The 44094-nt window shown below is 62.8% G+C and carries 42 protein-coding genes and 2 pseudogenes; 3 read left to right on the plus strand and 41 right to left on the minus strand.

Going from position 1 to position 44094, the window contains the following annotated elements; translation table 11 throughout:
- The 19 genes and pseudogenes from N430_RS30120 to N430_RS27300 form a co-directional block, all read right to left on the minus strand.
- Nucleotides 1–120: pseudogene (locus N430_RS30120) on the minus strand (IS110 family transposase); the annotation flags it as partial.
- A gap of 310 nt (nucleotides 121–430) precedes the next feature.
- Nucleotides 431–913 (minus strand): lysis system i-spanin subunit Rz, encoded by a 483-nt coding sequence (locus tag N430_RS27220; RefSeq protein ID WP_371922805.1) that lies wholly within the window; start codon nucleotides 911–913, stop codon nucleotides 431–433.
- Entirely contained in the window at nucleotides 910–1458 is a 549-nt protein-coding gene (locus N430_RS27225) for a glycoside hydrolase family 19 protein (RefSeq protein WP_110639808.1), read from the minus strand. Before N430_RS27225 ends, N430_RS27220 begins: the two co-directional genes overlap by 4 nt.
- A gap of 27 nt (nucleotides 1459–1485) precedes the next feature.
- A complete protein-coding gene (locus tag N430_RS27230; protein ID WP_110639807.1) occupies nucleotides 1486–2520 on the minus strand; it encodes a phage late control D family protein in 1035 nt (344 codons plus the stop codon).
- 4 nt (nucleotides 2521–2524) lie between these two features.
- Complete coding sequence (locus tag N430_RS27235) at nucleotides 2525–2731, minus strand: tail protein X (protein WP_110639806.1); 207 nt, start codon at nucleotides 2729–2731, stop codon at nucleotides 2525–2527.
- Nucleotides 2706–3551 carry a phage tail protein gene (locus tag N430_RS27240; RefSeq protein WP_110639805.1) on the minus strand — a complete coding sequence of 282 codons (846 nt, stop codon included), beginning with the start codon at nucleotides 3549–3551 and terminating at the stop codon, nucleotides 2706–2708. The genes N430_RS27235 and N430_RS27240 overlap by 26 nt, the downstream gene beginning before the upstream one ends.
- Before the next feature lie 9 nt (nucleotides 3552–3560).
- A complete protein-coding gene (locus N430_RS27245; protein WP_110639804.1) occupies nucleotides 3561–5297 on the minus strand; it encodes a hypothetical protein in 1737 nt (578 codons plus the stop codon).
- Between the two features lie 125 nt (nucleotides 5298–5422).
- Nucleotides 5423–5725 (minus strand): phage tail assembly protein, encoded by a 303-nt coding sequence (locus N430_RS27250; RefSeq protein WP_110639803.1) that lies wholly within the window; start codon nucleotides 5723–5725, stop codon nucleotides 5423–5425.
- 10 nt (nucleotides 5726–5735) lie between these two features.
- Complete coding sequence (locus N430_RS27255; RefSeq protein ID WP_054885338.1) at nucleotides 5736–6245, minus strand: phage major tail tube protein; 510 nt, start codon at nucleotides 6243–6245, stop codon at nucleotides 5736–5738.
- Between the two features lie 13 nt (nucleotides 6246–6258).
- A complete protein-coding gene (locus tag N430_RS27260) occupies nucleotides 6259–7425 on the minus strand; it encodes a phage tail sheath family protein (RefSeq protein ID WP_110639802.1) in 1167 nt (388 codons plus the stop codon).
- A gap of 179 nt (nucleotides 7426–7604) precedes the next feature.
- Nucleotides 7605–8885: a pyocin knob domain-containing protein gene (locus tag N430_RS30125; protein ID WP_371922806.1), complete on the minus strand. Its 1281-nt coding sequence runs from the start codon at nucleotides 8883–8885 to the stop codon at nucleotides 7605–7607.
- Between the two features lie 303 nt (nucleotides 8886–9188).
- Nucleotides 9189–10019: pseudogene (locus N430_RS29815) on the minus strand (phage tail protein); the annotation flags it as partial.
- Nucleotides 10012–10620: a phage tail protein I gene (locus N430_RS27270; protein WP_110639800.1), complete on the minus strand. Its 609-nt coding sequence runs from the start codon at nucleotides 10618–10620 to the stop codon at nucleotides 10012–10014. The gene N430_RS27270 and the pseudogene N430_RS29815, both read right to left, overlap by 8 nt.
- Nucleotide 10621: 1 nt before the next feature.
- A complete protein-coding gene (locus N430_RS27275) occupies nucleotides 10622–11503 on the minus strand; it encodes a baseplate J/gp47 family protein (RefSeq protein WP_110639799.1) in 882 nt (293 codons plus the stop codon).
- A complete protein-coding gene (locus N430_RS27280; RefSeq protein WP_110639798.1) occupies nucleotides 11500–11826 on the minus strand; it encodes a GPW/gp25 family protein in 327 nt (108 codons plus the stop codon). Before N430_RS27280 ends, N430_RS27275 begins: the two co-directional genes overlap by 4 nt.
- 72 nt (nucleotides 11827–11898) lie before the next feature.
- Nucleotides 11899–12459, minus strand: coding sequence for a phage baseplate assembly protein V (locus N430_RS27285; protein WP_110639797.1), 561 nt, complete (start codon nucleotides 12457–12459; stop codon nucleotides 11899–11901).
- Entirely contained in the window at nucleotides 12456–12953 is a 498-nt protein-coding gene (locus N430_RS27290) for a hypothetical protein (RefSeq protein WP_110639796.1), read from the minus strand. The genes N430_RS27285 and N430_RS27290 overlap by 4 nt, the downstream gene beginning before the upstream one ends.
- An 11-nt stretch (nucleotides 12954–12964) precedes the next feature.
- A complete protein-coding gene (locus N430_RS27295) occupies nucleotides 12965–13303 on the minus strand; it encodes a phage holin family protein (RefSeq protein WP_054885346.1) in 339 nt (112 codons plus the stop codon).
- 482 nt (nucleotides 13304–13785) lie between these two features.
- The gene (locus tag N430_RS27300; RefSeq protein ID WP_110639795.1) at nucleotides 13786–14532 is read right to left on the minus strand and encodes a S24 family peptidase; all 747 of its coding nucleotides are present in this window, start codon (nucleotides 14530–14532) and stop codon (nucleotides 13786–13788) included.
- 140 nt (nucleotides 14533–14672) lie between these two features.
- Between N430_RS27300 and mutS the strand changes: the two genes are divergently transcribed.
- Together mutS and fdxA are read left to right on the plus strand one after the other, a co-directional pair.
- Nucleotides 14673–17246 (plus strand): DNA mismatch repair protein MutS, encoded by a 2574-nt coding sequence (gene mutS, locus N430_RS27305; protein ID WP_110639794.1) that lies wholly within the window; start codon nucleotides 14673–14675, stop codon nucleotides 17244–17246.
- A 140-nt stretch (nucleotides 17247–17386) separates the two neighbouring features.
- Nucleotides 17387–17710, plus strand: a complete 324-nt coding sequence (gene fdxA / locus N430_RS27310; RefSeq protein ID WP_051097441.1) for a ferredoxin FdxA — start codon at nucleotides 17387–17389, stop codon at nucleotides 17708–17710.
- 627 nt (nucleotides 17711–18337) lie between these two features.
- On the opposite strand, the gene rpoS is transcribed toward fdxA, so the two are convergent.
- The 8 genes from rpoS to N430_RS27350 all read right to left on the minus strand — a co-directional run bounded on the left by rpoS (nucleotide 18338) and on the right by N430_RS27350 (nucleotide 25470).
- Entirely contained in the window at nucleotides 18338–19345 is a 1008-nt protein-coding gene (gene rpoS / locus N430_RS27315; RefSeq protein WP_016392283.1) for an RNA polymerase sigma factor RpoS, read from the minus strand.
- A gap of 109 nt (nucleotides 19346–19454) precedes the next feature.
- Nucleotides 19455–20312 (minus strand): peptidoglycan DD-metalloendopeptidase family protein, encoded by an 858-nt coding sequence (locus N430_RS27320; protein WP_110639793.1) that lies wholly within the window; start codon nucleotides 20310–20312, stop codon nucleotides 19455–19457.
- A gap of 160 nt (nucleotides 20313–20472) precedes the next feature.
- Nucleotides 20473–21111 carry a protein-L-isoaspartate(D-aspartate) O-methyltransferase gene (locus N430_RS27325; RefSeq protein ID WP_165837392.1) on the minus strand — a complete coding sequence of 213 codons (639 nt, stop codon included), beginning with the start codon at nucleotides 21109–21111 and terminating at the stop codon, nucleotides 20473–20475.
- A 41-nt stretch (nucleotides 21112–21152) separates the two neighbouring features.
- Nucleotides 21153–21902, minus strand: coding sequence for a 5'/3'-nucleotidase SurE (surE, locus tag N430_RS27330; RefSeq protein WP_110639791.1), 750 nt, complete (start codon nucleotides 21900–21902; stop codon nucleotides 21153–21155).
- Nucleotides 21890–22948: a tRNA pseudouridine(13) synthase TruD gene (truD, locus tag N430_RS27335; protein WP_110639790.1), complete on the minus strand. Its 1059-nt coding sequence runs from the start codon at nucleotides 22946–22948 to the stop codon at nucleotides 21890–21892. The genes surE and truD overlap by 13 nt, the downstream gene beginning before the upstream one ends.
- Complete coding sequence (gene ispF, locus N430_RS27340; protein ID WP_027920015.1) at nucleotides 22945–23418, minus strand: 2-C-methyl-D-erythritol 2,4-cyclodiphosphate synthase; 474 nt, start codon at nucleotides 23416–23418, stop codon at nucleotides 22945–22947. The genes truD and ispF overlap by 4 nt, the downstream gene beginning before the upstream one ends.
- A gap of 76 nt (nucleotides 23419–23494) precedes the next feature.
- On the minus strand, nucleotides 23495–24349 hold the full coding sequence (gene fghA / locus N430_RS27345) for an S-formylglutathione hydrolase (RefSeq protein WP_110639789.1): 855 nt from the start codon (nucleotides 24347–24349) through the stop codon (nucleotides 23495–23497).
- Between the two features lie 8 nt (nucleotides 24350–24357).
- Nucleotides 24358–25470, minus strand: coding sequence for an S-(hydroxymethyl)glutathione dehydrogenase/class III alcohol dehydrogenase (locus N430_RS27350; RefSeq protein ID WP_103445319.1), 1113 nt, complete (start codon nucleotides 25468–25470; stop codon nucleotides 24358–24360).
- A 108-nt stretch (nucleotides 25471–25578) separates the two neighbouring features.
- On the opposite strand from N430_RS27350, the gene N430_RS27355 reads away from it, so the two are divergent.
- On the plus strand, nucleotides 25579–26475 hold the full coding sequence (locus N430_RS27355) for a LysR substrate-binding domain-containing protein (RefSeq protein WP_110639788.1): 897 nt from the start codon (nucleotides 25579–25581) through the stop codon (nucleotides 26473–26475).
- 120 nt (nucleotides 26476–26595) lie between these two features.
- Here the strand turns inward: N430_RS27355 and ispD are convergent, their stop codons facing one another.
- The 14 genes from ispD to bamA form a co-directional block, all read right to left on the minus strand.
- Nucleotides 26596–27303, minus strand: coding sequence for a 2-C-methyl-D-erythritol 4-phosphate cytidylyltransferase (ispD, locus tag N430_RS27360; protein ID WP_110639787.1), 708 nt, complete (start codon nucleotides 27301–27303; stop codon nucleotides 26596–26598).
- A complete protein-coding gene (gene ftsB / locus N430_RS27365) occupies nucleotides 27300–27581 on the minus strand; it encodes a cell division protein FtsB (protein WP_023534037.1) in 282 nt (93 codons plus the stop codon). Before ftsB ends, ispD begins: the two co-directional genes overlap by 4 nt.
- Before the next feature lie 156 nt (nucleotides 27582–27737).
- Nucleotides 27738–29027, minus strand: coding sequence for a phosphopyruvate hydratase (gene eno / locus N430_RS27370; protein ID WP_054885360.1), 1290 nt, complete (start codon nucleotides 29025–29027; stop codon nucleotides 27738–27740).
- A 200-nt stretch (nucleotides 29028–29227) separates the two neighbouring features.
- Nucleotides 29228–30856, minus strand: coding sequence for a CTP synthase (locus N430_RS27375; RefSeq protein WP_079229451.1), 1629 nt, complete (start codon nucleotides 30854–30856; stop codon nucleotides 29228–29230).
- Between the two features lie 268 nt (nucleotides 30857–31124).
- Nucleotides 31125–32408, minus strand: coding sequence for a tRNA lysidine(34) synthetase TilS (tilS, locus tag N430_RS27380; protein WP_110639809.1), 1284 nt, complete (start codon nucleotides 32406–32408; stop codon nucleotides 31125–31127).
- Nucleotides 32409–32548: 140 nt separating this feature from the next.
- The gene (gene accA / locus N430_RS27385; protein ID WP_103445323.1) at nucleotides 32549–33496 is read right to left on the minus strand and encodes an acetyl-CoA carboxylase carboxyl transferase subunit alpha; all 948 of its coding nucleotides are present in this window, start codon (nucleotides 33494–33496) and stop codon (nucleotides 32549–32551) included.
- Nucleotides 33497–33601: 105 nt separating this feature from the next.
- Complete coding sequence (dnaE, locus tag N430_RS27390; RefSeq protein ID WP_110639786.1) at nucleotides 33602–37126, minus strand: DNA polymerase III subunit alpha; 3525 nt, start codon at nucleotides 37124–37126, stop codon at nucleotides 33602–33604.
- Nucleotides 37127–37215: 89 nt separating this feature from the next.
- On the minus strand, nucleotides 37216–37839 hold the full coding sequence (gene rnhB, locus N430_RS27395) for a ribonuclease HII (RefSeq protein ID WP_110639785.1): 624 nt from the start codon (nucleotides 37837–37839) through the stop codon (nucleotides 37216–37218).
- A 1-nt stretch (nucleotide 37840) separates the two neighbouring features.
- A complete protein-coding gene (gene lpxB, locus N430_RS27400; RefSeq protein WP_110639784.1) occupies nucleotides 37841–38968 on the minus strand; it encodes a lipid-A-disaccharide synthase in 1128 nt (375 codons plus the stop codon).
- A 1-nt stretch (nucleotide 38969) separates the two neighbouring features.
- On the minus strand, nucleotides 38970–39746 hold the full coding sequence (gene lpxA, locus N430_RS27405; protein WP_085675614.1) for an acyl-ACP--UDP-N-acetylglucosamine O-acyltransferase: 777 nt from the start codon (nucleotides 39744–39746) through the stop codon (nucleotides 38970–38972).
- Complete coding sequence (gene fabZ, locus N430_RS27410; protein WP_003252314.1) at nucleotides 39743–40183, minus strand: 3-hydroxyacyl-ACP dehydratase FabZ; 441 nt, start codon at nucleotides 40181–40183, stop codon at nucleotides 39743–39745. Before fabZ ends, lpxA begins: the two co-directional genes overlap by 4 nt.
- Before the next feature lie 113 nt (nucleotides 40184–40296).
- The gene (gene lpxD, locus N430_RS27415; protein ID WP_110639783.1) at nucleotides 40297–41352 is read right to left on the minus strand and encodes a UDP-3-O-(3-hydroxymyristoyl)glucosamine N-acyltransferase; all 1056 of its coding nucleotides are present in this window, start codon (nucleotides 41350–41352) and stop codon (nucleotides 40297–40299) included.
- A 1-nt stretch (nucleotide 41353) separates the two neighbouring features.
- On the minus strand, nucleotides 41354–41857 hold the full coding sequence (locus N430_RS27420; RefSeq protein ID WP_003252311.1) for an OmpH family outer membrane protein: 504 nt from the start codon (nucleotides 41855–41857) through the stop codon (nucleotides 41354–41356).
- Between the two features lie 44 nt (nucleotides 41858–41901).
- Nucleotides 41902–44094: outer membrane protein assembly factor BamA (bamA, locus tag N430_RS27425; protein ID WP_116583664.1), on the minus strand; the 2193-nt coding region annotated here is incomplete at its 5' end.

A 44094-nucleotide genomic window follows, 5' to 3' on the forward strand; every position in this document is an offset into this window, starting at 1 on the left:
TTTGATTTCGAGCTTGGAGTTTTTGAGCCTGATGATCTCATCGCAATCATCGTGATGAATCACCAGTTCAGCTTTTGCGACATCCGCACCCACGATCAGCTTTCCAACCTGCATTGCCATGGGAGCCACCTCACGTTATGGTTTTTCGGCTTGAAGGGGTTTCACCAAGAGGCGCTGGCTTGCTTCTATCGTCGCTTGCAAACGATGCATTCTTTATCGGCGCTTTGGTGGAAGGGGTGGGGCGATGTCTCCCACGGTCTGTACTGCTGCGAACAGTCAGAATCGGGCATTTAGTCCCACCACCCCTTCAAGTCTAACCATACAAGCGGGCTTGCCCGCGATGCGCCGCGCGGGCGGCGCTCGATCTCACAGGCGCTGGAGCTTTCAAGGCATGCATATCCCACAGGCGCTGCAGAACCCAAGGCCTGAACTAAGGCCCCCCACGCACCTCCCGCACATAATCCTGACAAGCCCGCAACGCCATCAACCCCCGGTCTCCTTCATCGGTGATGGCGACAATTCGTCGAGCATGCGCCGGCTCAAGTCCGGCGCGTACGGTTGCATGATCCACGCCGCCGGCGCCGGAGGTGGCAGGCACTGTGCTGCAGACTGTGTCGCGCTCGACCAGGACCGACAGGCGCAGATCGGCAGTAGCAAGACGATCCCGCAGGCGAGCCTGAGACTGCTGCGCATCAGCAAGCTCCTTGAAATGACGGGTTTCACTTTCATCCAGGCGCTGCTCAAGTGCTTGGCGCTGCTCACGCTCGACGAGCAGCCGGGTAGCCTCGGCAGCGGCCTGTGCTTGCGCCAGCTGCGCTAGTTGCCGCCCGTAGCGCCAGCCCTGTATCTGCCAGGCCAGTGCTGCAGACAGCATCAACAACAATGCACCAAGGCCAAGCTGCAACCGGCTCAACACAACACCTCGCGCGCCCGCGCCCAGAGCTGGAGGCGATCCTCAAGCCCATTGAGCCCACCATTGATATGGCGCGTGATGCGGTTGAACTCGCCGCGGTCAGCCAGGGCATTGAGCCCACGCGAATGCCAGAACCACGCCGCCGACTCGCAGGCCCAGCGTGGCTGTTCGAGCAACTGCGGTTGCGCCAGCAGACGCTCGTCGCCGAACAGCGCTCGGCTGCAGGCCTGATAGTTGTTGCGCCCGGTGACCTGGATCAGGCCGCGCCCGCAGTAAAACTGGCCATCGCCATCGGCCTGCGGCGTGTTGCCCAGGCGCAAGGCCAGGCTGCCGGTGTCATAGCGCGCCAGGTAGCGGTCGTTGCCCAGCTCCTTCACGTAGCGGAACTGGCCGGACTCATGGCCGACCTGGGCGATGAACGCCGCCACACGCTTGGGGTTGTCGATTTCCCAGCGTGGCAGGGTGACGTTCAGTGCCGAAATAAAAACGCCCGCAACGGGGCGGGCGTTCGGCAAAATCTGTAGCAATTGCGTTTCTGTGAGCATGTCTGACACTCCTTCCCTGTATCGTCCTCAAGCCTTGATCGCAGCCTTGCGGCGGGGCGTTGCGCCCTTGGCCTGTACCTTGCCCGCCTTGCCGCCATTGCCCTGCAGCGTGGTGCGCCAGCCCGAGGCGGTGAACACCTGCTCCACCGAATCGATCTGGTATAGCCCGTCGAGGCCATCGACAAAACCCTGCAGGTCGATGCTGCGCTCGGCGAACAGGTCGGTGCGCCCAGGCAGGTCGAGGCGCACCTGGGCGGTGCCGCGGTTGAAGCTGGCCAGCCGCGCCCTGGCCGCCTGCTCGGCGGCGGCGCGGCTGGGGTACAGGTGACGGTCGGTGTGCACCGGCCGCTGGCCGTCCGCAGCGCCGTCATTGGCCAGCTCGACCGTCATCAGCTCACCGCTGGCACTGTCCTGGTGACGGGTGCGCACCGCCTTGCGCGCGGATTTGTCGTCCAGGCGGAAATACCACTGGCTGACATCGCTGCGGGCAATAGCGACTACATCCAGGGGCTTGCCGCTGGCGCTCTGCCCGCCCTGGCGCGGCAGCACCAGCAACTGGCCGTTGGCGAGCTTGGCGGTGCTGTCGTATTGCAGGGCCAGGCGGGTGATGAAGTTGAAATCCGATTCGTTGTACTGATCGACCCGCGGCACCAGGGTGAGCACCGGGCAGACCGCCTGCCAGCCATTGCGTGCGCCGATTTCAGCGACGATGCGCTGCAACGGCACGGCCTCCCAACTGCCGCTGCGGATGGTCCGGCCCGTGCCGCGCAGGTCACTGGCCTTGCCACGAATCACCAGGGTGTCAGGCGGGCCGGACAACTCGACCTCATCGACGGTGTAACGCCCCAGCCGGATCAGCGGCTGGCCGGCGTACCCCAGATGCACCTCGAGCAACGCGCCGCGCGCGGGCAGCGCCAAGGCGCCGTCACGGGCGTCGATGCGCAGTTCGAAGTCGTCCGACTCCATGCCCGGCTTGTCGGTGGTGCGCAGCAACAACAGGCGGTCGTTGATCAGCGCAGTGATGTCCTTGCCGTCGGCCTGGATGCGAAATTGCGGTTGCATGGCATCAGTCCCACAGCTGCACGACGTTGGCCTGCGCCAGCGCCAACATCGGCAAACGAATCATCACCCCGCTGCGAAACGGCTGGGCCTCCTCGGCCAGCCCCTGGTTGGCTTGCAGCACCGCTTCGACACTGCCGTCGAGGTGCCCGTAATAGTGGTGGCAGAGGGTATCGAGCACATCGCCCTCAGACGTTTTGCAGGTCTTGTCCATAGCTGACGAACTCCAGTGAGAAGCCTTGTTTGCGGGGAATGCCGCCGGCCAGCAAGGCGCCCTGGTCTTCCTCGATGCTGGTCAGGCACCAGGTACCGAGCACTTCGCCGTAACCGGTGGTCAGCGACAGCGGCAGCAGCTGGCGGCCAATGCCGCGCAGGGCCTGCAACTGGCCGAGGCCACCTTTGAAACCGGGGAATATCGCGCCGTGGATGCTGATGGTTTCTTCACCCAGGCTGACCGCCTGCTGGGCGTTTTCCCGGCTCAGGCGCTCCTGCCCCGCCCAGCGAAAACGCGTTTGCCGGCGCAGCTGGTCGAAGGCGGCGGTGTCGAGGTTGAAGTAGTAAGGCGCGGCGTTGGCCTTCAAGGGTTGCAGCACCAGCAGGTGCGGGAACGGCTTGATCGCCTCGGCTGCCGGCGTGGCCTCGGGCGCGAAGCCAAAGGTCGACAGCACACCCTTGGCCACCGCCTTCACATCACCGATCACCCGGCGGATGGCCGCGCCGGCCTTGCCCAGGTGCTCGGCAAAGGCATCGACCTGGTCACGCACCTTGCGCACCACCGCCAGGGTCTGGTCGTACTTGGCGATCACCTTGTCGACGCGCTGCTTGGCCGAGTCGATGGCGCGCATCGTGCGTTGCAGGCGCTTGCCGATTTCCTTGCCGATCCATGGCAGGGCTTCGAGTTCGGCGGCCGCCTCCTTGGCGTGGCCGACCGCCTGCTGCATCGGGTCGAGCATGGCGTCGGCACGCCGACGCCCCTCCTCGCCCGCCTTGACCAGTGCATGCAAGCCGCCTTGCAACTGTTCCAGGTAGGTCATGGGTCCTCCTCAGGGTTGGGGTTGATCGGCCATCTGCACCGAACGCGCCTGGCGCATCAGGTCTTCGAGCATGCGCCGGGCGATGGTTTCCAGTTGTTGCAGGGTGGTCGGGTCGTCGAGGCTGTTGTTGAAGGTCACCGGCATGTTGGCGGTGAAGGTGAATTGCTGGTTGATGGTGGGAGACACCGCAGCCAGTAACTGCTGTGTCGAGGTCGCAGCTGGCCCAGCGCTATCCTGAGCACGGGTTGCCTGGGCGGGAGAGTTCACAGAGTCCGGCCTTCCTCCAGGCGCATCTTTACCGGTGACAGAGGCCACGGTCTTGCCGAGCCAGCCACCTGCGAATTCACCCGCCATACCGCCGAATGCCCCACCGCCCAAGCTCCCCAGCGCACCACCTACGGCGGCACCGATCACTGTCCCTATGCCTGGCACCACTGAGCCGATCATGGCACCGGCTGTCGCGCCACCTAGCCATCCGGCAGAAGATCCCGCCAAAGTGCCGCCCAACCCGCCGACAGCCTCGCCATAGCCCTCCAGTTTTTCTGCGGGCGTGCTATCACTCTGGTAGGTGTCGAGTAACTGCAATGAGGTGTCCAGCACCGCAGCCACTGGAACGGGTTTGAAGAATTTTCCAACCGATGGCAGCTGTTTGCCTGCACTGTTCGAAGAAAAGAACGGTGCAACCTGGGGTTCAGATTGACCCTCGGTCACTGAAGACGCCTCGCTGTCATGAGCCGTGGGGTCTTCATCTTCCGTGAGCAAATTGAACAACCCACCACCGGCTCTGTCTCCCACAGCCTCGCCAATCAGGCCGCCAGCTTCGGCCCAGCGCTTTTGTGCGGCCTCGTCCTGCTTTTTCTCTTCAGCCTCTTGCGCTGCCTGCTGCTTAGCGGCCTCTCGCTGTTCCTTGGCATGGGCTTTACGTTGACCTTTTTTTGTGCGCCTGGGTTTATTCGCAGCCGCACTTTTACCCGTGCCTATGACCTTGCCGAGCGCTTTACCTCTGAAAAGCATGGCTCCCAAAGCGCCCAGCACACGGCCACCAAGGTCGCCGAGTGCAGCACCGGTACCGCGTGCCATTTCTTCACCGTCCTCACCGGTGATCACTGCCTTGGCAACCTTGGCCAATGTCTGGGCACGGTTCTCCCGCCACTCCGTCAAGCCACGTTCGCGTATCGCTCGCTGTTTTTCCGGCGGCTGTTTGCGGTAGGCGCGAACGTACACCGTTCCAAGTCCCAGTGCTCCAAGGCTTCCGGCGGCTATGGCAAGGCCTTTGCCAAGGGTAAGCGAGGTGCCACCGGCATCCGCTCTGGGCACCTGCGCGGGTACTTTCAACTTACTCGCTGCGGGGGCTACCTGCCCTTGCACGACAGCGTGCCATTGCTGAAAGACATTGATCGTTATCTGGCCAGGCAACGGTCTAAGCCGCGCCAACCCGGCAATCACCCGATCCAGCATCAAATAGTGCTGACGCAAACGCTCGACGGCCTCGGTCTCATCGCCCAGCCGGGCGATCTGGTCTTCATGTTGCTGTTCCTGGTCCAGCGCCAGCTGGCGTTCGACCTGGCGTACCTTGCCGAGCTCCAACCCCAGTCGGATCACCTCGCCGATGAGCCGGCCTAGCCGGGTGCCGTCGGCCTGCCTGCGCAGGCGTTCGACATCCCGGCGCAGCAGGTCGATGGCCTGGCCCAAGGGGTTGATGACGGTGACGCCGAGCCCGAGGGTGAACACCTGTGTGTTCGCCATAGGTTCCTCCTTGTCACGGCGCGAGCCACCAGACCATGTCGCCATACGACATGGTCATGATTTCGCTCGCGGAAAAGTTCAGCTCCTTGGCCAGCCGCCTGGCGGCGGCCTTCTGCCGGGCCGGGTCAAAGTTCGTCGTCCTGCACCAGGCGAAAATAGCCGCTTTGCAAGCGGCTATAGTCCTTCAGGGCAAGGCCTTCGAGGTCCTTGATGCCGACCTCGGCCAGCGACGCGAACAGGTTCAGCTCGCGCTGCTCGTCGTCGACGCCGCCACCGGCCTGGGCATTGCGGATATCGCGCACGGTCGGTGCGCGCAGCGACAGGCTGTCGACCTGCACACCGTTGGCTTCGCTGGGGCGCGACAGGCGTACGCTGACGCGGTCGGCACTCAGGGTCAGCCACTGTGGCTGCTTTTTCGCTTGAGCCATGGTCGCCCCCTTACAAGCCGAGTGCGGCGCGCTGGGCGGCCAGCTGGTCGACGCCATCGATCACGCGCTTCATGCCCAGTGCATCGATCTCGTAGAGCAGGCGGCCATCGACTTCCAGCTTGTAGTAGCTCAGGCCGACGCTGTGCTTGATCTCGGCCTTGTCGCCGGACTTCCAGTCGCCCATGTCGATTTCCTTCAGGGTGCCGCGCAGGGTCACCACCACCGGAGTGATGTTGCCCTTGAGGCCCTTGAAGGCGCCGCGGAAGGTACCGTTGAAGCCGCTGCCATCGGCCAGGCCGAAAAATTTCAGCGCTTCACGGCGCACGCCGGTGGTGGTGAAGGCCGCTTCCTGCTTCTCCATGCCCAGGTCCATCTCGACCGGCATGTCCATGCCGCCGGGGCGGTGTTCTTCCATCTTCAGGGTGAGTTTGGGCAGGGTCAGGCTGGGTACATCGCCCTGGAAGCTGACGCCATCGACGAACAGGTTCAGGTTGGCCAGGGTTTCGGGAATCATTGCCATGTAAGTGTGCTCCTTAAGCAGCGGAATCGAGGACTTCGGTCAGCCACTGGTTAGTGACTTCAACGCGGAAATTGGGGTTTTCGGCAGGCGGCACGTCGGTGAAGCGGATGTTCCAGTACACCTTGCCCTGCTCCAGCTGGCTGGCGGTGTTCAGTTCCGGGTCGGCGAAGACCTCGAAGTTGATGATCGCTCCCTGGTTCTTGAGGTCGCGCATGAAGGCCTGCAGGCCCTCGGTGACATCCTTGACGTAGGTGGCGGTGATGGCGCGATCGACAGCCCACTTGTGACCGTAGAGGATCGCGTCCATGACGATGTCCATGGTCCGCACGCGGGTGACGAAGGCCCATTTCGGGTCGCTGGACAGGGTGCGGTTGCCCCACAGGCGGAAGCCGTCGTCGCGGATGATGGTGGCGATGTTGGCGTTGTTCAGCAGGTTGGCGCGGCAGCTGTCGTCGCCATCGAGGAACTCCACCGGGCGGGTGGTGCCGGTGATGCCGACGAACTCCTTGTTCGACGGCGAGGCCCAGAAGCCGTATTCGCTGTCGGTCCAGGCGAACAGGCCGGCGACCCAGGCCGAGCCCGGCGCATCGACGGTGGCCTCCTCGCCGTTATCGAAGTACTGCACGCCCGGGTCGACCAGGAAGGCGCGCTTGGCGCCGAAGTTCTTGGCATAGTCGATGGCAGCTTCGTCGGTGGTGTTCGGGCCGTCGATGATGGCAATACCGCGCAGCTTGTCGGCCAGGGCCACCAGTGCGGTACCGACTGCCTGGGTGGCGCTGTGGCGCGGGGCTGCCAGCAGGCGTGGCTGGGCGTTGAAACGGCTCTTGCCGTCGAGCAGCGCCTGCAGACCGGTACGCTTGCCGTCGGCCTGCACACTGCCGATGATCGCAGCGGTCTGCTCGGCGGCATCGTCCAGCTTGGCCACGCCACAGGCGACGATGACTGCCTTGGCGCGGGTGAAGATTGCGCGGCAGGCCTTGGTAATGGCAGCCTTCTCGCCGAACGCCGCGACGGCTTCACGTTCGCTGGTGATCAGCACCAGGTCGTTGGCCTTGGCGGTGGCGCCAGCACCTTCGGTGAAGGTGTCGACCAGGCCGATGATCGAGGAAGAAGGCAGCGCGATGCTGCGGGCGCCGGTGTCGACGTTGGTCACGGTGACGCCGTGGAAGAATCCACTCATGTAGGTTTACTCCAGGTTCAGGTACGAAAAGGCCCTGCGGGTGCAGGGCCTGGAAGAGGATGGTGCGTAAATGCAGCGTTCCGGTTTACGGGACGCCAGGGAATAGCCTCAAGTAAGTCCGGCGCAATGCCGGCCTTGAAGATGCTTGAGCTTGTTAAAGCCAATGCTATTTCAGCGCCTCAATAGCCAATAGCCCGCCATTGAACAATACGGGAGTCTGCAAGGTTGTTATCGCAGAATGCTTGACCGTCAAACCCCGACACACTGGAAGCGCCAATACTGACAGATTGGCGATTTTGTCGGTAATAGGAAATCTTGTCGTAGTTATCAGTATTAATACCGATACTTGCAACTACCGACAGACAGGCGTTAGGAAATTGCAACGGGAATACGGTATCAATATTCGCGGTGGCAATGCTGGAAGGAAGCAAGATTTTGCCCCACTGTTCGATGATCCCATTCGGATTTCGCGCCCAGCCCACCCCTGCCTTGAGTGACGAGTATTCCGGCGAATTGGATAACCCACCAGCAATCACCGTGTAGATGCCATCCGCGGCACACATGAGCATGATAGGCGGTTCGTTCGTCCCGATACTGACAGCGTCATATTGCCTGGAGCCCAAGCTGATATAGCTACCTTGACTGGCAGCTTTCAGAATAGTGATTGTTCCCTCACCCGACCCCACGGATATCATGAACACCGAGCCTACGGCGATTCCCGAAGAAGGTAGAGACAGCGATCCGCTCCAAATGGCCGGGCCACTCATGTTAATGAGTCGGCCAACTTGATCTGGGCCAAGCGTAGCGCCGGACGACACCCCCTGAATTTGCGATGGCAACACCAGTCCCGCTTCTTTGACGAACTCGGTAGTCGCCAGTTGCTTTGACGCGTTCCCCCTGGCAACTGTAGGCGCTGTCGGGGTACCGCTAAATACAGGGCTTGCCGTCGGCGCCTTCAGTGTTAGAGCGGCATCTACCTGGGCTTTTGTGTATCCATCACTGATACCGTAGCCCGCCAAAGTTGTAGATTTTGCCGCCTTGGTCGCCAATGTATTGGTGACAGTTGTCGCAAAGTTAGGGTCATTGCCTAACGCCGCCGCCAACTCCTTCAAGGTATCAAGGGCCGCAGGTGCAGAATCCACCAGGCCCGCTACAGCATCTTGAACAAACTCCGTGGTCGCAAGTTGCTTGGAGTTACTGCCCTTGACCGCAGTAGGTGCTGTAGGCACCCCACGCAACGCAGGCGAATCTGTAATGGCAAGCTCCGACCATTTGGACCAAACATTGGAATAACATGATCGGCTAAAGACTTGTCCGGTGTTGTAGATGCAATACGCCTGAGTGACGATTGCCACATTCGCCGCCTGGACCAGTAAAGTTCCGGCCACGGCAGCGGGGTAGTTCAATGCAAGCGTGGCGTTAGTATTGGCTGGCTGCCCATAGGAACCTGGCGTGACCATGGAGTTGAGGTCTGTACCTGACGGTATGTTGCTCGTAGACACGCCATAACTACCCCAACCCAGCTGACCGATCACTCGCTGTACGAAGTTGGTGGTAGCCACTGTCGTATCATCACTGGTCAGCAAAGGGGTAGGTGTTTTTACCGATCCCGTGAAGGTCGGGCTAGCCAGTGGTGCCTTCAGTGCTAGCGCAGTATCCACCTGAGCCTTGGTGTAAACATCTGTCAACCCATACCCGGCAACAGTGGTCGGGTTAGTGGCTGCGGTCACCCGGCCGTATTTATCCACCGTCACGCTGCGATAGGTGCCTGCTGTCACGCCACTTCGACCAAAAGCCATCTCGAATGTCTGGGCTGTGATGCCCAGCGAAACAGGATTATCGGTCGTGAGCTGCCAAGCGCTATCGCCATTGGCTGCACCCTGTTCCACCAACACCAGCAGCCCAGGTGTTACCTTGGCATCGGTATCGGCATCGCTGCTTCGGTTCCATGCCCCTGCCGCTGCCACGTAGATCCCGTTGTCTTTGCCCGCAGTCTGGTTTTTCACCAACACCCGTGCGCCGGCCGCCACTGCAATACCATCAACAGTTTGCAAACCCGTCAGGGCAATGTTCGCCGTAGTCGCTGCCAGCACAGAATGCTTGAAATCCTGCTTTGCCAGCTCCTCTGTAACCCACTCCCGGGTAGCCAGCACCACCGCCGGATCAATCTTCAGCTGCACATTGCTGGCACTGCTCACCACCAGGTTCATCCGCACCACCTGGGTACGCCCCGAGCCCTGGCTCAACAACGGTTTGTAGGTCGGCGCACAGTTGGCCACAGCCACCATGTCGCCATCGGCATCGTAAAGCGCGATCTCGCGAATCCACTTGCCACCTACATCCGCAGGAATAACCTGTTCGGCAATGATGATCGCGCTGTTCTTGTCATCCACCTTCAGTTGGTTCAACGGCGCGCGGCGCCATTCGTTGATCAGGCTGGTCTGGCTGGCGTTTGGAGTGGGGTCGGAGCCGTTGGCATCGCCAACCCCCATCTGGGTGATTTTCCAGGCAATGCCCAAGGCATCGGCATTGGCCTGTTTCGCCGCGCCCACATTGGTGAGGATGGCGTAGAACTGAGAAGTCTGGTCAACCATGTGCAATGTCCAAGGTATCGATTGTATGTTCGCGGCCGCCCCGGCCTACGACGCCAATGACCTCGATGTCACGTGGCGTCAGCGGGTAGATGTCCAGTTCGTCGCCGTCCTGGATCGCGCAGCCGACATGAAGTGCGCCTCGGCTTTCGAGGCTGATCACCAGGCCGGTCAAGTGGCGGCTGACTGGCCGGGCGTCATCGATCAGCGATGACAGTTCCTGGTAGGTGCTTTCGCTGATGCCCGCATCGGAAACGCCGATTTTCAGAGCGAAGGTGCCCGCCTGTGCGGGTGGCGTGGTTTGCCACCACTCCTCCACCTCGATCAGGTAGCCAAACGGTTCCACCACCCGCCTGAGCGCACCGAGGGTGCCTTTGTGGGCGTGAACGAAGAACGCCGAACGGATCACCGAGCGCTTGATCTCGTCGCTCCAGCTGTCCTCCCAGCGGTCTACCGACCAGGCCCAGGCCAGGTGATAAAGCAGGTGCGCGGGGCAGCTGTCCGGGCTGTAGAGCAGGCGCAGGCTGACTTTCAGGTCCTCATCGGCCGCCACCTCGATGGCCCGCTCCAGCGCTGTGCGGTTGAGCGGCAACAGGCTCTGCATGTCAGCCTCCCCGCTTCAAGGTGAAACCGCTGCACCACGCCGCCTGTGCTTTGCTCGGGCGAATGTCGGCCCAACCGCTCAGCTCGACGCGACTGACACCATCGATATGCAACTGGGCATCGATGCCTGAGCGGGCAACTTCCACACCCAGCCGTCGCCTCGGGTTGATCCAGGCTTCCAGGCGGCGCTGGCACTCGGCGAGGATCGCCTCGTACTCCGGGCCGCTGTCGGCCAGGTACAGCACGGCATCGATGCGATAGGGCAGGATCTCGGCACTGCGCACATTGACCCGGTCGGCCACCGGGCGGATATCGTCGTCGTTGAGATACGCGGCCACCTGCGCCAGCAGCTCTGCGCTGGCCACGCCATCAGCCTCCAGGCCTAGCACGGTGACATCCACCACGGCCGGCGACGGGCTTTCGGCGGTGGCGTCAGCCACCTGCCCCGAAGCGTTGCGGGCATGCAGGATGTAACTGTTGCGTGGGCCTGCAGTGGTCAGGCCTTCGTAGACCAGTTGCACCCGCTCGCGCAGGGCATCGTCCGACTCCAGCAAGGCCTCGACGGGCGGGACGCTGGCCAGGTCCTCGGCCTGGATCACCAGGCGCTGCAGGCTGACGTTGGCCGCCAGCTGGTCCAGGTCACTGCCCTGGGCGTAGGCCAACAGCAACGCCTTGGCGGCGTCATTGATGCGAGCCCGGTTGAGCAGCTTGCGGTAGGCACCGACCTCAAGCAGCTTGGTGACAGGGTCGCTCTCCAGGTTGGCGGTCCAGTCGTCGCCCAGGTATTCGCGGAAGGTGTCCAGATCGGCCTGGTAGAGGGTTTCGAAGTCAAGGTCTTCCAGCAGCTGTGGTGCTGGCAGCGTCGACAGGTCGACCTGGCTCATACGCTCACCTCCACCATGGCTTCGTCGCCCAGGTAGCGGCCACTCAAGGCCAGACTGACCTGGCCGTCGAGCATGGCGACGACCTTGACCCGCTCCAGCTGCAAACGCGGTTCCCAACGGCCCAATGCACGCGCTACTTCGGCCTGAACGGCACTCTTCCAGCCCTCGTTGACCGGCAAATCGACGAAGCGCCGCAACTGGCTGCCGTACTCCGGGCGCATGCGCCGACTGCCCAGCGGTGTGGTGAGGATGTCTTCGATGGACTGGCGCAAATGATCGATGCCGGCCAGCGGCTGGCCGCTGCGGCGGTCCATGCCGATCATGGTGCACCGCCCTGCTCATGGGTATGCATGGCATTCTCCTGATATGAAAAAGCCCGCATGGGCGGGCTCGATTCAGTGTTTGTGATTGGCCGTGTTGCCGGCGGTATCGATGATCCGCCCACCGCCGTTGATGTCGCCGCTGACCTGCAGTGGGCCGTCGACCGTGACCTTGCCAGTAAGGTTGATCGTCGTCGCTTGCAGGCTGATCGCACCCTCGCTGACTTGCACGGTGCTGGCCCCGACCTTGATGGTCGCGCTGCCACCAGGCAGCTCGATGTCGTAGTGGCTGGCCTGCCAGTCGTAGCTGAGCGAACCACCGTCGGCGAAACGCCAGACCTCGGCATGCTCGCGGGTGTCCGGCGCACTGCCGGCATTGCCATACAGTCCCGGCAGGAAGGTGCCCTGGGCCGGCTCGCCACTGGGGTTGAGCAGCACGCCCTGCTCGCCCAGGCTGGGGGCTCGCCAGTGCCGCGCCTGGCCAGCAGCCTGGGCGTGCCAACGCAGCCAGGCGCTGGTCCAGCCGCTACCATCAGACACCCGCACCCGGGCGGCGGCAAGGTCCACCGCCACCACCCGGCAGGGAATGACCAGGCACGCCAGCATGCGGTCATGCATGGCGCTGACGTAGCTCATGACAAGTCCTCTGGGGCGATGTACTGCGCCTCATTACCCAAACCGATATCGGGTGCGAAACCCAGCACCAGGCTACCGGGCGGCTGATCCGGCCAGTTCCAGCGTACCTCGCCAAGCAGTACCGGCTGGTCCCAGCGCACGGTCCAGGCGCTGCCCTCGAACTGCGCCTGCACGTTGCGGCTGGCCTCGACGAAGTCCAGTGCCCAATGCTGCTGACGCAACAGGTCCATCAGTTGCGCGGCAAGCAGGCTGCCCTGCAGTCGCGCATCGGGGTTGGCGCTATCGGCGGTGATGTCCGCCTCGAAGGTGGCAATCAGCACCGAGCGGCCATCGCGCGGTGCTGCATCTGCCGTCATTTGCACGATGCCGTGGCGCAGTGCCGGTCGTTCCGGGGCATTTCCTACAGCGGTATAGGCATCGACCGAGGCCAGTTCCGGCATTGCCTCACGAATGGTTGCGGTCACGGCCGCATGCAAAGTGGCCAGTTCGCTCATGCATATTCTCCTTATCGCTCGTCGGCCTGGGTGCTGTCGCGCAAGCCCAGGCGCCGGATCGCCCAGCGTTCGTACAGGCGCATGGCGACATCGGCGCCGCCAACTGCGGTCATGCAGCCCAATGCACTGGCCGCCCAGATCGACAGGCCGCCGGCATACAGCAACATCACCGTCGACACGCCGCAGACCATGCAGGCCCCGGAGCGCAGCGCCAGCCGTCGCAGCAGCGACCAGCCCGTGGCCCCGGCCTTGTCAGCCCGCCACATCTCGCCGCTCAGGCCGCCCAGCAATGCCAGGACGATTACCAGCCAGAGCGGCATCTCCAGCAACGCTTGTTGCTCGTTCGTCACTGTCCTGTCTCCTGTGTAATGCCTGCTGGCGGGGGGGGCCAACAGGCGGGTTGTGGGTACTCTGCATATTTCAAAAGCCTCGGCATTCCAAAAAGCCCGGCTCGCCAGGCTCTTCAGTAATGCGTTGTCGAACCGCCGGCCACGACTGGTGACGCCGCGCAGTTCCGCTACAAATTGGTGACTCCGACCGCGGCCGCCTGCCCGCCGGATAACTGTTCGTGGTGCTTTACGCTGCACACCCGGGCCAGTTGCCAACCCTCTGGACAGTTGAGGCCTGTCCATCGCTGCCTGTGTAACAACCGGTTTCCGTCCGGCTTGAGACACAGGCTATGCACTCATGCATATGCAGTCAATGCATTTCTTCAAATTTCTATGCGTTGATTTTTGCTGATATGCATGCAGGCCATGCACGGCCTGATGTGTAGGGATTTTCTGCAGGCGAAAAAAAACCCGCCGAAGCGGGTTTCTTGGAGGCGGGCTCGTCAGCGAGCGTACATACCCCACCAGAACACATGCCCAAGCAGGCTGATCTGCTCGTCCTGCATCTGCTGGAAGCTGTAGTCCTCATCGGGGTGCTCGTCGCGGTTGAAGCTGCGCAGGCGGATACCGGTAGGCAGGCGATAGACCTGCTTCACCCGCAGCTGGCCGTTATGGTTGATGGCGTAGAGGTCGCCATCGATGATGTCGCCGATCGAGCATTTGCCGGTGTTCACGCCAACCGTCGCACCGTCGCGCAACACCGGCAGCATGCTGTTGCCGCGCACGGTCACACACTTGGCCTGGTCGAACTGCACGCCATTGTGGCGCAAGCTGCGCTTGCCGAAACGCAGCCGCGCACGCTCGCTCTCTTCGATGACGAATCTTCCTGATCCTGCTGCCAATTCGACCTCGCGAAGGAAAGGTACCGACACCTCGTCATCCTCGACGGGGGTTTCATCGTCCCACAGGCTGATGTCGCTGAGGTCCGCATGGCCGTGGGCCGGCAACGCGGTTTCGCGCGACTCGCCGAGCTCGGCACGGCCGCGCAACTGCTCGGTGCTCACACCGAAGTAGTCGGCGATCTTCGACACGTGCTTGTCGGAAGGGTCGACGATCTTGCCGCCGAGAATCCGCGACAAGGTGGATTGAGGGACACCCGTGCGCCGGTACAGCTCCGTCGGGGACAGGCCGTGGCGGTCGAGCAACTCTCTGAGTACGAAGGCTACGTTGCGTTTTTGCATAGCGTGCATAATGCAGGCATGCGCCGGCAAATGCAATGCACCTGGCTGCGCGCGCATGCCCCATGGCCCGCGCCTGCATCTGGTTGAAAAAGCCTGTACCATTGCCGGTTTCACAATCGCCAACCAGATCACCCGCTGTAAGGCCCTGAATGTCTGATCTTTCCGCACACACACCAATGATGCAGCAGTACTGGAAGCTGAAAAACCAGCACCCGGACCAGCTGATGTTCTACCGCATGGGCGACTTCTACGAAATCTTCTACGAAGATGCGAAGAAAGCCGCGAAACTGCTGGACATCACCCTGACCGCGCGCGGTCAGTCGGCCGGCCAGTCGATCCCCATGTGCGGGATTCCGTTCCATTCGCTGGAGGGCTACCTGGCCAAGCTGGTCAAGCTTGGCGAGTCGGTGGTGATCTGCGAGCAGATCGGCGACCCGGCTACCAGCAAAGGCCCGGTAGAACGCCAGGTGGTGCGCATCATCACCCCCGGCACGGTCAGTGACGAGGCCCTGCTCGACGAGCGCCGCGACAACCTGATCGCCGCCCTGCTCGGTGACGAACGCCTGTTCGGCCTGGCGGTGCTGGACATCACCAGCGGCAACTTCAGCGTGCAGGAGATCAAAGGCTGGGAAAACCTGCTGGCCGAGCTCGAGCGCCTGAACCCGGTAGAGCTGCTGATCCCCGACGACTGGCCGCGCGACCTGCCCGCCGAGAAACGCCCGGGTGCCCGTCGCCGCGCGCCGTGGGACTTCGACCGCGATTCGGCGCGCAAGGCCCTGTGCCAGCAGTTCGCGACCAAGGACCTCAAAGGCTTTGGCTGTGACAAGCTGACCCTGGCCATCGGCGCCGCCGGCTGCCTGCTGACCTACGCCAAGGAAACCCAGCGCACCGCCCTGCCCCACCTGCGCAGCCTGCGCCACGAGCGCCTGGACGACACGGTGATCCTCGACGGCGCCAGCCGCCGTAACCTGGAACTGGACGTCAACCTGGCCGGTGGCCGCGACAACACCCTGCAGTCGGTGATCGATCGCTGCCAGACCGCCATGGCCAGCCGCCTGTTGACCCGCTGGCTGAACCGCCCGCTGCGCGACCTCAAGGTGCTGCAGGCACGCCAGGACTCGATCCGCTGCCTGCTCGACGGCTACCGCTTCGAAAAGCTGCAGCCGCAGCTCAAGGAAATCGGCGATATCGAGCGGATTCTCGCCCGTATCGGCCTGCGCAATGCCCGCCCGCGTGACCTGGCGCGCCTGCGCGACGCCCTCGGCGCCCTGCCCGAGCTGCAGAACGCCATGAGCGAGCTGGAAGCGCCGCACCTGGCACGCCTGGCCGCCATTACCGGTACCTACCCGGAACTGGCCAGCCTGCTGGAACGCGCAATCATCGACAACCCGCCAGCGGTCATCCGCGACGGCGGCGTGCTCAAGGCCGGCTACGACAGCGAGTTGGACGAACTGCTGGCGATCAGCGAGAACGCCGGCCAGTTCCTCATCGACCTGGAAACCCGCGAGAAGGCCCGCACGGGCCTGGCCAACCTCAAAGTCGGCTACAACCGTGTGCACGGCTACTTCATCGAGCTGCCGACCAAGCAGGCCGAGCAGGCACCGGGCGACTACATCCGCCGCCAGACCCTCAAGGGCGCCGAACGCTTCATCACGCCCGAGCTCAAGGCTTTCGAGGACAAGGCGCTGTCGGCCAAGAGCCGCGCCCTGGCGCGCGAAAAGATGCTCTATGACGCGCTGCTGGAAACCCTCATCAGCCACCTGGCTCCCCTGCAGGACAGCGCCGCCGCGCTGGCCGAGATCGACGTGCTGAGCAACCTTGCCGAGCGTGCGCTGAACCTCGACCTGAACTGCCCGCGCTTCACCGACGAGCCGTGCCTGCGCATCGAGCAGGGCCGTCACCCGGTGGTCGAGCAGGTGCTGACCACCCCGTTCGTAGCCAACGACCTGGGCCTGGACAACAGCACGCGCATGCTGATCATCACCGGCCCGAACATGGGCGGTAAATCCACCTACATGCGCCAGACCGCCCTGATCGTGCTGATGGCGCACATCGGCAGCTTCGTCCCGGCCGCCAGCTGCGAGCTGTCGCTGGTCGACCGCATCTTCACCCGCATCGGCTCCAGCGACGACCTGGCCGGCGGGCGTTCGACCTTCATGGTCGAGATGAGCGAAACCGCCAACATCCTGCACAACGCGACCGACCGCAGCCTGGTGCTGATGGACGAAGTCGGCCGCGGCACCAGCACCTTCGACGGCCTGTCGCTGGCATGGGCCGCCGCCGAGCGCCTGGCCGAGCTGCGTGCCTACACCCTGTTCGCCACCCACTACTTCGAGCTGACCGTGCTGCCGGAGAGTGAACCGCTGGTGGCCAACGTGCACCTGAACGCCACCGAGCACAACGAACGAATCGTCTTCCTGCACCACGTGCTGCCTGGCCCTGCCAGCCAGAGCTATGGCCTGGCCGTGGCGCAGCTGGCGGGCGTGCCGGCGCCAGTGATCCTGCGCGCACGCGAGCACCTGGGCCGGCTGGAAACCACCAGCCTGCCCCATGAGGCACCGGTGACCAAGAAGGCCAAGGACGAGCCGCAAGTCCCACACCAGAGCGACCTGTTCGCCAGCCTGCCACACCCGGCCATCGAGAAGCTGGGCAAGCTGGACCTGGATGACATGACCCCGCGTCAAGCTATCGAAATGCTATATCAACTAAAGAACCTGTTATAACGGCGTCCACTACAAGCTGTTAGAATCCGCCGCGGTTTGCTGGTGCTGCAGGTTATTAGCCTGGCCTGCAGCCACATGCCTGTAAACCGCGCGGCCCTGAGAGGAAGGGCCGCCGCCGTCGCCTGAGGAGAGAACTAGAAATGACCTTCGTCGTCACCGACAACTGCATCAAATGCAAATACACCGACTGCGTGGAAGTCTGTCCGGTGGACTGCTTCTACGAAGGCCCGAACTTCCTGGTGATTCACCCGGACGAGTGCATCGACTGTGCACTGTGCGAGCCTGAGTGCCCGGCCCAGGCGATCTTCTCGGAAGACGAGATCCCTGCTGGCATGGAAAACTTCATCGAGCTCAACGCCGAGCTGGCGGAAATCTGGCCGAACATCACTGAGCGCAAGGACGCCCTGCCTGACGCTGAAGAGTGGGACGGCAAGACCGGCAAGATCGCCGATCTGGAGCGCTAAGCGCCCAAACACGAAAAAGGCCCGCAACGGGCCTTTTTTCATTTCCTGCGGGCAAAAAAAAGGGGCGGTTTGACCCGCCCACATTTTTTCCGTAGTCCCTGCTTGTCCCAAACATCATCCTGATGAAATCGCTTCTTGCGATGTCCCTGGCTTTCTCCCTGAAAGCCTGTGCATGTCCGTGTGCACAGTTCGAATACTAGCGAGTTCCCTGAGGCAGGCAACTGCGAGATCTCTCAGGATATTACTGGGGACACATTTCCACACAGCCAAAAAACGCATTGATTTCAATCAGTTAAGAAAAATCGGGATCTGAAAACGACTTTGATTTACTGGTAGATACACAGATGGCTTACAGAAAGAGTAAGCAAAGGCTTACACGCCATGCATCAGGGGTAGCGCCGTACACATTGCCTGGCTCTGGATTCATACCAGCCTGCTCTGGCCTCTTCGCGGCGGTTCGACGCCTCGACAAGCCCGCTCCCACAGGCTCCCCACAGCTCTTGAATACTGTGCAGTACCTGTGGGAGCGGGCTTGCCCGCGAAGAGGCCGGTACGGAATTACCAAGATTGCAGAAACAAAAACGCCCCGAGGTCATCGGGGCGCTTCAGATACCAGTGAAACCTGGCTTACTGGAACAGCGACTCGCTGGATAGCCCATTCTTCTCGAGGATCTCGCGCAGGCGCTTGAGCCCCTCCACCTGGATCTGCCGCACGCGTTCGCGGGTCAGGCCGATCTCCAGGCCAACATCTTCCAGGGTGCTGCTCTCATGCCCACGCAGGCCGAAGCGGCGAACCACAACCTCACGCTGCTTGTCGGTCAGCTCACCCAGCCACTGATCAATGCTCTGCGACAGGTCATCGTCCTGCAGCAGTTCGCACGGATCGGTCGGGCGGTCATCGGTCAGGGTGTCGAGCAGGGTCTTGTCCGAGTCCGGGCCGAGCGACACGTCAACGGAAGACACACGTTCGTTCAGGCCCAGCATGCGCTTGACCTCGGCGACCGGTTTCTCCAGCAGGGTGGCGATTTCTTCTGGCGACGGCTCGTGGTCGAGCTTCTGGGTCAGTTCCCGCGCAGCGCGCAGGTAGACGTTGAGCTCCTTGACCACGTGGATCGGCAAGCGAATGGTGCGGGTCTGGTTCATGATCGCCCGCTCGATGGTCTGGCGGATCCACCAGGTCGCGTAGGTCGAGAAGCGGAAACCGCGCTCCGGGTCGAACTTCTCCACCGCGCGGATCAACCCCAGGTTGCCCTCCTCGATCAGGTCGAGCAGAGACAGGCCACGGTTGACGTAACGACGGGCAATTTTCACAACCAGGCGCAGGTTGCTTTCGATCATGCGCTTGCGGCCGGCAGGGTCACCCTTTTGCGACAGGCGCGCAAAGTGAACTTCCTCTTCCGGCGAAAGCAGAGGCGAGAATCCGATCTCGTTGAGATACAGCTGGGTGGCATCGAGCGCCCGGCTGTAATCGATGTACTTGTGTTGCTTGAGCGAAGAGCCCGACTTCGCTCTGGTCCGAACCGACGGTACAGCAGGTTCGTCTGACACCACATCCGTTTCCAAAACGATGCCCGTCTCCATGAGGAGGACGTCATCGTCGATGTCAAACTCCGGCGCTTCTTTACTGAGAGCCATTGTTATAGTCCTTTGCTGAGTTCGAACTCAGACTCTTGCGGCGCCTGTCTCCCTGGCAACGCAGGAGCCCGTCCCCTCTACATCCAAGGAACAGGCCGGGGTACAACGATCAACGACGTGGCAGGAACTGGAGCGGATCGACGGGTTTGCCCTGGCGGCGAATCTCGAAATGCAGCTTCACCCGATCTGTGCCCGTAGACCCCATTTCAGCAATCGACTGCCCTGCCTTGACCTGCTGCCCCTCCCGAACCAACAGCCTGCGGTTGTGACCGTAGGCACTGACGTAGGTGTCGCTGTGCTTGATGATGATCAGTTCGCCGTAGCCCCGCAAGCCACTCCCGGCGTAGACCACCGCACCATCAGACGCAGCAAAAACAGGCTGTCCCAAATCACCGGCGATATCAATGCCTTTATTCAAACTACCGTTTGAAGCAAATTTACCAATCAGCACGCCATTGGCCGGCCACGTCCAGTTCCCCACCGCACGCTCTGCGGCGGGCACCGTGGTAACCACCGGAGCAGGCGTGGCGGGCGTTGTTGGCGTCGTTTTTCCGCCGTTTTCAGCGGGGCTGATAGGTGTTCCGGCAGGGCGACGAATGACCGTTGTCCGGCTCGACGAGGACGGGCTGGAGACCACGGTACTGCTGCTGGTGGAGCCACTGCTGAAACGGATCGCCTGGCCCGGGCGGATGGTGTACGGGGCGGCAATGCCGTTGCGCGCTGCCAGCTCCTTGTAGTCCCAACCATAGCGGAACGCGATGGAGAACAGCGTATCGCCAGGCTTGACGACATACTGCCCCGAAGTCACTGCCGGTCGCTTGGGCGCAGCAGTGTTTCGATCGACCACGCGCGCACTGCTGGAGCTCGTGCTGGAGCAACCTGTCAGCAAGGTGCCCATGGCCAGTGCAATCAGCAGAAGCTTGAAAGCCGACCGATCCTTGCGCTGCCGAATGACTGTGTGCCCCACCCGCGCTCCCCTCATGGTGCCGAAAATCGATAAGACGATAAGAAATGCAATATTGTTGCAATTATAACCAAGCCAAGCGGCAATGGCAGGGCCCAGGCCCCGCCAGATAGACAGGGCCGCGCCGCAAGAATTCGTTGCTGCTGCAAATATTCCTGGCGGCTCAGGCCAGTGGCCCGTTGAGCAGTGGCACGAAACGCACCGCGCCCAGTACGCGACGGGAGAAGCCGTGCTCTTCGCGCACGATCAGCATCAGCTGCTGCACCTCACCGGCCGGGCCTACCGGAATCACCATGCGCCCCCCCGGCGCCAGCTGGTCGAGCAGTGCTTGCGGCACTTCCGGTGCCACTGCGGTGACGATGATGCCATTGTAGGGTGCCAGCGCTTGCCAGCCATCACAGCCGTCACCCCAGCGGAACACCACGTTGCGCAGGTTGAGCTCGACCAGGCGCTCCTTGGCCCGATCCTGCAGCACCTTGATCCGCTCCACCGAAAACACTCGCTCGACCAGCTGGGCCAGGATCGCGGTCTGGTAGCCTGAACCGGTGCCGATCTCCAGTACCTTGTCCAACGGCCCCGCCTCCAGCAGCAGCTCGCTCATGTGCGCCACCATGAACGGCTGGGAGATGGTCTGGTTGTGCCCGATCGGCAGCGCCGTATCTTCGTAGGCCCGGTGTGCCAGCGCCTCGTCGACGAACAGGTGGCGCGGGGTACGGCGAATCACGTCGAGCACCTTGCTGTTCGACACACCTTCCTCGCAGAGGCGCTGGATCAGCCGCTCGCGCGTTCGCTGCGAGGTCATGCCGATACCGCCACGGCGCTGCAGATCGTCCTGTTCACGCATCAGAGCAGGCCCTCCAGCCAGCCGTCGAGCTGTTCGAAGGCATCGTTGAACGTACGGTCCAGCTGCAACGGGGTAATCGATACGTAGCCTTGCATGACGGCATGGAAATCGGTCCCCGGCCCGCCATCCTCGGCATCCCCGGCCACGGCGATCCAGTAGCCTTCCTTGCCGCGCGGGTTGACCACCTTGGTCGGCGCCGCCGCCCGCGCCCGATGACCGAGGCGGGTGAGCTGGATGCCTCGGATGTGCTCCAGCGGCAGATTGGGGATATTGACGTTGAGCACGGTGCGCGGCGGCAGTTGCAGGCGCGGCAGTGCCTCGACCAGGCGCCGGGCGATGTGGGCGGCTGTCGGCAGGTTGTCGGGCTGGCGCGACAACAGCGAGAACGCCAGCGAGGTGCCGCCCAGGAAGCGGCCCTCCAGTGCGGCGGCCACCGTGCCGGAATAGATCACGTCATCGCCCAGGTTGGCCCCCAGGTTGATGCCCGAGACCACCAGGTCGACCGGCTCCGGCAACAGCCCATTGAGCCCCAGGTGCACGCAGTCGGTCGGCGTGCCGTTGAGGCTGATGAAGCCGTTGGCCAGGGTCTGCGGGTGCAGCGGCCGGTCCAGCGTCAGCGAACTGCCGGCGCCGCTCTTGTCTTGATCCGGGGCGATCACCACGCACTCGGCATAATCCGCCAGCGCACCGTGAAGCGCGGCGAGGCCAGGTGCCGTAACACCGTCGTCATTCGAAATCAGAATACGCATGGGCTGTCCGTCTGCCCTGCCGGCACCAGATCGACGAGTTCGCGCACCACCACGGTGGCGAAGCATCCGGCCGGAAGGACGAATTCCAGTTGCAGGATATCAGGCTCGGGATAATGCCACGTCAAGCCGCCAATAGGGAGCCGCAGGATGCGCCGTTCGTGACTCATGCCCGCATATGCGAGCCATTGGCACAGTGCCAGATGCTGCTCGCCGATCGCGGTCTCCAACGCGGAAGTCGCGCCAGCTGCGGGCGAAGGGCCTTCTCCCCACATCGGGCCGGTGGGATGCAGGTCCAGAATTCCCAGGCGAGGATCAGAACATTCCTGCTCGCCCGCTGGAAAGAAACTACGGCTGTCGGTGAACGCCAACAGATCCCCGACCTGGGCGCGCTGCCAGCTGCCATCGGCGACACGCGCCGCCAGCACCTGGTTGAACACATAGCTGCGCGCCGCCGAAAGCAGGCGCGAACGCACGTTGCGCTGCTCCGGCAGGGCCCTGCGCGATGCCCAGTCCTGGGCATCGTGGACGTTGCCACCGCCGTGGCCGAAACGCTGGCTGCCGAAGTAGTTCGGCACGCCCTGCTGCTTGAGCTGCGCCAGGCGTGCATCGAGGGCCTGGCGATCAGCGGCCAGGGCGGTCAGGCGCAGGGTGAAGCCGTTCGCCGAATGAGCGCCGCGCTGCAGCTTGCGCTGGTGGCGCACCTGCTTCAGCACGCGCAGGGTGTCGTCTTCGGCACGCGACAGGTCCGGGTCGGCCTTGCCCGGCAGGTGCAGGCTGAACCACTGGCGGGTCAGGGCCTGGCGGTCCTTGAGGCCGGCATAGCTGATGGCGCGTACCGGCACGCCAGCGGCACGGGCCAGGCGGCGGGCGGCTTCTTCGGTGTTGAGGTCGCGCTTCTCGACCCACAGCCACAGGTGCTCGCCCTGGCCGGACAGCGGAATGTCCAGCACCTCGTCGACCTGGAAGTCTTCGGCCACGGCCTTGAGCACGGCGCTGCCCAACGATTCACCCGTCGCGCGCGGGCCCAGCAGGTCCAGTTCGGTCATGCTGGCAGCAGCAGGGCAACCGCATGCACGGCAATGCCCTCCTCGCGGCCGGTGAAACCGAGCTTCTCGGTGGTGGTGGCCTTGACGTTGACCTGGTCGAGTTCGACCTGCAGGTCCTCGGCAATCAGTTGGCGCATGGTTTCGATATGCGGGGCCATTTTCGGGGCCTGGGCAACGATGGTGGCGTCGACGTTGCCGACCTGCCAGCCCTTGGCCTTGACGATAGCGACCACATGACGCAGCAGCACGCGGCTGTCGGCGCCCTTGAACTGCGGGTCGGTGTCGGGGAAGTGCTTGCCGATGTCGCCCAGTGCCGCAGCGCCAAGCAAGGCATCGCTCAGGGCGTGCAGCAGCACGTCACCGTCGGAATGGGCCAGGAGGCCGTATTTGTGGGGGATACGCACCCCACCCAGGGTAATGAAATCACCGTCGCAGAAACGGTGCACATCGTAGCCGTGGCCAATACGCATAGAAAAACGCCCTGATTGAGTCAGGGCGTGATTCTACCTGCTTTGCAGGTGGTTGGGCGGCTTTTGGACCGGGCTGTTACACCCGTCCGAGTGCCATCGCGTGATGGCGCAGGTGCTCATCGATGAAGCTGGCGATGAAGTAGTAGCTGTGGTCATAGCCAGGCTGCAGGCGCAGGGTCAGCGCATGCCCGCCTTTGCGTGCAGCCTGCTCCAGCGCTTCAGGCTTGAGCTGCTTCTCGAGGAAGTCATCACGGTCGCCCTGGTCCACCAGCAACGGCGGGCACTCGCCTGCCGGCGTTTCCGCCAGCAGCACACTGGCATCCCACTCGCGCCAGCGCGCACGGTCTTCACCCAGGTAGCGGCTGAAGGCCTTCTCGCCCCATGGGCAATCCATCGGGTTGCTGATCGGCGAGAACGCCGACACCGAGCGATAGCGCCCCGGGTTGCGCAAGGCGCACACCAGCGCGCCATGGCCGCCCATGGAGTGGCCGCTGATGCTGCGCTGGTCGGAGGCCGGAAAGTGCGCCTCGATCAGTGCCGGCAACTCCTGCACCACATAATCGTGCATGCGGTAATGCTGCGCCCAGGGCTGCTGGGTGGCGTTGAGGTAGAACCCGGCGCCAAGGCCGAAGTCCCAGGCGCCGTCAGGGTCGCCCGGCACCTGCTCGCCACGCGGGCTGGTGTCGGGGGCGACGATGATCAGCCCGAGCTCGGCGGCCAGGCGTTGGGCGCCGGCCTTCTGCATGAAGTTCTCGTCGGTGCAGGTGAGGCCGCTGAGCCAGTACAGCACCGGCAGCTTCTCGCCCTGCTCGGCCTGCGGTGGCAGGTAGACAGCGAACACCATGTCGCAGCCCAGCACCTTGGAGTGATGCCGGTAACGCTTGTGCCAGCCGCCGAAGCTCTTCTGGCAGGAGATGTTATCCAGGCTCATGGCTGACCTCAGAAGTGGATCACGCTACGGATGCTCTTGCCTTCGTGCATCAGGTCGAAGGCCTTGTTGATGTCTTCCAGGCCCATGGTGTGGGTGATGAAGGTATCCAGCGGGATCTCGCCCTTCTCGGCCATATCCACGTAGCTTGGCAGCTCGCTGCGGCCACGTACGCCGCCGAATGCCGAACCACGCCAGACGCGGCCGGTCACCAGCTGGAACGGACGGGTGGCGATTTCCTGGCCGGCACCGGCAACACCGATGATCACCGACTCGCCCCAGCCCTTGTGGCAGCATTCCAAGGCCGCGCGCATCAGTTGCACGTTGCCGATGCACTCGAACGAGAAGTCCACGCCACCGTCGGTGAGGTCGACGATCACTTCCTGGATCGGGCGGTCGTAGTCTTTCGGGTTGATGCAGTCGGTGGCACCCAGCTGGCGGGCGATCTCGAACTTGGCCGGGTTGATGTCGATGGCGATGATGCGCGAGGCCTTGGCCTTGACCGCACCGATCACGGCCGACAGGCCGATGCCGCCGAGGCCGAAGATGGCCACGGTGTCACCTGGCTTGACCTTGGCGGTGTTGAGTACTGCGCCAATGCCGGTGGTGACGCCGCAGCCGAGCAGGCAGACCTTCTCCAGCGGTGCTTCCTTCTGGATCTTGGCCACGGAAATTTCTGGCAGCACGGTGTACTCGGAGAAGGTCGAGGTGCCCATGTAGTGGAACAGCTGCTGGCCCTTGTACGAGAAGCGGGTGGTGCCGTCCGGCATCAGGCCCTTGCCCTGGGTGGCGCGGATGGCCTGGCACAGGTTGGTCTTGCCCGACAGGCAGAACTTGCACTTGCCGCACTCAGGGGTATACAGCGGGATCACGTGATCGCCCACCGCCACCGAGGTCACGCCCTCGCCGATCGCTTCGACGATCGCACCGCCTTCATGGCCGAGGATCGACGGGAAGATGCCTTCCGGGTCGGCACCGGACAGGGTGTAGGCGTCGGTGTGGCAGACACCGCTGGCGACCACGCGCAGCAGCACTTCGCCGGCCTTGGGCATGGCCACGTCGACTTCGACGATTTCCAGGGGTTTCTTGGCCTCGAAGGCAACGGCAGCACGGGACTTGATCATCACAGGGTCTCCAGACAGTGGATCGGTTCAGTCCCGCAGTGTAATCCAGGCGCTTTTGATGAATAATCCAGGCAAAGCCAAAACATTATTGCCACACAGGGATAATCCATGACCAGCCGCTGGGAAGGCATCGACGAATTCGTCGCCGTGGCCGAGTCTGGCCAGTTCACGGCGGCAGCCGAACGCCTGGGCGTGTCGTCGTCGCACATCAGCCGGCAGATCGCCCGCCTCGAAGAACGCCTGCAGACCCGTTTGCTGTACCGCAGTACCCGCCGGGTGGCCTTGAGTGAAGCCGGACAGACCTTTCTGCAGCATTGCCAACGCCTGCAGGACGGCCGCGAAGAAGCCCTGCGCGCCATGGGCGACCTGGCAAGCGAACCCAAGGGGCTGCTGCGCATGACCTGTGCGGTAGCCTATGGCGAGCGCTTCATCGTGCCGCTGGTGACGCGTTTCATGGCGCTGTATCCGCAACTGCGGGTCGAAGTGGAACTGAGCAACCGTACCCTGGACCTGCTGCACGAAGGCATGGACCTGGCAATCCGCCTGGGCCGCCTGGCCGACTCGCGGCTGGTGGCCACCCGCCTTGCGCCGCGGCGCATGTATCTGTGCGCTTCGCCGGCGTACCTGGAGCGCTACGGGCGACCCCACAGTCTGTCGGAACTGGCCAGGCACAATTGCCTGATCGGCAGTTCCGACCTTTGGGCCTTGCAGCTGGATGGCCGCGAGATCAGCCAGCGGGTGCAGGGCAACTGGCGCTGCAACAGTGGCCAGGCGGTGCTGGATGCGGCGCTGCTGGGGATGGGGTTGTGCCAGTTGCCGGACTATTACGTGCTTGAGCATTTGAACAGTGGGGCGTTGGTGTCATTGCTGGAGGGACATCAGCCCCCTAATACAGCGGTATGGGCGCTGTATCCGCAGCAGCGGCACCTGTCGCCGAAGGTCAGGCGGCTGGTGGATTATCTGAAGGAAGGGTTGGCTGTGTTGCCGGAGTATAGGGTGACCTGATCGGATGCTGGGGCCGCTTTGCGACCCTTTCGCGACACAAGGCCGCTCCTACAGGAGATCGCAATTCCCTGTAGGAGCGGCCTTGTGTCGCGAAAAGACCGCGCAGCGGTCCCAGCAGTCTCAGCGCCTGCCCGCCCAGCGCTGGCGCAGCCATTCCAGGTCTTCCGGCCGGGTGACCTTGATGTTGTCGCTGCGCCCTTCCACCAGCCGCGGCGCCTGCCCCGACCATTCGATGGCCGACGCCTCATCGGTCACCACCACATCGGAAACCAGGCTCTCAGCCAGGGCCCGATGCAGCGCCCCCAGGCGGAACATCTGCGGCGTATAGGCCTGCCAGATGGTGCTGCGATCCACCGTCGCGGCCACCCGCCCGTTGGCATCGGCGCGTTTGAGGGTATCGCGCGCCGGCACCGCCAGCAGCCCGCCTACCGGGTCATCGGCCAGTTCCGACAGCAACTTGTCCAGGTCGCGGCGCGCCAGATTTGGCCGCGCCGCATCGTGCACCAGCACCCAGTCGTTGTCCGACGCCCCTTGGGCATGCAACAGCAACAAGGCATTGAGTACCGAGTCGGCACGTTCGTCACCACCCGCTGCCCGCTGAATACGCGGGTCGGTGGCGCAGCGCAGGCCTGGCCAGTAAGGGTCGTCTTCGGCAATGCTGACCACCAGGCCCATGAGCGAGGGGTGGCCAAGAAAACAGTCGAGGCTGTGCTCGAGGATAGTCTGCCCGGCCAGCTCCAGGTATTGCTTGGGGCGGTCGGCAGCCATGCGGGCACCGACGCCCGCAGCAGGAATCACGGCCCAGAAGGCCGGTAGCGTTTCAATCATTTTTGCGGCAGCTGGAAGAGGGTTTCGCCCTCTTTGACCATTCCCAGTTCATGACGAGCCCGTTCTTCGACGGTCTCCATACCTTTCTTCAACTCCAGCACCTCGGCATCGAGCACGCGGTTACGCTCCAGCAGCCGTTCGTTCTCGGCGTGCTGTTCGTCGATCTGCTGCTTGAGCTCGGCCACTTGCGCCAGGCTGCCGTTACCCACCCAAAGGCGGTACTGCAGGCCACCGAGCAGCAGGAGCAGGACAAGGAACAACCAATAGGGACTGCGCATCAAGGTATCCAGGTTAAAGACCGCCGCACACGGGCGTCATATAGCACGAAGCCTGGCCGAGGCCAGGCTTCGTTGACAGAAACCCGCATGAAGTGTCGGAAATTTCAGTATGAAACTTCCGACAGCCTCGGCTGCTGTCTTTTTACCATCTCTTGCTTAGCCGCGAAACTCGGCACGACCACGGTAAACCGCTTTGGCGCCCAGTTGCTCTTCGATGCGCAGCAGCTGGTTGTACTTCGAGACGCGGTCGGAGCGGCACAGCGAGCCAGTCTTGATCTGGCCAGCAGCGGTACCCACGGCCAGGTCGGCGATGGTCGAATCTTCGGTTTCACCCGAACGGTGCGAGATCACTGCGGTGTAGCCGGCAGCCTTGGCCATCTGGATGGCTTCCAGGGTTTCGGTCAGCGAGCCGATCTGGTTGAACTTGATCAGGATCGAGTTACCGATGCCCTTCTCGATGCCTTCCTTGAGGATCTTGGTGTTGGTCACGAACAGGTCGTCACCGACCAGCTGTACCTTGGCACCGATCTTGTCGGTCAGGATCTTCCAGCCAGCCCAGTCGGACTCGTCCAGGCCGTCTTCGATCGAGATGATCGGGAAGCGCTCGGTCAGGCCTTTCAGGTACTCGGCGAAACCTTCGGCGTCGAACGACTTGCCTTCACCGGACAGGTTGTACTTGCCGTCTTCGTAGAATTCGGAAGCCGCGCAGTCCAGGGCCAGGGTCACGTCGGTGCCCAGCTTGTAGCCGGCTTTTTCGACCGCTTCGGCGATGGCAGCCAGTGCGTCTTCGTTGGAAGCCAGGTTAGGGGCGAAACCACCTTCGTCACCTACGGCGGTGTTCAGGCCACGGGCCTTCAGCACGGCTTTGAGGTGGTGGAAGATTTCGGTACCCATGCGCAGGCCGTCGGAGAAGGTCTTGGCGCCAACCGGCTGAACCATGAACTCCTGGATGTCGACGTTGTTGTCGGCGTGTTCGCCACCGTTGATGATGTTCATCATCGGAACCGGCATCGAGTACTGGCCCGGGGTGCCGTTCAGGTTGGCAATGTGCGCGTACAGCGGCAGGTCCTGATCCTGTGCAGCGGCCTTGGCGGCAGCCAGGGACACGGCCAGGATGGCGTTGGCGCCCAGCTTGGCCTTGTTCTCGGTACCGTCCAGTTCGATCATGGCGCGGTCCAGGGCCTTCTGGTCGGAAGGATCCTTGCCCAGCAGCAGGTCACGGATCGGGCCGTTGATGTTGGCGACGGCCTTCAGCACGCCCTTGCCCAGGTAACGGCTCTTGTCGCCATCACGCAGCTCCAGCGCTTCGCGCGAGCCGGTGGAAGCACCGGACGGCGCGCAAGCGCTGCCGATGATGCCGTTGTCGAGCAGTACATCGGCTTCCACGGTGGGGTTGCCACGCGAATCGAGAACTTCACGACCTTTGATGTCGACGATTTTTGCCATTGTTGTAAGCACTCCAGAATTGACGAAAACAACGCAACTTTAGGGAATTCTTGCCTTGCACCAGGCGGGGACGCAGCAGGCAGGCCTGGCAGAAGCGACCCCTGACCGAGCGGTCAGGGGTAGATCGGGGCGTACTTTACCCGAGAAATGAGCCTTGCGCGGCTTTAACCGTCGGAAAACTCATCAAAGACCTGAAAAAATCAGGCCTTGTTCTTCTGGGCCAGAGCCGCCTTGACGAAGCCGCTGAACAGCGGGTGACCGTCACGCGGGGTGGAGGTGAACTCCGGGTGGAACTGGCAGGCAACGAACCATGGGTGGTCCTTGGCCTCGACCACTTCGACCAGCGCGCCGTCTTCGGAACGACCGGAAACCACCAGGCCGCCATCGACCAGTTGTGGCAGCAGGTTGTTGTTGACCTCGTAACGGTGACGGTGACGCTCGGTGATGATGTCCTTGCCGTAGCAGTCGTGCACCTTGGAACCGGCTGCCAGCTGGCAGTCCTGAGCGCCCAGGCGCATGGTGCCGCCCAGGTCGGAGGCTTCGGTACGGGTCTCGACGGCACCGGTGGCATCGGCCCACTCGGTGATCAGGCCGACTACCGGGTGGCCGCTGTTGCGGTCGAACTCGGTGGAGTTGGCGTCTTTCCAGCCCATCACGTTACGAGCGAACTCGATCACGGCCACTTGCATGCCCAGGCAGATGCCCAGGTACGGGACCTTGTTCTCACGGGCGTACTGCACCGCGGTGATCTTGCCTTCCACGCCGCGCAGGCCGAAACCGCCCGGTACCAGAATGGCGTCGGCGCCTTCGAGCAGGCTGGTGCCCTGGTTCTCGATGTCTTCGGAATCGATGTAGCGCAGGTTGACCTTGGTGCGGTTGGTGATGCCGGCGTGGCTCATCGCTTCGATCAGCGACTTGTACGCATCCAGCAGCTCCATGTACTTGCCGACCATGGCGATGGTGACTTCCTGCTCAGGGTTGAGCTTGGCATCGACCACCTTGTCCCACTCGGACAGGTCGGCGCTGTTGCACTGCAGGCCGAAGCGCTCGACGACGAAGTCGTCCAGGCCCTGGGCGTGCAATACACCTGGGATCTTGTAGATGGTGTCAACGTCTTCCAGCGAAATCACCGCACGTTCTTCAACGTTGGTGAACAGCGCGATCTTGCGGCGCGACGAGGCGTCGACCGGGTGGTCGGAACGGCAGATCAGCACGTCAGGCTGCAGGCCGATGGAGCGCAGCTCCTTGACCGAGTGCTGGGTCGGCTTGGTCTTGGTTTCGCCAGCGGTGGCGATGTACGGGACCAGGGTCAGGTGCATCAGCATGGCGCGCTTGGAGCCCACTTCGACGCGCAGCTGGCGGATCGCCTCGAGGAACGGCTGCGACTCGATGTCACCCACGGTACCGCCGATTTCCACCAGGGCCACGTCGGCATCGCCGGCGCCCTTGATGATGCGACGCTTGATCTCGTCGGTGATGTGCGGGATGACCTGGATGGTCGCGCCCAGGTAGTCACCACGGCGCTCTTTGCGCAGCACGTGCTCGTAGATACGGCCGGTGGTGAAGTTGTTGTTCTGGGTCATGGTCGTGCGGATGAACCGCTCGTAGTGGCCCAGGTCGAGGTCGGTCTCGGCGCCATCGTGGGTGACGAACACTTCACCATGCTGGAACGGGCTCATGGTGCCCGGATCGACGTTGATGTACGGATCCAGCTTGAGCATGGTGACCTTCAGGCCCCGCGCTTCCAGGATGGCCGCCAGGGAAGCCGAGGCAATGCCTTTCCCCAATGAAGAAACAACACCGCCCGTGACGAATATGTAGCGCGTCATGAAAAACCCTAGAAGTCTGCGTTAAGGCGGCCAGCGCCGCCGGAGAAAGCGAAGGAAGGCCGAAGCCCCCGATCACCTGCGTCAATCACAGTGCATCTCGAAAAACTGCCGCGTCTGTACAGACCAGGGTATCCCCGGCATGGAGCTCGCTCGTCATTTCCAGAATCAGCCCAGCAAAAAACTGCTTGGTAATCGGCAACTGCTGTGTTTCCGGGGAAGCCACAGAAGTTGTATCAAGAAGGGAGGGTAGTCTACCGGAATGTACCCTTCAGCTCAAACCTTGCGCGTTCGTCGGCAGCTGCCAGTGAAGCTGGCAATCGGCCTGCCCCAGCGAAGGCAGATTGGCCACTGCCAGCAGGCGCTCGCCGCAATACAGCAACGGCAGGCGCGGGCGCACGAAGTGCGGGACCTGCAGCTCGTTGAGCAGGCGCTTGAGGTCGCGTCGGCCGCGGCCGGGGATGTCCAGCACTTCGCCGCCCTGGCGGTAGGCGATACGCAGCTCGCCCAGTGGCGCGGCGGCATCAAGACGCACACTGCCGTTGCCCAGCAATTCCAGGATCGCCCCGGGGTCGGCCCAGGCATACTCGCCCATGGGTTGCTGCAGCCAGTCACCACTCAACCACCAGATACGGCCATGACTGCGCAGCAACCGACCGTCGGCTAGCCGCCAGACAGGTTGTGCATCTGCAACGGCATCGCGCAGGTCCGCCCAGCCGGCCCAATGACGGGTATCGGGCAAGCGGGTTCGCTGGCTCAGCCAGTACTGCAGGGCATTGCGCTGCCGTGCAGGTGACAAGCGGGTGAGCGTCGCCAGATCGAGCGACTGCAAGGCTGCCCAGGCCGGAGCGGCGCCCTCCCCGGCCTCGGCCAGATCACCCTGCGCCAGTTCGTCGAGCAGGCCCAGCGCCTCGCCCAGATGCTCCGCACAACGGGCGATGTTCTGGCTGGCTTGCGGCCAACGCTGGTGCAAATGCGGGAACACCTCTGCGCGCAGATAGTTGCGGTCGAAGTCGGTATCAACATTCGTCGGGTCTTCGATCCACACCAGCTCATTGGCCTGGGCGTAGTCATGCAACTGCTGGCGCGAGGTGGCCAGCAATGGCCGGACCAGGCTGCCCTGCCCTAGCGGGCGCTGTCCGGGCATCGCCGCCAGGCCGCGCAGGCCGGCACCTCGCAGCATACGGAAGAGCACCGTTTCGGCCTGGTCGTCACGGTGCTGGGCGGCGAACAGGATGTCGCCTGGGCCGAGCACGTGCCTGAAGGCGGCATAACGGGCGTCGCGGGCAGCCTGTTCGAGGCTGGCGCCGGGGGCGACCTGGACGTGGATGACCTGTAGCTCGATACCGAACTGGTCGCAGATCGACTGGCAGTGGGCAGGCCACGCGTCGGCGGCGGACTGCAGGCCATGGTGAATGTGCAGGGCGCGCAGCGGAGGTGATGCATGGTTGCGGGCGTGATTGGCCAGCAGGTGCAGGAGGACGGTGGAATCGAGGCCGCCAGAGAAGGCGATGTACCAGGCGGGGGCGTTGAGCCAGGGGGTGAGGTTGATCATCTGGGCCTCACTTGGCTTGAGGTTGCCGGGGGTGCTTTGCACCCCTTTCGCGACACAAGGCCGCTCCTACAGGAGTTCGCGATTCCCTGTAGGAGCGGCCTTGTGTCGCGAAAGGGCCGCGACGCGGCCCCCAGGGCATATCAGAGGCCGTAGCTCATCAGGCGGTCGTAACGACGGGCCAGCAGCGCGTCATTGTCGAGCTTGCCAAGCATGTCCAGCTGCTGCACCAGGTCGGCACGGATGCTTTCGGACATCTTCGCCGGGTCACGGTGGGCGCCGCCCAGCGGCTCCTGGATGACCTTGTCGACGATGTTCAGGCTCTTCAGGCGCTCAGCGGTGATGCCCATGGCTTCGGCGGCGTCGGCAGCCTTGTCGGCAGTCTTCCACAGGATCGAGGCGCAGCCTTCCGGCGAGATCACCGAGTAGGTGGAGTACTGCAGCATGTTCAGCTGGTCGCACACGCCAATGGCCAGTGCACCGCCGGAACCACCCTCACCGATCACGGTGGCGATGATCGGGGTCTTCAGGCGCGCCATGACGCGCAGGTTCCAGGCGATAGCCTCGCTCTGGTTGCGCTCTTCGGCGTCGATGCCCGGGTAGGCGCCCGGGGTGTCGATGAAGGTCAGGATCGGCATCTTGAAGCGCTCGGCCATTTCCATCAGGCGGCAGGCCTTGCGGTAGCCTTCAGGGCGCGGCATGCCGAAGTTGCGGCGAACCTTCTCGCGCACTTCGCGGCCCTTCTGGTGGCCGATGACCATGACCGGCTTGCCGTCCAGGCGCGCAGTACCACCGACGATGGCAGCGTCGTCGGAGAAGTGGCGATCACCGTGCAGCTCTTCGAACTCGGTAAAGATGTGATCCAGGTAGTCCAGGGTGTATGGACGACGCGGATGACGAGCCAGGCGGGCGATCTGCCAGCTGGTCAGGTTGCCGAAGATGCTTTCGGTCAGGGTGTTGCTCTTGTCTTGCAGACGGGCAATTTCATCGCTGATGTTCAGCGAGTTGTCGTTGCCTACCAGGCGCAGGCCTTCGATCTTGGCTTGCAGGTCGGCAATCGGCTGTTCGAAATCGAGAAAATTCGGGTTCATAGTCATCCGTCTTGGGTCTACGGCCAGGCGGCCGGCCGGTTGATCCGTTTGGCGCCCTACCTTAAGGGATCAGGCGCATATAGGTCGAGATTAAATTTCGTCGATTCAACGATATTGCAGGAAGACGTTCTCACGCCCGAACTGGTCACGCAGTGCCTGAATCAGGCCATCGGCCGGGTCGATCTTCCACTGCTCGCCGAACTGCAACATCGCCTTGGCATCGCTGCCGGTGTACTCCAGGGTGATCGGGCAAGCCCCGCGATGGCGGGTGATCAGTTCGCCCAGCCATTTCAGGCGGTCGCCCTTGAGCGCTTCGTGCGCCACTTTCAGGCGCAGGCTCTCGGCCAGCTTGGTGCGCGCATCCTCCATGGTCATCACCTGCTTCACCCGCAGGCGCAGGCCACCGGAGAAGTCGTCGTTGCTCACCTCGCCCTCGACCACCACCATGGCATCGGTCTGCAGCAAGGACTGTGCCGCCATATAGGAATCGGCAAACAGCGAGGCCTCGATGCGCCCGGAACGGTCATCCAGGGTGACGAAGCCCATCTTGTCGCCCTTCTTGTTCTTCATCACCCGGAGGGCAATGATCATCCCGGCAATGGTCTGGGTCTCACGCGACGGTTTGAGGTCGATGATGCGCTGGCGGGCGAAACGGCGTATCTCGGTCTCGTACTCGTCGATCGGGTGGCCGGTGAGGTACAGGCCCAAGGTGTCCTTCTCGCCCTTCAGGCGCTCCTTGAGGGTCAGCTCGCGCACCTTGCGGTGGTTGGCGTAGACGTCGACATCCGCCTCGTCGAACATGCCGCCGAACAGGTCGACGTGGCCACTGTCGGCGGTATGCGCCGCCTGCTCGGCAGCCTTGATGGCCTCGCCCAGGGCAGACAGCAAGGTCGCACGGTTGAGGTCGATATTGGCCTGATAGGCCTTGATCTCATCATGGAAGTGCGGGCCCAGGCGGTCCAGCGCGCCGCTGCGGATCAACGCATCGAGGGTACGCTTGTTGACCCGCTTGAGGTCGATGCGCTCGCAGAAGTCGAACAGGTCCTTGAATGGCCCGCCCTGGGCACGCGCCTCGACAATGGCCTCCACCGGGCCTTCACCGACACCCTTGATCGCACCCAGGCCGTAGACGATGCGGCCGTCATTGTTAACGGTGAACTTGAAGTCGGAGAAATTCACGTCCGGCGCATCGAGGCGCAGCTTCATGCTGCGCACTTCCTCGACCAGCACCACTACCTTGTCGGTGTTGTGCATGTCCGCCGAGAGTACCGCGGCCATGAACGGTGCCGGGTGGTGGGTCTTCAGCCAGGCAGTCTGGTACGAAACCAGGCCATAGGCGGCGGAGTGGGATTTGTTGAAGCCGTAACCGGCGAATTTCTCTACCAGGTCGAAGATGTTACCGGCCAGGTCCGCATCGATGTTGTTGGCAACGCAACCTTCGATGAAGCCACCGCGTTGCTTGGCCATCTCCTCGGGTTTTTTCTTACCCATGGCTCGACGCAGCATGTCGGCGCCGCCGAGGGTGTAGCCCGCCATCACCTGGGCGATCTGCATCACCTGTTCCTGATACAGGATGATGCCGTAAGTCGGTGCCAGTACCGGTTTGAGGCCTTCGTACTGGTAGTCGGAGTGCGGGTAGGCCAGCTCGGCGCGGCCGTGCTTGCGGTTGATGAAGTCGTCCACCATGCCCGACTGCAGCGGGCCCGGGCGGAACAGTGCCACCAGTGCAATGAGGTCTTCCAGGCAGTCGGGCTTGAGCTTCTTGATCAGCTCCTTCATGCCGCGGGATTCGAGCTGGAACACCGCCGTGGTTTCGGCTTTCTGTAGCAGCTCGTAGGTCTTGCGGTCGTCCAGCGGGATGAAATCGATGTTGAGATCGGGCAGGTTCTGCTTGGCCTGCTCGCGGTTGATGATCTCCATCGCCCACTTGATGATGGTCAGGGTACGCAGGCCGAGGAAGTCGAACTTCACCAGGCCCGCAGCCTCGACGTCGTCCTTGTCGAACTGGGTCACCAGGCCGCCGCCCTCTTCGTCACAGGCGATCGGCGAGAAGTCGGTGAGCTTGGTCGGGGCGATTACCACACCACCGGCGTGCTTGCCGGTACCACGGGTGACACCTTCGAGCTTGAGCGCCATGTCCCAGATCTCGCGGGCATCCTCGTCGCCCTTGAGGAAGTCGCGCAGGATTTCTTCCTGTTCGTAGGCTTTCTCCAGGGTCATGCCCACTTCGAACGGGATCATCTTCGACAGGCGGTCGGCCAGGCCATAGGACTTGCCCTGCACCCGCGCCACGTCGCGCACCACCGCCTTGGCGGCCATGGTGCCGAAGGTGATGATCTGGCTCACGGCGTTGCGGCCATAGGCTTCGGCCACGTAATCGATCACCCGGTCACGGCCATCCATGCAGAAGTCGACGTCGAAGTCGGGCATAGAAATACGTTCAGGGTTGAGGAAGCGCTCGAACAGCAGGTCGTAGGCCAGCGGGTCGAGGTCGGTGATCTTCAGTACGTAGGCCACCAGCGAGCCCGCACCCGACCCCCGCCCCGGACCAACCGGCACGTCGTTGTTCTTGGCCCACTTGATGAAGTCCATAACGATCAGGAAGTAACCGGGGAAGCCCATCTGGATGATGATGTCCAGTTCGAACTTCAGGCGGTCCAGGTAGACCTGGCGCTTCTCTTCGTAATTCGGTGTGGTTTCTTTCGGCCAAAGCACCGCCAGGCGCTCTTCCAGGCCTTCGTGGGAGACGTGACGCAGGTAATCGTCGATGCCCATGCCGTTGGGCGTCGGGAAATCAGGCAGGAAGTATTTGCCCAGTTGCACCTGGATGTTGCAACGCTTGGCGATCTCGACGGTATTGGCAATGGCGTCCGGCAGGTCGCTGAACAGCTCGGCCATTTCCTCGGCCGATTTCAGGTACTGCTGGTCGCTGTAGCCACGCGGGCGACGGGGGTCGTCGAGGGTCCAGCCCTCGCCGATGCAAACGCGGGTTTCGTGGGCGTCGAAGTCGGACTGCTTGATGAAACGCACGTCGTTGGTGGCGACCAGTGGCGCACCGAGCTGATCGGCCAGGGCCACGGCGGCGTGCACGTACTCCTCGTCGCCAGCGCGGTTGGTGCGCTGCACTTCGACGTAGAAGCGCTCCGGGAACATGCCCATCCAGTCGCGCAGCAGGGCTTCGGCTTCATCCTGGCGACCATTCATCAGGGCCATGCCAATATCGCCCGCCTTGCCGGCGGACAGGGCGATCAGCCCCTCGCTGGCGGGGGCGATCCACTCACGCTGAAGGATCACCAGGCCATTGCGCTGACCGTCGGTCCAGCCACGGGAGATCAACTCGGTGAGGTTGCGATAGCCCTTGGGGTCCATGGCCAGGAAACAGATGCGCGACAGCGGTGCTTCCGGGTCGGCACCGGCCAGCCACAGGTCGGCACCGCAGATCGGCTTGATCCCGGCGCCCATGGCGGTCTTGTAGAACTTGACCAGCGAGCACATGTTGCTTTGGTCGGTGATCGCCACCGCTGGCATGTTCATCCCCGCCAGCGCCTTGGCCAGCGGCTTGATCCGTACCAGGCCGTCGACCAGCGAGAATTCGGAGTGGACGCGCAGGTGAACGAAGGGAACCGACATGGAAAGTCCTGTAGCAGTGCTGAACGACAAGAGCGGGATTGTAGCGTAATTGCTTAAAACATTTGGGGCCGCATAGCGGCCCCAGGTCATCAGATCAACGCGTCGGTGATGCCTTCACGGGCTTGCCAGGCGGCCCGCACCGGGCCGAACGAGCGCCGATGAATGGGCGTAGGGCCCAGGCGCGCGAGGGCTTCCAGATGCACAGGCGTGGGATAGCCTTTATGCCCGCCAATCCCGTAACCCGGATAGATCAGCTCGAACGCGCTCATCTCCCGGTCGCGGGTCACCTTGGCCAGGATCGAGGCGGCAGCGATTGCCGGCACCTGGCTATCACCCTTGACCACTGGTGCAGCTGGCACCGCCAGTTTCGGGCAACGGTTACCGTCGATCAGTGCCAGCTTCGGCGTCACGTGCAGCCCTTCCACCGCTCGCTGCATGGCCAGCATGGTGGCCTGCAGGATGTTCAGCCGGTCGATTTCCTCGACTTCGGCGCGGGCGATGCAGAAGCTCAGGGCTTTTTCGCAGATCTCGTCGAACAGCGCCTCGCGCTTGGCTTCGGTGAGTTTCTTCGAATCGTTCAGGCCAAGAATCGGCCGGGCCGGGTCGAGGATCACCGCCGCCGTGACCACCGCACCGCACAACGGGCCGCGGCCGACTTCGTCGACGCCGGCGACCAGGTCTTCGACCAGGTTGAAGTCCAGTCCAATCTGCATGTCAGCGGTCCTTGAGCAAAGCGAGCACCGCGTCGGCCGCCTGATTGGAGGCGTCGCGGCGCAGGGTGCGGTGAATCTCATCGAAGCGTTCGGTCTGCTGGGCACCATCGGTAACCAGTGGTGCCAGGGTCTGCGCCAGGGCTTCGCTGGTCGCGGCATCCTGCAGCAACTCAGGCACCAGTTCACGCTGGGCCAGCAGGTTGGGCAGCGACACGTAGGGGCTTTTCACCAGGCGCTTGAGAATCCAGTAGGTCAACGGGGCCAGGCGGTAGGCCACGACCATCGGGCGCTTGTACAGCAGCGCCTCCAGCGTGGCGGTTCCGGAAGCGATCAGCACCGCATCGCAGGCAGCCAAGGCCCGGTGCGACTGGCCATCGAGCAAGGTCAACGGCAGATCGCGGCCTTCGAGCATCTGCTCGACCTGGGCTCGACGGGCTGCGTTGGCACACGGCAACACGAAACGCACGCCAGGCAGCAGCTCGTGCAGGCGCTGGGCGGCGTCGAGGAACAGTGCCCCCAGGCGCCCTACTTCACCACCACGGCTACCTGGCATCAACGCCACCACCGGTCCATCGGCCAGGCCCAGTTCGTGACGCGCCGCCTGGCGATCTGCCGACAACGGAATGGTATCGGCCAGCGGGTGGCCGACAAACCGCACCGGCACACCCTGCTCTTCGTAGAAGCGCGCTTCAAAGGGCAGCAACGTGAGCATCAGGTCGCAACCTTCGCGGATCTTCAGCACGCGCTTCTGCCGCCACGCCCAGACCGACGGGCTGACGTAATGGACGGTCTTGATCCCGGCCTGACGCAGTTTCAGTTCGATATTGAGGGTGAAATCGGGGGCATCGATGCCGATGAACACATCGGGCTTTTCATCGATCAAGGTCTGGATCAAGAGCTTGCGTCGCTTGAGCAGCTCACGCAGGCGCCCCAACACTTCGACCAGGCCCATGACCGCAAGGCGCTCCATGGGGAAGTATGACTGAAGGCCTTCGGCCTCCATCAACGGGCCACCCACACCGATGAAGCGGACATCCGGATGGCGCGCCTTGAGGGCGCGCATCAGACCGGAACCGAGAATATCGCCGCTGGCCTCACCAGCGACCAGGGCTACGCAAAGCTGCGCCATGTCAGCGGGTAATGCCGCGGGCGGAGTTCACGATCGACTGGCGGAACAGCTCGACCTGCTCGTGCTTGGCGGCCAGCTCGTCCAGCTCCTTGATCGCCTCTTCCACGGTCAGGCCCTGGCGGTAGACGATCTTGTAGGAACGGCGCAAGGCATGGATGACCTCGTCGCTGAAACCACGGCGGCGCATGCCTTCGAAGTTCATGCTGCGGGCCTCGGCAGGGCTGCCGAATACCGTGACGAAGGCCGGCACGTCCTTGCCAATCGCCGTGCCCATGCCAGAGAACGCATGGGCGCCGATGTGGCAGTACTGGTGCACCAGGGTGAAACCGGACAGGATCGCCCAGTCTCCCACGTGCACATGCCCGGCCAGCGCGGTGTTGTTGACCAGGATGCAGTGGTTGCCGATGACGCTGTCGTGGCCGATGTGGGCATAGGCCATGATCAGGTTGTGATCACCCAGGGTGGTTTCCGCACGGTCCTGGACCGTACCACGGTGAATGGTCACACCTTCACGGATCACGTTGTGGTCACCGATTACCAGGCGCGTCGGCTCACCCTTGTACTTGAGGTCCGGGGTGTCTTCGCCAATCGAGGAAAACTGGTAGATGCGGTTGTGCTTGCCAATCCGGGTCGGCCCCTTGAGCACGACGTGTGGGCCAATGACGGTGCCCTCGCCGATCTCGACATCCGGACCGACGATCGACCACGGGCCAACCTCGACGCCATCGGCCAGCTTGGCCGACGGATCGATGATCGCCCGCGGATCAATCGAACTCACAGGGAGCGTTCCGCACAGGTGATCTCAGCCGAGCACACCGGCTTGCCGTCGACCAGGGCGCGGCACTCGAACTTCCAGATCATGCTCTTGCGGCTGAGGAACTTGGCTTCCAGCACCAGCTGGTCGCCCGGCAGTACCGGCTGGCGGAAGCGCAGCTTGTCGGAACCGACGAAGTAGTACAGGGTGCCATCGGCCGGCTTGGCATCAAGCATCTTGAAACCAAGGATGCCGGCCGCCTGAGCCATGGCTTCGATGATCAGGACGCCCGGCATGATCGGGTGCGCCGGGAAATGGCCATTGAAGAACGGCTCGTTGATGCTGACATTCTTGTAGGCACGAATGCTCTGGGCCTCGAAGTCCAGATCCGTCACACGATCTACCAGCAGGAACGGGTAGCGGTGAGGCAGGTATTCGCGAATCTCGTTGATGTCCATCATTTCGGGGGGAAGCCTGTAATAAGAATAGGGAGCGCAGGTGCTGACCACACGCTCCTTTTGCAGTCCAAAGAGGAGCCAGCTAGCGACTGTTCACTCTTGCTCAGGAAATGGTATCAGCCTTCTGATGTCGGCTCGCCACCTGAGGTCACGGTATCGACACGTTTTTCCAGCTGCTGGAGCCGCTTTGCCATGTCATCGAGCTGGCGAATTCGCGCCGCGCTCTTGCGCCAGTCAGCCAGAGGCTGCATGGCCGTGCCGGATGAATAGGAGCCAGGTTCGGTAATCGAACGGGTCACCATGGTCATTCCGGAGATGAATACGTTATCGCAGATATCGATATGCCCCACCAGGCCTACGCCACCCGCCAGCATGCAATGCTTGCCGATGCGCGTACTGCCGGAGATCCCGACACAGGCGGCCATGGCCGTGTGATCACCGATCTGCACGTTGTGGGCGATCTGGATCTGGTTGTCGAGCTTGACCCCGTCGCCGATCCGGGTATCGGACAGCGCGCCGCGATCAACGGCAGTGTTGACGCCGATTTCCACGTCATCACCGATGGTGACGCCGCCAATCTGGGCGATCTTGCGCCAGATGCCCTTCTCGTTGGCGAAGCCGAAGCCCTCACCACCGATCACGGCACCCGACTGGATGACCACACGCTTGCCGATGGTCACGTCGTGATAAAGCGTGACACGCGGTGCCAGCCAGCCGCCTTCACCCACCACGCAACGAGCACCGACGAAGCAATGTGCGCCGATGCTGACGTTGGCTTCGATACGCGCACCGCTCTCGATGACCGCAAACGGCCCGACACTGGCACTGGCGTCCACCTGGGCGTCCTCCGCCACCACGGCGCTGGGATGAATACCCGCCACAGCCTTGGGTTTGGGATCGAACAGGTGGGAAATGCGTGCATAAGCCAGATACGGGTCAGCCACGATCAGGGCATTGCCGGCAAAGCCTTCGGCGTCCGCAGCCTTGAGCAGCACAGCAGCAGCCTGGCAGTTGTCCAGGTATTTGCGGTACTGCGGGTTGGCGAGGAAGCTCAATTGACCGGGGCCGGCCTCCTGCAAGGTAGCCAGCCCGGTAATCTGCAGCGCCTCAGGGCCTTTGAGTGTGGCCCCGAGGGCCTCGGCCAGCTGGCCGAGCGTCATGGTCACGGTCATATCAACGCGCTTGGTTCATCCGCTCGATGACTTGGCGGGTGATGTCGTACTGAGGTTTGACATCGATGACCGCGCCGCGCTCGAGAACCAGGTCGTAGCCGCCCTTCTTGATCACTTCCTCGACAGCGCCGTCCAGTTTTGGCTTGAGCTGTTTGAGCATGTCGCGGTCAGCAACGGCCTTGGCCTCGTTCAGCTCCTTGGACTGGAACTGGAAGTCACGGGCCTTCTGCTTGAATTCGAGCTCCAGGCGCTCACGCTCCTGCTGCTGCATCTTGTCACCGCCCTTGATCAGGCGGTCCTGGATGCCTTTGGCGCTGCTTTCCAGGCTTTTCAGCTTGGTCAGTTGCGGGCCGAACTTCTTCTCGGCATCGACCGCGTACTTCTTGGCGGCATCGGATTCGAGCAGAGCCATCTGATAATTCAGCACGGCGACCTTCATTTCGGCGAAAGCCGGGGTGGCGACCAGCGCCGCGGCCACTACGGCCAGTTGAGCCAATTTACGCACGATGCACTCCTGGAAAAACCGTTGTCGTTAAGCAAGGGCCGACCTTAGAAGGTCTGGCCCAGAGAGAATTGGAACACCTGGGTATCGGCATCGCTCGGCTTCTTCACCGGCATCGCCAGGCTGAAGCTCAACGGGCCCAGAGCAGTAATCCAGGTCACACCCAGACCGACCGAACTGGCCATGCCCGAGAAGCCGACCTTTTCGCAATCTGGCTTGCTGCCGCAGTTGGTGTCGAACACGTTACCCACATCCCAGAACACGGAGGTGCGCAGCGAGCGCTGGTCCTTGACGAACGGCAGCGGGAACAGCAACTCGACACCACCTTGCACCAGCACGTTACCACCGAACGGCAGCGGATCCTGATCCGGGTCGGCGATGGTGCCCGGGTTGGTACCCTTGCTCGGCGTACTACGTGGGCCCAGGCTGCTGTCCTTGAAGCCACGTACGGAGTTGAAGCCACCCGCGTAGTAGTTTTCATAGAACGGCAGGCCCGAAGTGCTGCCGTAGCCATCACCATAGCCCAGTTCGGTGTGCAGGCGCAGGGTGTAGTCGTTGGTAATCGGCTTGAACAGCTGGCCGCGGTAGTCGAGCTTGTAGAACGACAGGTCGCTACCCGGAATGGTGCTCTCGAGGGTCAGGCTCTGGGAGTGACCACGGGTCGCCAGCACACCTTTGTTCAGGGTCGACTCGGACCAGCCGATCGAAGCCTTGAAGTTGGTGAAGTTGCTACCTTCCTGCTTGAGGAAGTCGAAGATCTCGTCAACGGTGTACTTGCCAGTCTTGATCTTGTCCTGCTGAACGCTCAGGCCGTAGGTCAGGCGCGAGGTCTCGCTGATCGGGTAGCCGAGGCTGACACCGGCACCCAGGCTGTCCACCGCATAGCTGGCCACGTCGACGTCAAGGTCGCTGTAGTCGGTGCTGCGGTAGAAGGCGTTATAGCCCAGGCTCACGCCGTCGGCAGTGAAGTAGGGGTCAACGAAGCCGAAGTTGTAACGGGTCTGGTATTCCGAACGGGTCAGGCCGATGGACACCTTGTTACCGGTGCCGAGGAAGTTGCTCTGGCTGATCGAACCACCGAGGATCAGGCCGGCGCTCTGGGCGAAACCGACGCTGGCGGTGATCGAGCCGGAGGCTTGCTCTTCGACGCTGTAGTTGACGTCGACCTGGTCGTCGGTGCCTGGCACCGCCGGGGTCTCGACGTTGACTTCCTTGAAGAAGCCCAGGCGCTCGAGACGGGTCTTGGACTGGTCGATCAGGTAGGTCGAAGCCCAGCCACCTTCCATCTGGCGCATTTCGCGGCGCAGCACTTCGTCTTCAGTCTTGGTGTTGCCGCGGTAGTTGATGCGGTTGACGTAGGCACGCTTGCCCGGGTCGACCACGAACATGATATCGACGGTGTGGTCCTGGTCGTTCGGCTGTGGCACGCCGTTGACGTTGGCGAAGGTGTAGCCTTCGTTGCCCAGGCGACGGGTGATCAGCTCGGAGGTGGTGGTCATCACCTTGCGCGAAAACACCTGGCCCGGCTGCACCAGCAGCAGCGACTTGACCTGGTCTTCCGGCACCTTCAGGTCACCCGACAGCTTCACGTCGCGAACGGTGTACTTCTCGCCTTCGTTGACGTTGACGGTGATGTAGACGTGCTTCTTGTCCGGGGTGATCGACACCTGGGTGGAGGCGATGTCCATGTTGATGTAGCCGCGGTCCAGGTAGTAGGAACGCAGACGCTCCAGGTCACCGGAGAGTTTTTCGCGGGCGTACTTGTCGTCGTTCTTGAAGAACGACAGCCAGTTGGTGGTCTTGAGCTCGAACAGCTGCTGCAGCTCTTCATCGCCGAACACGGTGTTGCCAACGATGTTGATGTGCTGGATGGCGGCGACCGTGCCTTCGTTGATCTTGATCTTCAAGGCCACCCGGTTGCGCGGCTGCGGCACTACTTCGGCATCGACTTCGGCCGAGTAGCGGCCCTGGGCCACATACTGGCGCTGCAGTTCGTTGCGCACGCCTTCGAGGGTGGCACGCTGGAAGATCTCGCCTTCGGCCAGGCCCGACTGTTTCAGGCCCTTCATCAGGTCTTCGGTGCTGATCGCCTTGTTGCCTTCGATCTCGATGCTCGATACCGACGGGCGCTCGACCACGTTGATGATCAGGACGTTGCCATCGCGGTTCAGCTGGATGTCCTGGAAGAAGCCGGTCTTGAACAGCGAACGGGTGGAATCCACCAGGCGACGGTCGTCAGC

The sequence above is a fragment of the Pseudomonas sp. CC120222-01a genome (genome assembly GCF_003097235.1).
Taxonomy (GTDB): domain Bacteria; phylum Pseudomonadota; class Gammaproteobacteria; order Pseudomonadales; family Pseudomonadaceae; genus Aquipseudomonas.

What these genes read in the sequence shown, in the direction of transcription:
- N430_RS27375 (WP_079229451.1), bottom strand. Translation starts at nt 30,856, where the DNA reads ATGACGCGCTACATATTCGTCACGGGCGGTGTTGTTTCTTCATTGGGG.
- N430_RS27275 (WP_110639799.1), bottom strand. Translation starts at nt 11,503, where the DNA reads ATGAGCCAGGTCGACCTGTCGACGCTGCCAGCACCACAGCTGCTGGAA.
- mutS (WP_110639794.1), top strand. Translation starts at nt 14,673, where the DNA reads ATGTCTGATCTTTCCGCACACACACCAATGATGCAGCAGTACTGGAAG.
- ispF (WP_027920015.1), bottom strand. Translation starts at nt 23,418, where the DNA reads ATGCGTATTGGCCACGGCTACGATGTGCACCGTTTCTGCGACGGTGAT.
- N430_RS27250 (WP_110639803.1), bottom strand. Translation starts at nt 5,725, where the DNA reads ATGGCTCAAGCGAAAAAGCAGCCACAGTGGCTGACCCTGAGTGCCGAC.
- eno (WP_054885360.1), bottom strand. Translation starts at nt 29,027, where the DNA reads ATGGCAAAAATCGTCGACATCAAAGGTCGTGAAGTTCTCGATTCGCGT.
- rnhB (WP_110639785.1), bottom strand. Translation starts at nt 37,839, where the DNA reads ATGCAGATTGGACTGGACTTCAACCTGGTCGAAGACCTGGTCGCCGGC.
- N430_RS27325 (WP_165837392.1), bottom strand. Translation starts at nt 21,111, where the DNA reads ATGACCTCGCAGCGAACGCGCGAGCGGCTGATCCAGCGCCTCTGCGAG.
- N430_RS27230 (WP_110639807.1), bottom strand. Translation starts at nt 2,520, where the DNA reads ATGCAACCGCAATTTCGCATCCAGGCCGACGGCAAGGACATCACTGCG.
- N430_RS27225 (WP_110639808.1), bottom strand. Translation starts at nt 1,458, where the DNA reads ATGCTCACAGAAACGCAATTGCTACAGATTTTGCCGAACGCCCGCCCC.
- N430_RS27260 (WP_110639802.1), bottom strand. Translation starts at nt 7,425, where the DNA reads ATGAGTGGATTCTTCCACGGCGTCACCGTGACCAACGTCGACACCGGC.
- N430_RS27235 (WP_110639806.1), bottom strand. Translation starts at nt 2,731, where the DNA reads ATGGACAAGACCTGCAAAACGTCTGAGGGCGATGTGCTCGATACCCTC.
- lpxD (WP_110639783.1), bottom strand. Translation starts at nt 41,352, where the DNA reads ATGACCGTGACCATGACGCTCGGCCAGCTGGCCGAGGCCCTCGGGGCC.
- surE (WP_110639791.1), bottom strand. Translation starts at nt 21,902, where the DNA reads ATGCGTATTCTGATTTCGAATGACGACGGTGTTACGGCACCTGGCCTC.
- dnaE (WP_110639786.1), bottom strand. Translation starts at nt 37,126, where the DNA reads ATGTCGGTTCCCTTCGTTCACCTGCGCGTCCACTCCGAATTCTCGCTG.
- rpoS (WP_016392283.1), bottom strand. Translation starts at nt 19,345, where the DNA reads ATGGCTCTCAGTAAAGAAGCGCCGGAGTTTGACATCGACGATGACGTC.
- N430_RS27350 (WP_103445319.1), bottom strand. Translation starts at nt 25,470, where the DNA reads ATGATCAAGTCCCGTGCTGCCGTTGCCTTCGAGGCCAAGAAACCCCTG.
- ispD (WP_110639787.1), bottom strand. Translation starts at nt 27,303, where the DNA reads ATGATTGAAACGCTACCGGCCTTCTGGGCCGTGATTCCTGCTGCGGGC.
- accA (WP_103445323.1), bottom strand. Translation starts at nt 33,496, where the DNA reads ATGAACCCGAATTTTCTCGATTTCGAACAGCCGATTGCCGACCTGCAA.
- N430_RS27280 (WP_110639798.1), bottom strand. Translation starts at nt 11,826, where the DNA reads ATGATCGGCATGGACCGCCGCAGCGGCCAGCCGCTGGCCGGCATCGAT.
- tilS (WP_110639809.1), bottom strand. Translation starts at nt 32,408, where the DNA reads ATGATCAACCTCACCCCCTGGCTCAACGCCCCCGCCTGGTACATCGCC.
- N430_RS27290 (WP_110639796.1), bottom strand. Translation starts at nt 12,953, where the DNA reads ATGAGCGAACTGGCCACTTTGCATGCGGCCGTGACCGCAACCATTCGT.
- N430_RS27300 (WP_110639795.1), bottom strand. Translation starts at nt 14,532, where the DNA reads ATGCACGCTATGCAAAAACGCAACGTAGCCTTCGTACTCAGAGAGTTG.
- fdxA (WP_051097441.1), top strand. Translation starts at nt 17,387, where the DNA reads ATGACCTTCGTCGTCACCGACAACTGCATCAAATGCAAATACACCGAC.
- N430_RS30125 (WP_371922806.1), bottom strand. Translation starts at nt 8,885, where the DNA reads ATGGTCACGCCAGGTTCCTATGGGCAGCCAGCCAATACTAACGCCACG.
- N430_RS27245 (WP_110639804.1), bottom strand. Translation starts at nt 5,297, where the DNA reads ATGGCGAACACACAGGTGTTCACCCTCGGGCTCGGCGTCACCGTCATC.
- fabZ (WP_003252314.1), bottom strand. Translation starts at nt 40,183, where the DNA reads ATGATGGACATCAACGAGATTCGCGAATACCTGCCTCACCGCTACCCG.
- N430_RS27255 (WP_054885338.1), bottom strand. Translation starts at nt 6,245, where the DNA reads ATGGCAATGATTCCCGAAACCCTGGCCAACCTGAACCTGTTCGTCGAT.
- N430_RS27240 (WP_110639805.1), bottom strand. Translation starts at nt 3,551, where the DNA reads ATGACCTACCTGGAACAGTTGCAAGGCGGCTTGCATGCACTGGTCAAG.
- N430_RS27355 (WP_110639788.1), top strand. Translation starts at nt 25,579, where the DNA reads ATGACCAGCCGCTGGGAAGGCATCGACGAATTCGTCGCCGTGGCCGAG.
- fghA (WP_110639789.1), bottom strand. Translation starts at nt 24,349, where the DNA reads ATGAGCCTGGATAACATCTCCTGCCAGAAGAGCTTCGGCGGCTGGCAC.
- truD (WP_110639790.1), bottom strand. Translation starts at nt 22,948, where the DNA reads ATGACCGAACTGGACCTGCTGGGCCCGCGCGCGACGGGTGAATCGTTG.
- ftsB (WP_023534037.1), bottom strand. Translation starts at nt 27,581, where the DNA reads ATGCGCAGTCCCTATTGGTTGTTCCTTGTCCTGCTCCTGCTGCTCGGT.
- N430_RS27270 (WP_110639800.1), bottom strand. Translation starts at nt 10,620, where the DNA reads ATGCAGAGCCTGTTGCCGCTCAACCGCACAGCGCTGGAGCGGGCCATC.
- lpxB (WP_110639784.1), bottom strand. Translation starts at nt 38,968, where the DNA reads ATGGCGCAGCTTTGCGTAGCCCTGGTCGCTGGTGAGGCCAGCGGCGAT.
- N430_RS27285 (WP_110639797.1), bottom strand. Translation starts at nt 12,459, where the DNA reads ATGAGCTACGTCAGCGCCATGCATGACCGCATGCTGGCGTGCCTGGTC.